This window comes from Streptomyces amakusaensis, from assembly GCF_039532665.1.
Lineage (GTDB): Bacteria > Actinomycetota > Actinomycetes > Streptomycetales > Streptomycetaceae > Streptomyces > Streptomyces amakusaensis.
In genome coordinates this window covers 1-56734 of sequence record NZ_BAAASB010000024.1, presented here as the reverse complement: position 1 = coordinate 56734, position 56734 = coordinate 1, and the positions used below count along the sequence as shown (strand labels likewise).

The window sequence follows — 56734 nt, the reverse complement described above, 5'->3', positions numbered from 1 at the left end:
TCGGAGTACTTGATGTTGCCGGTGTCGGGACGGTCGGTTCCGGTGAGGCTGAGCCCCGCGGTGCGGCCGCTCCAGAAACCGAGGTCGGAGATGTGGGTGTGGGTCATGGAGAACTGGCCGCCGATGGCCCGGATGAAGGCGCGCCCGTCTCTGACGTCGGTGTCGGGCGCGTTGGTGCGGGTGTCGGAGCTGCTGATGCGGGTGGGGGCCTGCGGGGTGCCTTCGAGGGTGAGGCGCCCGCCGAAGGACACGATGGAGACGAAGCCTTTGGTGTTGCTGGCGAGGCGCAGGGTGAGTCCGCCGGGGCTGGAGAGCTTCAGCTTGGCACCGGTGTTGAGATAGATGTTCTCGGTGAGCAGATAGGAGCCGTCGCGCTTCCGGACGAACGTCTGGGGAGCGAGTTCCAGCAGGTCGGAGACCCCGTACGGCTTGGTGCGGCGGGTGAGGACCAGGGTGTATCCGCCCTGGGTGTCCAGCCGGTAGGGGCGTGACCACTGAGGGCCTTTGAGGGGGGCGACGGCGGCGACCGCGCGGACCTGGTCGAGGCGGCGGTCCTCGGCGGCGACAAGAGCGGTCTGGTTCTCGGCGTCCTCGGGGGTGAGCTCCCGGTCGCCGCCGCGCCCGCTGTCGTCGTCGGCACGGCTCAGGGCCTGAGCGGCTCCGGCCCCGGCTCCGGCGAGGGCGACGGAACCCGTACCCGTATCCGCACCGCTGTCGGCGGGGGCGGCGGCGTGGGCGGCGGGGGTGAGGAGGAGAGCCGCGGTGAGAGGGAGCACGATCGCCAGGCGGCGCGTGGTGCCCGGGGTTCGTCGCACGGCGGAGGTGGTGTGTGAGATGTGGTGTGTCACCGCTGTGCCGCTCCCGCCGGTGCGGCCGTGGCCGTGGCTGTCTCGTCGGATCGTGGTGTGCCGCTGCCGCTGCCGCTGCCGCTGTTCGTGAGGGAGGCCGAGTCCTGGCCTTCGCCACCGATGCTGGTGCTGTTACGGGTGAGCCAGCCCTGCTTGTTCATGGTGAGGAAGGCGTAGAGCTTGATGGGCAGCGAGATCATGATCACGACGAGGGCGAGGAGCGGCAGGATGAGAATGTCCTGCGGGTGTCTGCGCAGATGGGAGTAGCCGCGGATACCCCGCCCGACGACCAGCCAGATGACGACCAGGACCACGCCGCGGCCGTTGAGTTCGAGCCGGCTGAAGAGCAGGTAGCCCAGGGCCATGCCCATGGTGACCGGGGTGAGCAGGATCTGGAGGACCGTGATCTTGGTGACGAGAGGGGCCCGCCAGAGCCAGCCCTTGTAGAGGGCGGTGAGGTAGCAGCGGTAGGAGTTCCTGCTCCAGCGCACCCGTTGTTTCACGAAGGCGGCGAACGAGGCGGGGAACATCGACAGGGCGCGCGCGGAGGACTGGTGCACGGTCCGGTAGCCGGAGGCCAGGACGAGCCAGGTCAGGCGGCCGTCGTCGCCGGCGACACAGCGGCGGCCGAGGAAGAACTCGTTCTCCAGGTTCTCCAGCACGGGTTCGACGGCCGCGCGGCGGTAGGCGGCGGTGCGGCCGGAGAGGCAGGCGACGGCTCCGGCGCGGCCCATGGCCGGGACGTAGTCGTAGTAGCGGAGGTTGACCAGCCAGTCGGCCAGCCGCCGCCAGACGCTGGTGGTTCTGAGATAGACGTTCTGCTGGGTGCCGACCCCGCCGACCTGCGGGTCGGCGAAGGGCATCTGGACCGCTGCCAGCAGCCCCGGCTGCCAGCGGGTGTCGGAGTCGACGAGCACGATCAGCTCACCGGTCGCGGCCCGGATGCCCACGCCCAGTGCCGAGCGTTTGCCGCGGTGCTCGAAGGCCAGCACCCGTACCCGGGGGTCTTCGACCTGCCGCAGCCTGCGCAGGACTTCGGTGTCCTCGACGTCAGGCACGATGATGATCTCGGTGGGGTCCTGTGCCAGCCAGGTCTCCAGGCAGTCCAGCAGGATCTGCGGGTCCTCGCGGTACGCGGGGACCACCACCGACACCGTGGTGCGGTAGTCGTTGACCACGGGCCGTGCGAAACGCGAGAGCACCGTCCGGTAGAGCCACAGCGCCCAGACGAACGCCCCGGCGAGCCCCAGGGGCATCAGCTCACGCCATGATGTCTCCCCCACCGCCATGACGATCCATGACCACACTCCGTCGAAAAACCCCGACACTTTTTCCGGTCCCCCAACCCGCGTGGCGAGTGATGACGTTGAGTCAGAAGCCCACGCGATGCGCCACTGTACGGGAGAATATGGAGACGAATGAATGATCTCTCCACACTTGGCGCACAGGGTGCCCTCAGTACACCCCCAAACCTTTACATTTCAGACGCCATTCGCTCGCTTTACCCCCAAATCCGACTGCTCCGGCGGGTGCGGTTCGCCCTTTCGCTCCCGCTTCCCGGTTCGCCGCCCCGACGGCCGCCCGGCCGCCGGGGGAGCCGGCGGTGCCGGGGATCAGGTGTGCCGGGACCTCGGGCTCTGCGGTATATTGATCTTGTGCTCGCGGCCGGGATCCCCGGTGGTGGGACCGGCGTTGGTGGTCCAAGGAAAGACACCCCACTTCCCGTGGGGGGATGCAGGTGCGAGGCCTGCCCAGCGCTCGATCAAGGCCCCGGCCTCCTCAGGGAGGCCGGGGCCTTCTGCCGTACGGTGCTTCGGCCGGCCGCCCAGACGGCCAGCGCGCAGACCGCGAACCCGGCCCCGAGCAGGCTGGTGCCGGTCCAGCCGCGGGCGGTGAGGACGGCGGTGGTCGTGGCCGCGCCGAGGGCGGAGCCGAGCGAGTAGAAGACCATGTAGCCGCCGATGACGCCGCTGAGACGGTCCGGATACGCGGCGGTGAGCAGATGCTGATTGCTCACATGCACGGCCTGGACCGCGAAGTCGAGGACCACGATTCCGGCGATGAGGAGCCACAGCGACCACGGCAGCCGCGCGATCGCCGCCCACGACAGGACGAGCAGGGCGAGCGCGAGGCCGGTGACCGGAACCGCCCGCCCCGCGTCCGCCCACCGTCCCGCGCGCCCCGCGCCGAGCGCGCCGGCGAGTCCGGCGATGCCGAACAGTCCGATCTGGCCCTCGCTCAACCGCCAGGGCGCGTCCGTCAGCGACAGGGACAGTCCGCTCCACAGGGTTCCGAACGACGCGAACAGGAAGAACGCGATGAGCCCGCGCGTCAGGAAGGCGCGCTGTCCGAACAGCCCGCCGAGCGAGACGACGGCCTGCCGGTACCCCGGGAGCCGGCCGGGGCGCTCCTCCTTCGGCAGCAGGGCGAGGACGAGGGCCGCGAGCCCGAGTGAGAGCACCGCGAGCACGGCGTAGACGCTCCGCCAGCCCCACATCTGGGCGAGCGCGCCGGTGACGGCCCGCGCGCCCAGGATGCCGATCACCACCCCCGAGGTCACGACGCCGATGGTCCGTCCGCGTTCGGCCGGTGGCGAGACCGAGGCGGCGTAGGCCACCGCCGTCTGCACCACGACCGCGAACACCCCGGCCGCCGCGAGCCCCGCGAAAGCCGCCCACGCCGCTGACGCCGAGGCCGTCAGGAGCATGCCCGCCGCGCTGACCGCCAGATGCACGGCGATGAGCCGCCGCCGCTCGACCGCGTCGCCGAGCGGCACCAGCAGCACCAGTCCCACCAGATATCCGATCTGGCCGGTCGCCACGATCCACCCGGTGAGTTCCGCCGGCAGGCCGAGGTCGCGTCCCATCGGCTCCAGAACCGGCTGAGCGGCATAGACGCTCGCCACCGCCACGCCGCACACCACCGCGAGCAGCAGCCGCCGCCACATGTCCATCGTGCCCACCCCAAAAAAAGTAGCAAATTGCAACCGTTTTGACCGTACGGCATGATGGTTTCAATCCGCAACTCATCGGGAGGTGCCATGCCAGGCGCGACCGCTCACGCCCCGAACCACGACTGGACCGACCCCCACTGCCCCGTCGCCCGCACGCTCGACCTCGTCGGCGACAGATGGACGCTGCTCCTCATCCGGGACGCGATGGACGGGGCGCGGTCGTTCACCGAGTTCCAGCGACGCACCGGCATCGCCCGCAACATCCTCACCGAACGCCTCCGCAAGCTCACCGCTCACGAACTCCTCGCCCAGCGCACCGCACCGTCGGGCCGGCGGCAGGAATACGTGCTCACCGACGCGGGCCGCGACCTCTTCCCCGTCGTCCTCACCCTGCGCCAGTGGGGAGAACGCCACGCCTTCGCCCCCGGCGAGGCCCACTCCACCCTCGTCGACCAGCACGGCACCCCTGTACCGGAGATCGCGCCGACCGCAGCCGACGGCACCCCCCTCGACGCCGACACCACTCAGGTGCGGAAGGTCCGGTAGACACTCCACGCGTTCCACGGCGGACGCCACCACACCGGCCACCTGCCCCCGGGTACGCACACCCCTCACCGCATCGACGGCCGTACCGTCGTCCTCACCGTCCGGGAAACACCCGGCACCCCGGACGGTGAGGACGCCCCGGCCCCGACTGACACGCCGTCAGAATGAGCGCGCCGCCGGTACTCTGCGCGACATGACCAACCCCTCCCCGGGCCTCGACGACGCCGAGGTCGCCATAGCCGCAGCACATGGCGGTGCCGAGGTGGTGCGCACCATGTACGGCCGGCGGCTCGCCCGCCTCGACAAAGGCGCCGGAGACTTCGCCACCGCCGCCGATGTCGAGGCGGAGCAGGCGATTCTCGCCATCATCCGCGCCGCTCGCCCCGACGACGCGTTCCTCGGTGAGGAGAGCGGCCGTCAGGGGGCCGCCGAGGCCGCGCGCCAATGGCTGGTGGACCCCCTGTGCGGCACACTGAACTACGCCGTCGGCACCATGCTGGTGGCCGTCAACGTCGCACTGCGCGACGGCGCGGCAGCCGTCGCCGACCCCTTCACCGGCGAAGTCTTCTTCACCGACGGCGAGACCGCCCGGGTACGGCACAACGGCCTCGACACGCGACTGGCACCCACGCCCGCCACCCGGCTGGTGGACGTCAACCTTGACCCGCCATTCCCGAACGCGCCCGGCTTCCGCGCCGTGGACCTGCTGGCCCACCCCGGATTCACTCAGCGCTTCCGGCCACGAGTCGTGTCCACGACGCTCGCACTGGCCTGGGTCGCCGCGGGCAGGCGCGCCGCCTACATCACCGACGGCGACAACCTGTCCGGCAATGTGCACTTCGCCGCAGGCATCGCCCTGTGCCGCGCCGCCGGCTGCCCGGTCACCGGAATCGACGGCACCCCGACCGGGCGGACGAGCCGCGGACTCGTCGCTGCCGCCGACGCCGAGACCCACGGACTGCTGATGTCGATGATCCACAGCCGAAGCCACGGCTGAAGCGGTGGGGGCGGCGGACCTTCCCCGCGAGGCCGCCACTCGGTGCCTCCGCGAGACATCGACGGCCCCGGCCCGGGAGGCACCGAAGCGGACCCGATCTCAGTCCTCGGGGAGGATGACACCGTCCTCGCTGAGCGGCGGATGCATACGGGTCGGCTCGTACGCGTCGACATCGCTCGGCCGCGGCCCCTCGGGCCCGTCGGGGCCCCAGCGCAGCAGCCGACGGGTACGGCCGATCTCGTACAAAGTGCCCTGGAACTCCAGCCGGTTGACCAGCCGGCCGCCCCGCAGTTCGCGGGCGGCCTCGACATACGGGGCCAGTTCCGGGGTCGAGGCGTCGCGGTCCCCGTCGACCTCCACGGCGGAGAGACCGAGGGGCGCGGTCGCGTCGGCGGGGAGCACTCCCTGCTTCTGCGGCCAGGTCCAGGTCAGGGCGAAGTCCAGCGATCTGCGGGCCGCGTGCGCGGTGGCATGCGGGCCGCTGATCGGCCGCCACCCGCTTTCGGTCCGTTCCACCAGCGTGAACGTCGCGGGCAGCAGCAGGACATCCGGGTGGGTGTCCAGCGCCCGGCGCGAATCCTCCCTCACCGGGGCGGGGAACCGGTCGCCGGTGTAGTGCAGATCGAACATCGCCAGCCGCTCCGCGGCCTGGGTCGGGGTGACCGGCGCGTCGGGGTCCAGTACCAGGCCGTCATCGACTTCCGGTTCCCGCTCCGACATGGCCCAGCTGGGGACGAGGGGCTCGGGATCGGTCGGACGCGGCGGTTCCATGCCCGAGGGGCCCGTGACGGTGTACTCCTCGGCGCGCACGATCCGGTAGCGGGTGCCGACCGCCGCCACCTCGTTCACAGGTTCGCTCTCCAGCCGTGCGACGGCCGCCAGCAGCGACCGCCGCTCCTCCCGGTCCTCGGTCTCGTCCTTCGCCCGGAACCACAGCAGCGAATTCAATTCGTCGCGCGCCATCTGCGGGGCCCCATCGGTCACCGGGACCACCACCTGCCACCGGGACCGCTCTCCGGGGGCCTGCGCGACCACACCGAACCGCGGACCGCGTAAGGCCAGATCGCTGTAGCGCGCCGCGGCGTCGCTCGCATCGGCTTCCACGACTGCTTCCACCAGCTCGACCGGCACGCGCACTGCCATCGGCCGCATTCGGCCCGGGCCGAGATCTCTCTGCTCCATGTCGCCCATCCTGCCGATCCCGGCACTTCGCCGGGCCGGTTTTCCGGATCTACCCCTTTTCGGGGGCACGATGGTGTGGCACCGGCGGATTCGGCGGACATCTCCCTCGACGCGCGGTGCCGGGCGAACAGCAACGCCGACGAGGCCGCCCTCGCCGAGGCGGCGGCGGTGGACCACATGTACGAGGTGGCCGATTTTGTACCGCAGGCCCAGCGCGAGCACCTCCAGGCCGCTGTGGTCTGCTACGCGCGGGCCGTCCGTACGATGGAGTGGCCCGCCCTGGCCCAGGGGCACGGCTCCCCGGAGTCCAGCGTCTGGAGCACCGACTTCCGGCTCACGCTCAAGCAGCTCGGTGCCGGCCCGTCGTTCGAGATGCTCGTCGACGCGGACGACAAGCGCTCGCAGGCCCGCCAGACCCGGCTGGCCGAATCCAACCCGACCATCCCCGGAACCATCTACTGGTACATGCTGGTGAGCCTGGCGGTCACCATCGTCGCCCTGGGACTCTGCCTGCCGCGCACCGGCAACCGGCCCCAGCTCGTGGCGCTGCTGGTGATCACCGCCCTGCTGACCGGAGCGCTGCTGATGATCCGCGATGTGGAACGCCCCTTCACCGGCCTGGTCCGGGTGAAGCCCACCGCGATCGCGGAGACCGAAGCCCAGGCCACCCGCGAATTCCGGGCGGCGTACGGCACAGGCAGACTGCCCTGCGATCCCCAGGGCCGCAAGCGAACGTGAGCGGACCCGGCCGCTCCTGCTGGAGAACGACGCCTTGTCAGACCCACGTCCTACGCTTTCATCATGAGCGTCTCCCTCTATTACAGCGCGTACCGCACGACACCTCTGACCGGGACCGAGTCGGCATCCGTCACGCGCGTCGTCGCCGCGCGCACGGCGTCCTTCCCGTACGAGGACGAGGAAAGCCTGTACGTGCACGACCAGAGCGCGGACGAACCGCGCCAGATCGTCGCCGGGTCCACCAAGATGCCGTTCGATCCCACCCGAGTGTTGCCGGTGATCGCCCATCTGCTGGATTCCGTTTCGGAGTTGCGCCGGGCCATACCGGATGCCGAGTGGCGCGTGCACATGGACGACCTCGACGTCCCCTGGGACGAGGCGGAGGGGTACACCCTGCCCGGCATGCGGACCTGATCGGACGCGAGCGCCCTCGACCGGGGCGCTCGCGTCGGAGCCGCTCGGCCCGACAGCCCCACTCGTGGGCCGGTTCCCGCCGATCGCACCCCCCACTGGCACGGCTGAGACCCGTACGCCTGCCGGGCATCCCGGAGGACCCGTGACCATCCCGCCTGCCACCCCTTCCGCACGTGTCCCGCGACTTCTCGCGGAGGCACGGCACCGTACGGACGCGGTGATCGTCCCGCTCCTGGAGCGGGTGCACCCGCTCCACGCCAGGGTGCTGGCCTACCAGTGGGGGTTGTGGGACGCCAGGGCACGGCCCCTTCCCCAGGACGGGCGCGGCAGGGGCAAGGGCCTCCGGTCGGCGCTCGTGTTCGCCTCCGCCCGTGCCACCGGCCGTCCCGGCACCGACTCCCTGGTGCCGGCCGGGGCCGCCGCCGTCGAGCTGCTCCACACGCTCTCGCTCCTCCACGACGATGTGATGGACGGGGACGAGGTGCGCCGGGGACGGCCGGCGGCCTGGCGAGTCTTCGGCCCCGCCGCCGTCGAGGAGGCCGTCCGCGCACTGACCCCCCACGCCGTCGAGCTGCTCTTCGACACCGTCCCGGCCGACACCGTCCCGACCGGCGTGGCCGTGGGCTCCGGCGGCCTCCCGCCGCCTCGGGATCCCGAGGCGCTGCGTGCCCCCGCGCGTGCCGCCGCCGTGCTCGGCGACGCACTTGTACGGCTGGCCCAGGGCCAGGCCCTCGACCTCGCTCTGGAACGCGAGCCGAGCCCCGGCACCGCCGTCACACTGCGGGTGCACGCCGACAAGACCGGCTCGTTGTTCGCGTGCGCGTGCGCGCTGGGGGCGGCCCCGGCCGCAGCCGCGGACCTCGCCGCCTTCGGGGAACAGCTCGGCATCGCCTTCCAGATCGTCGACGACATCCTCGGCATCTGGGGCGACCCGGCCGTCACCGGCAAGCCGGCCGCCGCCGACCTGTCGACCAGCAAGAAGTCCTACCCCGTCGCCGTGGCCCTTGCCCTGACCGGTCCGGATCCGGACCGGTCGGGGGACGGCGTCCCCCGACGGCTGCCCGACCTCTACGCGCTCCTCGGGCCGTGGACGCCGGCGCAGACGGACGAGGCCCGGCGACTCCTCGACCGAAGCGGCGCCCGCGCCCTCTCGCAGGAGGCGGCCCGCAGCCACGAACAGGCCGCCCTCACCGCCCTGGCCCGGGCCTGCCCGCCGAACGAGGAGGCGGGGGAGGACCTGCGGGCTCTCGCCGCCTTCGCGGTCGGCCGCTCGTACTGATCCCCCTCACCTCCTTCCGTTCCCGTCCGGGGCCGGTCCTACCGGTCCCGCTGCCACGGGGCCGGGCGGTCGAACGTGTTCGGCAGGCCGGCCGCGTACAGCTCGTCGTCCAGGCGCTGGAGACGGGCCAGCTCCGCCGGCTGTTCCCAGCCGCGCACGACGCATTCCGGAGCGGTCGAACCGGCCGTCGCCAGAAGGGCGTTCACGGCCGCCTTGGCGCTCTGGTCCGCGGCCTCCATCGTGGCCAGGTTGAGGTCCACGTCCACATGGTCGCCGGCCTGGAACAGGTTGGGCACCTTTCCCGCCGGCTTGGGCCGCCACCGCCGCGAGCCCGCCGTGCTGATCAACAGGGGGTCCGTATTGCGAGCGAGGCTGCCCGGCTTCGAGGGCCAGCGGATCGCGGGGTCCGTGAAACACGTATGCACCAGCCCCGGCGACAGCAGGCCCCGGCCGTCGCGCCGCAACGATTGCGTCAACTGGTGCCACACCTCCCGGACCACTTCTTCGCGGGTGCACTCGCGGGCCGGTCTCCCGGTCAGCAGGCCAGGAACGTCCCACGCCGACACGTCCACCGACAGACAGTCGTGGACCGTGCCGTCGCCGTACCGTGCCGAGAAGTCGATGCCGGACCAGAACTGGGCCTGCGCGACGGAAGTCAGCGCCCACGGCGAGTCCACATGGATGACATGGCCGTGAACGAGCGGAGTGCGCTCGCGCAGGAAGAACTGCACCCCGGTCATCCAGTCCGTCTCCAGGCGGTCGACGGCCCTCAGGCTCTCGTCCAGTTCGCACACCTCCGGGCCGAGGGTGCGCACGGCCGCCTCGGCCGGCACCGCGCAGACAAACCAGTCGGCCTCGATCTCACGCACCACACCGGACGGAGTCCGCACCACGGCGGCCCGTACCGCACCGCGGGCCGTCCGCAGACGGGTGACGCGATGCCCCACGAGAAACCGCACACCGAGACCGACCAGATGCGCCGCCCACGGACCGATCCACGCCTCCGTGCTCGGCGCGTCCAGGACCCGGTCCGCCTCGGCATGACGGGCCCCACCGAGCAGACCGGCCCAGAACTCCACCTGCACACGGCCGATCGACGCCACACTCGCCGACTCGGCCTTCGCCGCCACCAGCGTCCGCGTCGGACCGATCACACAAAGCCGCCGGTACTCCTCGGAGGCAGTCGCCCCGGCGGTGAAATCCCACCATGAGACGTTCTCGAACTCACCATCACGACGGGACCGCCCGCTCGTCGCGAAGACGAGCAAGCGGTTCGCGAAGTGGGCGCTCTCCTCGGGCGAGAGCCCGGGAGTCCGGGCCGCCAGACGGCCCATGGCGCGCAGGGTGACCTCCACATTCCGCGTCGCGGGACCACCGGCGATGTCCACGACCACCCCGTCGCGCTCCCCGTCACGCGCGTACAGCACCTCCGTGGTCGCCACCAAGCGATCGGCCACAGAACCACCGCGGGCGGGGATACGCGCCATCGTCTCCGTCACGTTCCGATAGAACCCGGGGAAGAAACGGAAGCCATGCTCACCCGGCAGATCACTCCGCCCGCCCCGGCCGGTACCAAGAACCGGAATACTGCGCGCCTTCCCGCCCAGCGCCCTGGCCTCCACCACCGTCACTTCAAAACCACGCTCGGCCAACTCCATCGCCACGGTCAGCCCAGCGGGACCGCCCCCGACCACGACCACCCGCCGCCCGCCCCGTGCCCCTGAACCCGGATCCGTCCGCATGCCCCAGCCTCACCGTTGTCCTGCCGCGCGGAGCCGGTCGAGCATCCGATACAGACCGTGGACCATCACCACGTCAGTACGGACCCGGCGAACAACATGACGACCACGACGCCGATACAGAACACGATGTGCCGGCGCGGGAGATCGTACGTTTCACGTGTCACGCCCGCATTGATCTCCCGGGCCCACATCGTGGCGAGCTTGCGGGACGGGAGCATCCCGATCGTGAGCCCGATGAGGGCGAACGCGTAGGCGACGAGCATGGTGGCGAGCGAGAAGCCCTCCGCCCGTCCGGCCATGATCATGCAGGCCCCGCACAGTACCGTGATGAAGGGATACGCCATCCGGAACTTGCGATCGGGTATCCACAGGGCCATGGCGGAGACATGGACCACGGTGGCGGCCCCGGCCATCAGCCACAGCCATCCCGTACCGACGGAAGCGAGCACGAACGCGGTCCCCTTTCCTGGAGCAGACGCGGAAACTGGTGTACCACCCAATGGCAGTCCGTGACCGGGGCGTTAATCGCCGCCGTCGCCGCCCCGTCCTCCGCCCCGATTCTTCCCGAGCCCCCGGACCACCGCTCCCGCGGCCAGGGTCCCAACCGCGACCTTTGTGGTCCAAGGCGGCCCACCCCGCCGGGACCACACCACACACGCGCACCCGAAGACAGCGAGCACCAGAACACCGAGCAGCACCAGGACCACGCGTCCCCCGTCCATTTCCCACGGTTCGCACACGGCCACAACGACCGTACTCGAACAGGAAGATGGCCCATCAGCCCCCGTGGTTCATCGGAGGGCGGTGAAAAGGGTTTGCCTCACGGTGCCGCAAGAGCGAAGCCCGCCCCCATGGGCACAGATCTCCTCGTGATTTCGAGCGGGATCACTCGATGATCGCCCGTCTGCTGGGCGGCCTGCGGAGCGCTGCCGATCGGGCCGCACCGCCCGAGAAGCTTGACCACACCCGAGTGTTCGGCAATTTGTGTGAATCCCAAGTACCTTGCTGAGCTGCTGTTTTGGGGTAAGCGGAGGCTGGTGTTCGAGCAGGTTGGATCTTGCGCTAGCGTCCCCACCCATGATGAGTCGAAACTGGGCCGCTGTGGCTGTCGCTCTCTCGAGCATCGCTGTTTCCGCCGCCCCCGTCGCGCAGGCCGCCGACCCGTCCGCAGCCCGGGAGTGGCAACAGGTCGGCACCGGGATCACCGGTGGCGTCAGCGGGCTCGCGGTGATTGAGAATGGTGCGAACGAGGGGGAGCCGGTCGACCTCGTGATGGTGCGGGACAACAAGAAGCCCGGTGAGAACCGGGTCGCCACCGTGCGATACCAACATGAGAGCCCTCCGGTGGTGAGAGAACTCCCCTGGCGGGGCCTGGAGGAGCCGAAAGACCTCGAAGCGGTCGACGCGGTGCCCGGACAGCCGGGTGACTTCGTGGCTCTGTCCAGCGACGGCACGGCCTACCACTTCACCCTCGATCCGGACGCGGCCATGGTGTGGGGAAGCTCCCCCGTCCCCGGCCGTGCCCCCGGTGACAACTACGAGAGCTTCGCGCTGACCCGTCAGCACGGCCGAACCGTCGCCGTCTGGGCGACCAGGGGTTCGAGCGACGCCCAGCCCGCGAAGGTGCGCGCTGCCGTGTACGACCCGAACAGCGGGGCGTTCGGCCCGGCGTCCGGGCCGGTGCTGTTCAGCGTCCCCGACCCGCTGCCCGTGGACGGACAGGAAGTACGCCACGCCAGCGACATCAAGATCCACGAGGACGGGACGGTACTCCTGACCGCGGCGTCGGACCCGAACATCAACTCCGGCCCGTTCGCCTCGGCCGTCTACCGTGCCGGAAAGGTGACGTCCGACACGGCGGGGAGAATCGGGCTGCAACTGCTGCCCAAGGACCGGCTCACCGCACTCGCTTCCTTCAGCAAGGAGGTGGACAACCGCAAGATCGAGGCGGTTGCCTGCCCCGGCAACGGCAGCCCCGGAATCGTTGGCACGGACGACGAGGACCACGGCGGATCGCTGCTGCTTCTCGACATCTGCCCGAAACCCAAGAACTGAGCGCATGGAACCAGTGCGAACGGTCTCGTCAGGGTTCCCGCCAACCTGATCAATACGCGGATGAATCGATCGGCAGGGGCACAGAAGGGCGAACTGGAGGTGAACCCGGTGCAGTGCCCGGCAGGCCGGCATTACCGCTTGCCGGAGTCAGCGGAATGAGTCGATGTTCTTGATCACCCAGTCGTCGTAGGTGAGCGGTGGACGGCCGGTGATGTCCTGCACGGACGGTCGCTGGTCGGCCGTCCACTGGGCGAGTTCGGTGAATCGGGTGCCGTACTCTTCGAGGGCGTAGAGCGTCACGTCGATCGCGCCGTCGGGCCAGCCGAGATGTCGCCAGTTGGCCCGGCTCTCCTCCGGTGTGAGCTTGACGGTGTCGATGTCGCGGCCGAGGACGGCGGCGATGCTCTGTATGCGGGAACGTGTGCTCAGTGGCGGGCCCACCGCCTCGATGACCGTCCCGGTGAAGTCGTCTCCGGTCAGGGCCGCTGCCGCTACGGCCGCGAGGTCCTCCTCGTGGATGAAGGGGTAGTGGCCCTGGTCGAGGAAGGCCTCACGGACCACCCCGTCGGCGCGGACGGTGTCGGGCCAGTCCGACCCTGTCGCCGGGTAGGTCCCCTCGATGACGGCACCCATCACGGCCGACGGCCGGATGTGCGTCCAGGCGATGCCCGAGTGCTCCACGGCCTTCTCGATCGCCAGCCAGAACCAGGTCTCCGGCGGATTCGTCTCCTCGTACTCCGGCCCGTGGGACGACAACAGGACGATCTTCCTCGCGGCGGCGTTCCGCGCCAGGGCCAGAGCGTCCTGGACCGTGGACGGACGGGCGCCGGCCAGGAACACGGCCTCGACACCGTCGAAGGCCCGGGCGCACTCCAGCGGGCGGGTGACGGACCCTTCGACGACTTCGACCGCTTCGGGCCAGCCGTCGCACTGGTCCGGCTCGGCGATCACCCGCACACGCCGGCCCATGGTGAGCAGTTGCCGTGCCAGACACCGGCCGACGATCCCGGTCGGACTGTTGCCCTCGTCCTTGCGCGGGCTGACGACGGTCAGCAGGTAGACGCCTTCGATTTTCGGCACCGTCTCATTCTGCGCGAACCTTTTCACAGCAAGACCTTTCAACGCGTCAGCGTGGATCTTGCACCTGGCCCGGACACCGGACGGCCCCTGCCGTACCGCGCGGTCGCGGAACCAAGGCTGCGGATCGAGATCGGCGAGCCTACCAGGAGCGGCGACAGACCCACAGCAGACCCCAGCGTCGAGTCAGGAGACACCCAGGCCGACCGCCCAGCCTCGCACGGGCCTTCCTTCGGACTGGCTGAGGCGGCCGGGGGCGAGCAGCACGGCGACACCGTCGCCGCCCCTCTCTCACGCGGCGATGGATGTCGAGCTGATCACCGTGGGCCAGAGGTACCCCTACTGCACACGTCATGCCCCGGCCGCGCTGGGCCTGCCCCACGGCGTCGTGAGCAGCGCCTCGCGCGGCTGTTCAGAACGGCGGCCGCATGGTCGGGCCGCCCCGGACGGTGATCGGCTCCCGTGATCTGGCCGCGTCGTACAGGCTGGCTGACACGGACGGTGCTCCGCATCAGAGGTACAGGGAAGGGCCGACCCCTTCCCCCCGACGTGGTTCGCCCCCTGTGGCTCTGAGCCGGCAGCCAGGCCACGTTGTCAGTGCCAGGGTGCAGGCATGGATGCCATGAGGACCCTCTTCAAGGGCGAATTCAGCGTCGCCTGCGGACAGATGTACATCGACAGCCGCACCAGCCCCGACGACAGCGACACCGGTCTTCACGAGTGCTTCATGGGACAGCGGGCGGGACTCTGCGGAGCAGCCGTCCCCGGCTACCTCTTCCTGCTGACCGGCATGCACACCGGCTCCGTCCCTCTGACCGTCGAACTGCACGAGACGGAGCCGCCTCTGGACTTCGACGGCTCGCAGGATGTCGTGGAGACACCGTTCCAGGCGGCCTCGGACGGCACACTGCTGATCGAATGGGGCGGCGTGGGCCGGAGCCTCGGCCTGCGCCCGGGGCCGTACCGGGTGCGCTACCACTGCCGTGGCATGGACAGGGCCAACGGCGTCGTGCGGGACGAGGACGAGCCCGTGCTGGACGAGTACCTGCTCCAGTTCTGGCCGTGCCCGCCCGAGCGCGACCGCATCGTGAAGCGGACCAGCGAATCCGCAGCGTACTGGCACGAGTTCGCGGGCGAGCTGCCCCCTCCGCCCACCCCGGAAGAGCTGGCCGAGACGGAACGCCTCGCCCGTGAGAAGGAGGAGCGCGAAGCGCGGGAGCTGCGGGAGCGCCTTGAGGAGGAGAAGTGGGGCGGACGTCTGCCCAGCGACCGGCTGCGGACTGTCGCCGGCAATGTGTCCGCGATGGTGGACCTCGATGTCGCCCTCCTGCACGCCATCGACGAGGCCGGACCAGACATCCAGCGCGCGATCGCCCGCCGGACCGCACACCGCTCCTGCGACGTGGCCGGGCTCAGCGACGTGGACTGGATCGCACGCGGCCTGACGGAACTGGACCAGGGCGTATCCTTCTCCCCGCCGCTGGACGACAGGGACCAGACCTGGAATCTCCTCCTCTCCGACCCGCGGGTCCCGTCCACCACCGTCACCCTGCCAGACGGCACCCCCAACGCCTCCCAGCAGGCCATGGCCCTCCCGGCCCTGACCCGTGCGGTGCGCTCGCCGATCTCCGCAGGTACAGCCGTCCCAACGGCCTGGAAGCCGCAGCCGAAGAACTGCGCCGCCAGATGACCGAGGTGGGCGGAACCCGCCCGCACGCCCGCCGGCGGCTGGAAGCGCGAGCAACTCGCTGCCTGGGGCATGCCCTGGCCGCCGCCCAAGGGCTGGAAGGAAGAACTGACCGAGCGCCGGAAGGCGAACAGCCGGCAGTCGGCGGATGGCAGGCTGGGCGATCCGGTGACGTCCCGTCATGTTCCGTTTACCTGAGAGGTCGATGCCTTCCAGCCGCACCCTGCTGCTGCCCGTCGTGCCCGAGGCCCTCGACACTCCGCAACTCTCTGCCGAGCCGTGCGGTTCAGCCGGGCATGGTCACCCAGCGGCGCACCGTCCAGTCATAGTGGCCGATCGTGCCGGGGCGGATCGATGTGTACGTCACCCACTCGTCGCCACTTTCCCCGTCGCCGTCGTCGACCGGGTCGTCAAAGGGGCCCGGAGCCCAGGAGACAAGGATCCGGCCCTCCTCCGCCTCGACCACCCAGCCGAGGAACTCCCTGCCGTCCCGGAGCGAGAAGCCGACTTTGTCGGACCTCTCCACACAGCGGACGAAGTAGTCGTGCAACGCCAGGAGTTCAGACACCAGCCCAGCCTACTCACACGGGTACAGACGCGGCCGACGTCACCGGGTGCGCACCACAGGCGCTGTCGCCACACCCGCCCGGACAAGAAGACCTCCCGTCCGCTGGAACAACTGCTGGTGTGGTGGCGCGTCCGCGATCCTGAAATTCGGCAAGGCGATGATCGCCGGTCTGCTGGAACGCTGCCGCCCGGCCGCCGCGGTGATCCGGGCCGGGGTGCGCCCGCTGCTCGACACCGCCCTTGCCGCGCTCGACGTCACGTCCTCGCCGAGGCCCGGCGCCATCTGCTGGAGACCCTGGGCGGCCGCGCGTTCCCGCCCGGCTTGGACGACTACATCGCCGACCAGGCCCTCGCCCGCCACAGCCGCCAGTTGACCGTCTCCCAGCCCGGACGCCGGCCCCCCGGCACCCGATCTGATCACCTACACCGCCGACTTCCCCTGGCCCGCCCGCTGGGACGCCGCCCTCACCCCGGCACAGAGGGCCGCCGCCGTCCACGCCCACCAGCAGGCCGCGATGCCCCAGGGAGTACGCGGAGGGCCGGACCACCGATCCGGACACATGGAAGACCTCCCCGGAACGCCTCGCCGCCCTCGCCAAACTGACCGCCACCACCGAGGCCCGCAAACGCAGCCTCGCCGAAGCGGACGCCCACCGCCGCGCACTGGTCGACGGGGAACTCCCGGGCCCGGCGGCCGAACTTCCGACGGACGCCCGCCGCCGGGAGCACGAGCACCCGCAGCAGCCCGGCCGCGATCACAGCCAGAATCAGGGCCGGGGTGTCCAGCCGTGACGGCCGCCGGTACTACCGCGCCGTCCGGTACTGCTGCCGGGCGGCAGGAGACCGCCCGGCGGGACGGGTGCCGAAGTCACCGCGCCAGCTCCTGGGACGCGGTCGGCCGCCCGCTCCTGCGGCCATCCGGCCCAGGCGAGGGTGCGGTGGAACCGATTCCCTTTCTGAGTGCCGGAGGCTTTGTACGGCTGATCCGACCCCGCCCGCGTCACAGCGGAGTACCTGCAACTGCTCGCCGCGAATCTGGACCGGCCGATCGAGCGCTTGGAGCAGCTCGCCGACGCCGCCCGCCTGCGCGCGGTGCTGTACCCGGCACCGGAACCGCCCCCGGCCGGGCGCCCGCGCCGGTTCTCTCGGCAGTACTCCGGCAGCCGGCCGAACCAGTGGTTCGCCCCGCGGGGCCGTCGCCGGCGGTGACGTACGGGATGTCCCGGCATCCGGTATCCGCGGCGACGATGCCGTGCATCCGCCCCGCACCAGGTCCAGCGATGCCGTGCACTCGACGGGTACGCCTTGACCTGTAGTGTCGTCGAGTGGAAGGCAACCCTTGACCAGCTGCGGAATTCCGGTGTTCCTCCTGGACCGTGCTCGCCGAGCCACGGAGGTGCCGTGCAGGGGGCCTGGGATGCCTGTCAGGGAGTGGGGAGGGCGGTCCGGTGTTTGCCGGTTCATCTGCGATCTCGGCCATGGGACCTCGCACGTGGTACCGGCCGATGCCGGAGCAGTTCCGGAAGCACATCTCCCTGGCGGGCGGGGAAACGAGTTCGCCGGAAGGTGAGTAGCCGGCAATTGGCGGGGTGTGAGGCTGATCCGCGCCGACGCGCGACAGCGGGCGAGGAGAGCATCAGGCTCGGGCAGCAGGGGAAGCAGTGTGTGGGGTCATCCTTCTCATTTGAACCGCCCGCCACTGACGTCGGCGGCGGCCTTCGGACCGGGGGCGGAGATCGCCTGTCGAGCAGAAGGTGATCTCCGCCGGGACTCTCCCGGACATGCTCAGCGGTACTTCTGAACAGCCCACACCTCAGAGCAGCAGCAGAACCGCCGCCGCCCACACCGCCACGATGACGACGATCACTGGGCCGAGGGGCATGCCCTGCTCGGACGGGCCCGCCACCTGATCCGGGCGCAGCTCGGGGTGGTGGAGCAGGGCCTGCACCTCCTCGGCCGCCTTCAGCGCCGCGGAGGTTCGGCCCAGCTTGTTCTGGAGCCAGAAGAAGCCCACGGATGTCAGCCGGACGTCCTTGTCCCCCGAGACACTGATCACGATGGTGTCGGAGCTGTGGCGGGCACCGGTGACGGAGTTCCAGGGGATGTGCCGTACCCGCCAGGGGCCGGCCACCCAGACGCCGTCCCGGTCGGCGGTAAGCCGCCAGTTCAGCGCCGTGGCGATCGAGCTGATCAGCATCGGCAGGACGAGCACCGCCAGGAGTGACTTCCACGACAGTCCATCGCTGAGGACTGCCCATGCGCCGCCGCCCTGCATGAGCAGCAGGAACAGGCCGAGGCCGCGTGACGCCCCGTCGGCGGACCAGGTCAGCGGCGCGGCCGACGGCAGCATCTCCGCCGCGATCGCCGCCACGGGACGGCGGCGACGGCGGTTACCGTCCCGGCCGTGGCCGGGGACCTGGTCACGGCTCCGGGCGAGCCGGGAAGGGAGCAGACCCTGTCCCACGGGCCGTACGGGGGTCACGCTCCGCTCGACCTCCACCTCGACCTCGCCGTCGGGTTCCAGGGGCTGTTCGGGGGCGAGGAAGGCGACCTCGGCGCCCTGGTACAGGGGGCCGTACAACAACGCCTCCCGCAGTGGGGACTCGTCGGCGCAGCCCTTCAGGATGGCCTCGATGGCCTCTTCCTCGCGCCGTAGCCGTTCCGCCACGACGTGGTCGTCCTCGGCGTCGGCTCCGTCCGGGGCGGAGGAGTCGGCAGTGTCCTCAGGTTCTTCGAGATCTTCGGGGTCGTTCTCGCTCGCGTACAGCGAGTGGAAGGAGAGCAGCGGCCGTGCCGCCTCGGTGTCGTCGGCCCCGTACACCCAGGTGCGTCCGTCCTCGCCCTCCTGGAGCAGGACCTTCAGCACCGGCAGGGGACTGCGGTCGAGGACACGGGAACGACGACGTCCGTTTACTCCGTTGGCGAGGAACCCCGCGCCCGCGACCGAGCCCGCCAGCAGGACGAGCTCCCACCCGAAGATGTCGTACGGCTCGCTCACCAGGCGGATCCAGTCGCCGTCGACGACCAGCTCGACCTGGGTGCCCACCGGATAGTCCTCGGGGAAGACCGTCTCCACCGTGTACCGCCGGTTGTCGTCCGACACGGCCACCAGCGGCGATGTGTCCTCGTCGCCGATGTCGACCTGGACGACCCGGGCGCTCACCCGGGTGCTCCGGTCTGCCCGCTCCTCATAGGCGTCGATGTCCCCATGGGCCTCCCACAGCGCGTAGGCCGACACCGTGAACAGGAGTCCAGCCATGATCAACGACACACGACCGCGGGCGAACCGGCCCGCGGACTCGGGCAGCGGATGCCGCTGCGGTCCCGCCGCCTCCTCCGAGAGTGCCCGCTGACGACGGCGGGCGCCGAGCCGGTGCGTCAGGGTCAGGGCGGCGAATCCGGCGGCGGCCACGAACCCGGACTCGCCCATGCCGGTCGCCGTGCCGGGGTCCGCCAGCGCGGTCAGGCTGGCGGCCGCCAGCACCACCACCCCGGCCAGCGCGGGAACCGGCTGCCGCCAGATCCAGTACAGACACAGCAGCAACAGACCGATCTGGGCCAGTCCCAGCCAGTCGGCACCGCACGGCTGGCCCGTGCTGCAGGGTGTCTCGGACACCGACACCATCGCCCAGATCGCCCCTCCCGCGAGCGCGAGCGCCGCGAACAGGGGATGGGCCCACCTCCCCGGCATCGCCTCCGACCACGCTCGGGCGTCGGCGGACCGCCACGCTACGGTCCCGGCGGGTATGTGCTCGGGTGGAAGAGGAAGGGCTCGCTCGCTCACGCCCGCATTATCGACCAGGAGGTAGCCGGGTTCATGGGCGGGTCGGTCAGACCCAACAGGAGATCCCCAGAGCCAAGCCCTGGACGCCCTCCGCCGACGCCGGTCCTCCCGGCCCGAGGACCCACCCAGGTGTCTGTTGCTCGGTACGGACGCGGAGTTGCAGGTCGCGGAGTTTTCATGGGGGAAAGCCCACGGTGCTGGCGTTCTCGGCGCTGCTGGTGCACTGGGTCCGGGCAGGGGCGGCACTGGCTCTTGGTGAACCACGCCACACGATCAGAGGTGCCGCGGTGGGCGAGGAAGTCGGGTTGGGGCCGTGCCAGCCCGCGCTGATCTGGCCCTGGGGGCAGGTGACCTGCTGCTTGCCGTAGTCGATGTGGAAGTCGTCCCTGGCGAAGCCCTCGTCTCGGTGGTGCTGGCGGGTGGGGTTGGTCTTCAGCGGTCCGGAGACGGTGACCTGGTGCTGCCGGGCGGCTTGCTCCAGATGGGGCAGGGAGGTGTAGCCGACGTCGACCAGGTGCTCTGCGGGCAGCAGCCTGCGGCGGGACAGGCGGGCGTGGATGCCGGGCAGGACCTGGCTGTCGTGGGTGGTGACCACGTCCGTGATCATGTGGGGGGCGTCGGACGTACAGGTCTCGGTCAGGTGGGAGGCGAACCCTTTCCAGCTGATGATGTGTCCGTGCCGTGCTCAGGAAGACGCGTCCGAGTGCTTCGAGAGTGAAGGTGTCCGCGCACGCGGTGTCCGTGCCGGGGCCGGGAAATGTGGTGACGGGGATGACGACCCGGGTGGCGATGTCGACGAGGAGCGTGGGCATCCGCGGCTCGGCGGCGGCGAACCCGCCGACGGCTTCGGCATCGTCGGCCTGGACCGCGTGGAGGTAGTTGAAGGCGCTGATCACAGCGTCCGGCGTGAGAGGCGCGAGGCCAGTGGTCTTGGGCACGGGTGCTCCTGTCGTACGGCCGCCATGCTGATCACGGCGGCGACTCGGCAAGCCTCCGGCGCGGGGCCTGTGGACAGCGGCCGGAGATTTCTCCTCCCTCTGTCCACCTGGGCCGGTCCGCAGGTTCAGGGGGGTGGCGGGCCTGGGATGGCGCTTCCGTTCGTACGACGCGGTCTCGGCGTCGACGTGCTCCAGAGCACGGTTCCGGCCAAGGGGTGTGAGATCGAAGGCCCGCCCGCTCGTGGCGCGCCCTGGTGCGGTGTAGCGGGGGGTATCGTCTACAAGTGGCCGCGTTCTGTGGTTAGTTCGACGTGTATGGACCTGCGAGGGATCATGCCCGCTCAGAACGGTATAGCCGACTTCGAAGTCGTGATCCTGGCCATGCTGGGCCCTGCGTTCGGGATTTTCCTCGCTGTGTTGATCGCGCGTGAATGGTGCCCCCCGCAGCAGTGGCTCTTGTGGTTCCTCGGTTTGTTCGCCCTTGGGCTCGGCGTCATCGCACTCCTCGGCCTCACCTAGGCAAGGCCGGCAGAGCCGGGCCGTCGTGGCCGAACACGGTGCCGTGGACCACACTGCCGGTGCGCACCGGCAGTGTGGTCCACGGCGCGTACTACAGGAGGGGGCGTACGTGGCGGACGCCGGTCGACGTCGGGTGCTTCCACCCCGGCGGGAGACACCGAAGGATCGGGTGCCGCCGGCCTTCCGCCGTGGGTGGTGGCAGGGAGGCCGGCCGGATGAACGCCGATGACGAGCAGCTGCTGCACGGCCAGGTGTACGGCCACGACCATCCCCACCCGGGCCCGCTGCCGCACCAGAGGTACGCCGTCCTGGTCGGCGGGCCGCTGGACGGACCGCTGCTCGACATCACCGGCTGGCGGCCGGAAGAGACAGGCGACGGCGCCGCCCTGATGACCGGGCTGGGGCGGTGGCCGGGCGGCCAGGTGCTGTACGACCCGCTCCCTGACGCCCCGCGCCCGGCCGCCGGCCCGGGTGTGGTGTGCCGCTTCCCCTACGTGGGCGACACACCCTGACCGCTGCTCACGCCCCGGGATCGCCCCGGGGCAGCTTCTGTCTCCGGCCGGGCTGTCTTCCCGGCCGGAGACCGCCCGCCACCCCGGACAGCGACGAGAAAGACCGGATCGGCATCGGCTCGGACATGTGTCCAGTGTCGGCCATTTGTGCGCTGTTCTCTGAATATGGCGTGGAACGCGTCCTAGGGTGGCTCGGGTTGTGCCCCCTCGGGGCCGGGTTGTGCGCGGAGTTGGGGAGTGGCGATGGTGAGCGTGAGCAGACGGCATCTGCTGGCGGCCGGGCCGGTCGGGGCCGCCGCCGTTGCCGCGTCGGGCGGACTCGCCCGGGCGGCAGGTCCCGGCACGGCGGGAGCGCCGCCCGTCATGGCCGGCGGACGGCCGGACTGGGACGCGGTGCGGGCACAGTTCCGGCTGGAGCCCGGCTGGACTCACCTGGCGATGTACCACCTGGCATCGCATCCCAGGGTCGTCCGTGAGGCGGTGGCGCATCTGAGCCGTCAGATCGACGCCAACCCTCTGGCGGCCCCCGGAGGGCTGTCGCTGCCGGACGGCCCGACCGGGTGGCCGCGTGTCCTGGCATCTCTGGCCGGCTACCTGGGAGGGCGGCCCGAGCACCTCGCGATGACCGCCAGCACCACCATCGGGCTCGGCGTTGTCTACAACGGGGTGCGGACGCGCCCTGGTCAGGAGTTCCTGCTCAGCGCCGACGATCATCCGTCCCATCTGCTCGCGGCCCAACTGGCGGCGGAGAAACACGGTGCCGAGGTGCGGACCACCTCATGGTTCCGCGACTCCGCCCGGGCCACGGCCGATGAGATCATCCGCGCCCTGCGCGATCGGATTCGCCCCGAGACACGGGTGCTGGGCATCACCTGGGTGCAGTCCGGCACAGGAGTGCGGATGCCACTGCGCCGGATCGCCGATGTCGTACGCGAGGCCAATCAGGGACGCGCGGAGGCCGACCGCTGTCTACTCGTCGTCGACGGCGTGCACGGGCTGGCCGCGGTCGACCAGGACGGGGCGCGCCTGGGGGCCGACATCCTGGTCTCCGGCACACACAAGTGGCTCTTCGGGCCGCGCGGAACCGGACTGGTCTGGGTTTCCCCCGAGGTGCTCGACCAGCTCCGGCCGACGTTCGCCACCTTCATCTTCAGCGGTGGCGCGGCACCGCTCTCCCCCGGCGGATACCTCGCCTTCGAGCACGCCTTCGCGCTGCCGACCGCTGTCGCCTTCCACCAGCAGCTCGGCCGCGCCCGGGTCGCGGACCGCATCACACGCCTGTCCACCCGCGCCAAACACGGACTGTCCGAAATCCCCGGAGTGACCGTGCACACCCCGGCGGACCCGGAGATGTCGGCGGGCATCACGTGCTTCAGCGTCCGCGGCCTCACCGCCGCGCAGGTCATCTCCCGCGCCGCGGAGAAGCGGATCCGGCTCTCCGCCCTGCCCGTCCTGCCACAGAACAGCACACCGTGGCCGCGTATCGGCACCGGCATCATGAATTCAGCCCGGGACATCGACACCGCCCTCACAGCCATCGCCGATATCGCACGATAGGCGCGCCCCCTGGCACCGGGCGCGTCCTTTCACCGGACTCACCGCCGGAAGGCGGCGGACACCTACGGCGCCCTGGACGGTGAACAACGCGGTCATCGCGAACGTGGAACCCATCGAGAAGTTCACCACCGCGAAGTGGAATGCGGTGATCGCTGTGAATCTCACGGGGTGTTCTACGGGCGCAGGGCGGTCGTCCCGAGGATGAAGGCGCAGGGCGGAGGCTCCACATCGGCATATCCTCGGTCGGCGGTCTCCGGGACAGTCCGGCCACACACATGCACGGCGGCCGAGTTCGGTGTCCGTGGACCGTCTTGGTCGCAGGCAGTCCAGCTCGGCCCTTCGAGATCCGGATCAACTCCGCGCACCGCCATGGACGACTCGCCCAGGTCGTCGAACAGCTCGTCGTGGTTGAGGACCAGCCGGGCCAGCACGCGCTCCAGCCGGCCGGTGTCCAGACCGGTAAGACAGTCCGCGACCCGGGCGCGGTCCTGGGCGAAGAAGGCGCTGCGGTTCCCACCCCCGCCGACCGAGGACCGGGCCTGCTGCGGCGGCCCGGCAGCCCGCCGGCGCCGATCAACCTGGATCCTCCGGGCGGGGACAGCCGCGCGGGAGGAGGCAGTGGTGCAAAGGGCGACGGCACCGTCACCGGCCGTTTAGGTCGGATTCTTCCACGGTGATCTCGGACCGGTGGCCACCTGGGGGAGGTGAGGGTGGCTGCGATGACTGGTCCGGCTCCGGCGTTCGCGGGCCTCGGGAACGAGGAGTTCCGGCCAGCTTCCGCTCCGTTGGGAGTGGTCGGTCCTGTTGCTATCTGATCGGATGGGAGCCATTTATGAATGCTTTCTGCCGCTCTGCGGGGGCAGTTTGTCTTTCTGTCAGCCAGTATGGCTGTTCTCCTCCGGCCGGTGTTGCGTCCGTGCCATGGTCTGTGGGACGGCCCTGATGTCCAAGTCCTCTGTTTTCCAGCCGAGTTGATTACCAGGCCGACGTGCCCGCCTGTCTTCGCGGCTGTGGTTCTTCCGGCCGTTGCGTTGCCGCGCCGCGGTGGTTGAAGGGGAGCCCGCTGGTTGCCCGCCCCCGCGGTGCGGACCGATGAGAGGGGTGAAGTCCATGACTTCGTCAGCACGGACCCGTCCATTGCGCCTGTCATGGCCCGGACGGATCGTGGCCCTGGCCGCGGCGTCCGCGCTCGCGGGTGCCGGCCTGGTGGCGCTGGCTCCGGCTGCGTCGGCTGCGGGGGTGTGCGGGACCCCGGTGGTCTCGGGTGCCACGATCACGGTCACCTGTTCGGCCGGGGGTATCGGCAGTGTCGCCGTTCCGCCGGCGGTCTCCGGTGTGGTGGTGACACTGGACGGTGCCGGTGGGTCCGCCAACGGGGTCGGGGTGCTCGGCGGCAAGGGGGCCCATGTGGTGGCCACGCTGGCCGTCACCCCCGGGCAGGTCCTGAACGCGACCGTCGGCAGGAAGGGTGTCCTGGACACCGCATCCGGGCTGCCCGCGGCCAACACGGCCGGGCTCGGCGGGGATCTGGTCGCGGTGACCGGCGACACCGGCACTCCGCTGCTGACCGCCGGGTCCGGCGGCGGAGCCAGCGGCGGCGGCACCGGCAGCGTCTTCTCCCCCCGCGGGTCCGTAGGCGCCAACAGCGGCGGCAACGGCATCGGTGGCGGCGGCACCGGGGGGATCGCGGGTGGCGGCGTTTCGGGCAAGGCCGGTACCGCGACGGCGGGCGGCGCCGGGGGCGCGGGCGGGATCGGCCAGACCGCCTCGGTCGCGGGCGCCCCGGGCACCTTTCCCAACGGCGACGCGCAGCCCGGCCAGCTGGGTGTTCCCTCCCCGGCGGGCGCGGGCGGGGGAGGCGGGGCCGGCTACGGGGCCGGGGGCCAGGGCGGCAGCGGCAGCACCGGCACCGCAGGCGGCAATTCCTTTGCCGGTGCCGGGGGTTCCGGTGGTGGCGGCTCCAGTCTGATCACCAGCACCTACCCCGGTGCGACCTCGACCCTGGTCAATGGCTCGAACGCGGGCGACGGCTCCATCGTGTTCGTCTTCACCCAGGACCCGCCCACCGTCACCTCGGTCAGCCCCGCGAGCGGCACCACCGCGGGCGGGACGGTGGTCACGGTGACCGGCACCAACTTCACCGGCGCCACCGGGGTCACCTTCGGCCCGGGCAACCCGGCCACCGCCGTGTCCTGCACCGACACCTCCTGCACCGCCACCGCCCCCGCGCATGCGGAGGGCACGGTCGACGTACAGGTCACCACCCCCGGCGGCACCAGCACCCCCGTCCCGGCCGGCGAGTACACCTACATCACCCCCGGCGCCGACCTGGCAGTGTCGGTCGCCGACTCCGCCGACCCGGCCCCGCTCGGGACCACGTTCACCGACACGGTCACCGTCACCAACAACGGCCCGGCCACCGCGACCGGCACCACCACCACGGTGACCCTCTCCGGCGCCTCCGCCGGGATCGTGTCCGCCACCTCCTCCCAGGGGTCGTGCAGCGTGTCCGCGCCCACCGTCTCCTGCTCGCTCGGAACCCTCGCCTCCTCGGCCGACGCGACCGTCACCCTCGTGCTGTCCCCGGCCGAGACCGGGACGGTCACCGCGACCGCGACCGCCGGTGCCGACCAGAGCGACCCCGCCTCCGGCAACAACACCGCCGCCCAGAACACCACCGTCGACAACTCCCTGGGCTGCACGATCACCGGCACCAACGGCAACGACACCCTGAACGGCACCAACGGCAGTGACGTCATCTGCGGCCTGGGTGGCGACGACACCATCAATGGCGGCAACAACAGTGACACCCTTTACGGCGGTCCCGGGAACGACACCATCGACGGAGGCAACAGCGACGACGTCCTCCGCGGGGGCGGCGGCAACGACATCATGGGAGGCGGCAACGGCGCCGACCACCTCTACGGCGAGGCCGGCAACGACACCAACTACGGCGAGACCCTCCTCGGGTCGCTGCTCCACCTGTTCGACAACGGTAACGACCACGTCTACGGCGGGCCGGGCAACGACGACCTCGACGGCCAGAACGGCAACGACGTCCTCGTCGACACGGACGGCACCGACACCATGAGCGGCAGCCTCGGCAACGACAGCATCGACGTCCAGGACGGCGCGGGCGGCGACACCGCCGACGGCGGCCTCGGCAGCGACACCTGCGCCGTCGACACCGGAGACACCGCGACCAGCTGCTGACCACCCGCAGCCACCACACCGGTCGGCCCGGACCCGACGCCACCCACCGGGTCCGGGCTCACACCCGGCCAACCCGCTACCGGGACCCGCGCCCAACACAGGCTGCCACCAGCCACCGGACCGGCGCAGGAGACGCACGACTCCGTTTGACCAACACAGCGGTGGTGGGCCGGGCAGAAACCCAGCCCGGCCCACCACGACCAGACCACCCCGAGTTTTTCCAGCTCGCGTACCCGTTCCGGCGCGAGGGTCCCGGCCCGGTAGTCGGTCCGCTGGTTCCGCAGCCACGTCCCCTGCGGAAACCCGCCCGGCACCCACCCCTCATCTTCGGGGGTGACGTAGTCGTACGGCACCCGCAGCACACCATCCTTCGCGACCTCCCTCGCATACCGCGCCGCAGCGGCGAGACCGCTGCGCCAGTAGTCGGTCTCCGGGTGCAGCACCCGCAGCGCGACGAACCGGGCCACTTCCGCCGGATCACGCGGACTGCTGAACTTCAACAGCTCCCGGGCGGGCGCACTCGGGCCCTTCGCCGTCCCCGGCTGTCACGGGTCCGGGAGTAGTAGAGCGCGGTGTCCATGGAGTAGCCGAGGCTCGGAGGGCCCCCGCTCGGCGAGCGCTTGGGCGACGCCGGCGGAGACCGCTGTCTTGCCCACGCCGCCCTTCTGGTTGCCCATGATGATGCGGCGCGCGCCTTCCGTCCTGGGTGCGGCTCGGGGGATGGCGTGGGTGTCCAGCCAGAGCCGGATGGACTGGGCGAGGCCCTGGTTGTAGGGGAGTGAGAGCTTCTTGCAGTGCTCCTTGAAGGCTCCGTAGACGCCGATGGGGAGGTGGGTGGAGAAGCTGGTGCCGCCGGCGGTACCGTCCGGGAGGATCGCGTGGAAGCGGTCGCTCTTCCGGCCTGCCTCCACCCGTACCGCGATCCCGACGAGCGGCAGTTCCTCGCCGTCGATGTCCAGGACATGCTCGTACAACGAGATCTCCGTCCCCAGCTGCCCGACCAGCTCACCGGCTCCTGGCATCATGACCTGCTCCACCCGCGACTCTGCGGCCTGAACCCGCTGTAGCGGCTCATGACGGTGCCGAGTCGGGGATTTGATGATTGCGGGTGCCGAAGTCCAGCACCAGTAGGTAGAAGCGGTCAGGCGCTCCAGGGCAGTATCCGCGTCGCCTGGTACCGCCCTCCTCACTGAAGTCCGCCTTGCAACAACCGTGGAGCGGCCCGTCCCATCCAGCCTCGGCCTTGCGGAACTCGCCCTTTAGCCATGCCTGTTCGAGACGGGACGGGCGGCCACCTGCTGCTGTGCGGTGGGGGAGTGGCGGGGTGGCAGGCCCGGGATTGCGCCGTCCGCGAGGCTGGTTGTGGATTTCCCGGACGGCCGGTCCGGGGGTGCCGTGGAGTTCGGTGCAGGCGATGATGACCTGCCCTCCGGCGCCCGAGGGGTGCTCGGAGGTGGCCAGGTCTGTCAGGCCGTCGAGCAGGGCGGCCCCGGTCCGCTGGTCCTTGGGGCTGCTGCCGAGGCCGGTGAAGGGGCCGTCGACGATGAGGAACTGCGGCACCGGCATCGCGGGGACTTCCCGCGAGCGGCGGTGTACGCGGCCTCGGCCGCCTCCTTGCCCTTCTCCAGCTGCGGCAGCCGCTCGCGCGCGTAGTTCCGGTCACTCCGGTTCGAAGGCTCGCAGGGCGTCGTCGCCGTCGGTCCACAAGACCCCGAGCCGTTGTCGGGCCAAGAGCCATCCGTCCCCGTCACGGCGGAACTCCCAGTCGTAGGGCCCGCCCATGGAGTAGGGGGCAGAGGTCCTCCCCGGAGCGGTGACGGCGACGAACCACATGTACCCGATGCCGGTCGCCCGGTCGCCCGCCACGTCTACGTGCATGTTGAGGATGTGGTGCTGGATGCTCGTGTAAGGAGACTCGGCCTCCTCCACCTTCGCGCGGATGGCCTCCCTTCCCTGGATTCGCTGCCAGGGCCCGAACTCGAGTACGGCGTCTTCGGCCCAGCAGGCGGACCAGGTCCCCCAGTCCTTGCGGTCCAGTGCCCGCCAGCCGCGGATCATGAGGGCGTGCAGGGCGTCCCGGTCCTCCAGGTCACGTATTCTGCGCGTCAGGTCGTTGAGAGCGGGGGTGTGCAGCATTCCGGTTCCTTCCGTCACTGGGTGCTCGCCGTAGGTCGTACGACGATCTCGTTCACGTCGACGTGCGCCGGCTGGGAGATCGCGTAGGCGACGGCGTCCGCGATCGCGGACGCCGGCAGGGCCACGGCGCGGTAGGTCCGCATGGCTGCCCGGGCGGCAGGGTCCGCGATGCCGTCGGCGAGTTCGGACTCCGTGACACCCGGCGAGACCAGCGTGACCCTGATGTCACCGGCGGACTCCTGACGCAGGCCCTCGGAGATCGCACGGACCGCGAACTTGGTGGCGCAGTACACGGCGGCGGTGGGAGAGACCTCGTGGGCGCCGACGGACGCGATGTTCACGATGTGCCCGCCACCTTGGGCGCGCATCACGGGCAAGGCGGCGGAGATACCGTGCAGGACACCCCGCATGTTCACGTCGATCATGCGGTCCCACTCCTCCGTCCTGAGCGCCTCCAGCGGCGACAGCGGCATCACCCCGGCGTTGTTGACCATCACGTCCACACGGCCGTATCGCTCTTCGGCCGCTGCCACGAAGCCCCGCACGTCGGCGGCCACGGTCACGTCCAGGCGCTGGATCGCCGCCGTGCCGCCCGCGGTGGTGATCTCCGTGACGAGTTGGCCCAATCGATCGGTGCGCCGTGCTCCCAGGAACAGGCGGTGGCCGTCGGCGGCGAGCCGGCGGGCGGTCGCCTCGCCGATCCCGCTGCTGGCACCGGTGATCGCTACGACCTTGATGGTCTGGTCCGGCATGACTGCCCCTTATCCCTTGGTCGGCCACCGAGTCTGGGCGAGTTGTTCCAGGCGGCCCAGGCCGTGTGCTGCCTGGGTGTACCGCACCCAGGCAGCACACCGGGCCCGCGGCCTAGCCTGGGCACATGACCGACAACCAGCTGGGTGAGTTCCTGCGGGCGCGCCGTGCGGCCGTGCGGCCGGACGAGGTCGGGATGCCGAGCCATGGCGTGCGCAGGGTCGCCGGGCTGCGCCGCGAAGAGGTCGCCGTACTGGCAGGGGTGAACGCGGACTACTACACCCGGCTGGAACAGGGCCGCGAACGCCACCCGTCCGCACAGGTGGTGGATGCGCTCAGCAGCACGCTGCTGCTGGATACCGACGCCCGGGCACACCTTCACCAACTGTCCCGAACCGCACCGTCCCAGCGGCCTGTCGCCGCCACCGACCAGATCGCCCCTGACCTGCGCGTCCTGCTGGATGGCTACCCCAGCACTCCGGTGTTCGTCATCAACCCGGTCCTGGACATCCTGGCCGCCAACGCCCTGACCGAGACGCTCTACTCTCCCTTTGAAGCTATGGACAACCTGGCCCGCATGGTTTTCCTCGACCCGGCAGGCCGGCCGTTCCACCCCCGATGGGACCGGACAGCCGAGACGGTGGTGGGGCACCTGCGTCAGGCGTCCGGCACCGATCCTGGCAGTCCGCGCCTGCGGGCTCTCGTAGGCGAACTCGGCACACACAGCATGGACTTCGCCCGGCTGTGGAACACCCACACCGTGCGCGGCAAGACCCGGGAGCACAAGCACTTCCATCACCCGGACGTCGGTGGCTTGACCCTCACCCACCACGCATTCGACGTGCGGGACGCCCCCGGCCAGCAGCTGATCATCTACCATGCCGAACACGGCAGCCCCAGCGCCGAGGCGCTCAGCCTGCTCGCCTCCGTGTACGCCACCGCGAACCGCGCCTATCGGTCCGCCGGGTGACAGCCTGTGCGTGGCACGGTGAGCACAACGGACCTACGGACCCCACGCGGACGTACACCGCCGGACCGCCGCATGACCGGGGCAGAATGTGCCCTGCCTGCCTTAACTGGCCTGCATGCCCTTCACCTGCAAGACCGAGCGGGACTTCGCCGTCCGGACCGACTGCTGGGCCCGGCCTGAGCGAGTGCTCCTGACCCGTGAACAGGTTCGTGCGTACGGGCTGCCCGCGACGGAGGGCAGACACGGCGAGGCGGCGGGCGGGGAACGACTTCGCCGGAAGGCGAACAGCCGGCAGTTGGCAGGGGGGGAGGTGGAGAGAGGTTGGGCACGCCGGTGACTTCCCGTAACCGGCCGTTTACCTGAAGAGGGACCGGCGCCTTCCACCTGCACCCGGCTGCTGCCCGTCGTGCCCGATGCCCTCGACGGTCTGCTGGAGCTGGAGGAACCGCTCTTCCTGACACTCCGCAACTCTCTGCCGAGCCGTGCGGTTCAGCCGGGCATGGTCACCCAGCGGCGCACCGTCCAGTCATAGTGGCCGATCGTGCCGGGGCGGATCGATGTGTACGTCACCCACTCGTCGCCACTTTCCCCGTCGCCGTCGTCCACAGGGTCGTCAAAGGGGCCCGGAGCCCAGGAGGCAAGGATCCGGCCCTCCTCCACCTCGACCACCCAGCCGAGGAACTCCCTGCCGTCCCGGAGCGAGAAGCCGACTTTGTCGGACCTCTCCACACAGCGGACGAAGTAGTCGTGCAACGCCAGGAGTTCAGACACCAGCCCAGCCTACTCACACGGGTACAGACGCGGCCGACGTCACCGGGTGCGCACCACAGGCGCTGTCGCCCGTGCCGCACTCGCCGTTCGAGGGCCCGCTCGGCACCGCCGACCACGAGCCGCTGTCCGCGGTGCTGCTGCGTGCCTGCTTCACCTCGGGGTGAGGACCGGCTGGTGCGGGATCCTCGCCGGGTCTTCCGGCGCGGGCCGGCTGCGCTGCCGTCGCGACAGCAGGGCAACGGAGCCGGCCCCTGTTCCGCCCGGCAGGGGATCCTGGTTCTGCTGGGCCGGTCGTCTCGGGCACCCGTCAGCCCCGGCCGGGGTCGGTGCCGCAGAGTCCCCAGCCCACATCGTCGGCGGTCAGCCTGTTGACGCTCATGCCCTTCCCTCCACGCGGTCGGCCGCGGCAGGGTGATGCCGCTGCGGCTGAGGTACGCAGGTGTGTTCGTTGTGCACAGGTTTATGGTGGATCATCCGGGGCGGGTCAGGGGCCGGTGAGGATGTCGTGGGTACCGATACGCCGCCAGATGATGTGCTGCTCGCCGGGTCGTACCGGTGTGCCGTATGCCCAAGTGGCGCGCCCCGGACATCCGGCGCCCATGGACCAGGAGAGTTCGTACCCGCCCGGCGTGGTTCGTACGCGTTTCATGCGGAGCCCGGGACGGAAGCCCTGGCCGGTGCGGTGGTCGGCGGTGAAGCGGTACAGAGCCTCGTACGTGGGCACGGTGTCCTCCAGGCAGCACGAAAGGCCCCCGGCGGTTGCTGGGGGTGGAGGGGTATCTCGCTCGGGTGGGGGCGGTGGCTGGTGACGTGGTGCGGGGCGGGAGGTCTTTGGTCATCGGTGGGGGAGTGGCATGTAGACAGGCGCGGTGTGGCGAAGAAGTCGTCTACTTGGCGTTTTCGTGGCTGGTAGGGCTGGTGTGGTGGTTGCCGCGCAGCATTTGCCTGGCCCTCTGCTGTCCGCTCGGTGGGCGTGATGCCGCTGGCGGGTCCCGCCGTGCGGGATCGGCGGTGAATGTCCGGTGGACCCTCCCGCCCCACGGGATCGTGCTTTTCCGCAGGTCAGAGCCGGTATCTGCTGGGGGGATGCTGAGTGTCGCGAAGATTCAGAGCCGTAACGCCTGGCGGTACTTCGTCCGCGGAGTCGCGTTCGGGGACGGCCGCCGTCCGGTCGGTCAGTCGCTGAAGGACGCCCAGGAGCAGGCGGGGGTCCGCCCGGGGTGTGGATGGGTCGCGGCCTTGCGGGGCTGGGGCTGGGGCTGGTGGCGGGGTCGGTGGTGGGGGGCGGGAGCTGCTGTTCGGGGAGCTGCGGCATCCGAATGCGGAGCGGCTGGAGCGGGAGCGTCTGCCTGACGGCGTCACCCCGGAGGAGGCGCGGCTGGCGACGGTGCTGGGCAGCCGGTCGAGGAGATCGAGCAGCGGGACCTGGTGCCGCTGCTCGGTTTGGAGTTCGTGTTCCGGCCGCAGGCGTCGCTGATCGTGCTGTGGGTGCTGGGTGACGAGCGGACCCGGGAGGTGATCGAGCGGGCGCACGCGCGGGCCGTCGCCAAGGCGCTCGCATGGCTGGAGGACGAGGTCGCGGAAATCCGCTGATCCTCTGGCAGGAAGCGTGCCAACCGCCGGGCCTGGTGGCCGCGTCCTTCCTGCATTGGGACAACCGCGACGGATTCCCCTTGCTCCACCACCACCTTCTGATCCTGAACCGGGCCCAGCGCGCGGACGGTGCCTGGTACGTGCTCGACACCCGACGCCTCTACCAGCACGCGGTGGCCGCCGGGACGCTCTACACCCTCGCGATGACGACGGAGGTGTGCGAGGAGCTGGGTCTGGCGACGGTTCCCCGTGAGGTGACCCCGGGTTTGCGGCCGGTGATGGAGATAGCCGGCGTGGACGCCGAGTTGATCGAGTGGAAGTCGACCCGCCGTCAGCGGATTGAGGACGCTCTGGGGACGATCACCGACGAGTACGTCAAGAAGCACGGGCGGCTGCCGGACGAGCGCGCCCGGCACGGGCTGGGGTGGTGGGCGGCGCAGGACACCCGCCCGGACAAGAAGCCCCCCAAGCCCCTGCGGGAGTTGCTGGTGTGGTGGCGTGCCTTCGCGATCCTCCGTTTCGGCCAGGTGATGATCGCCGGGCTGCTGGAACGCTGCCGCACGGCCGCCGCGGTGATCCGGGCGAGGGTCCGCCCGCTGGTGGACACCGCCCTCGCCGCCATCGATGTCGCAGCCGTCGTCCACACCGTCCGCCGCACGTTCAACCGCCGCCATGTCCTGGCCGAGGCCCGGCGTCATCTGCTGGAGACCCTGCGCGGCCGCCCGTTCCCGCCCGGCCTCGACGACTACATCGCCGACCAGGCCCTCGCCCGCCACTCCCGCCGGTTGACCGTCCCCCAGCCCGTCCGCCGGACCCCGGCACCCGATCTGATCACCCACACCGCCGACTTCGCCGGGCCTGACCGGTGGTTCATCGCCGGCGCCGACGGGAAGCCGCCGCGGGAGTCGACCCGATACGAGCGGGCCAAAGTCGCTGGCCTCGCCCTGCAGAACGCGATCCGCGCCGCCCGCATCGCACCAGGCGCGCAGGACGCAGCCGCGACCGCATCGACCGCGGCACACACCGGACACGACCACCACGGCGACCGGGCGGCGGATCCGCCGCACGCCGTCGACCAGCCCGGCCGGGACGCCGTGCTCGCCCCGGCACAGCGGGCCGCCGTCCACGCCCATCTCCAGGCCGCGATGCCCCAGGAGTATGCGGAGGGCCGGACGACCGATCCGGAGACGTGGACGACCTCCCCGGAACGCCTCGCCTTCCTCGCCAAGCTCGCCGCGGACGCCGAGGCCCGCAGCCGCAGCCTGGCCGAAGCGGCTGTCGGCCGCCGCGACGTTCGGTACTGCTGCCGGGCGGCCGAGACCGCCGGGCGGGACGGGGACCGAAGTCACCACGCCAGCTGCCGGGACGCGACCGGCCGCCCCCCCCCCCCGCAGACGTGCGGGCCAGGCGAGGGTGCGGGAGAACCGACCACCCTTGAGTACCGGAGACCCGCATGGCCGATCCGACCCCGCCCCGCGTCACGCCGGAGTACCTGAAGCTGCTCGCCGAGGACTTGGACCGGCGTATCGAGCGCCTGGAGCAGCTCGCCGACGCATCCCGGCTGCGCCGGGCGCTCTACCCGGCGCCGGAACCGCCCCCGGCCCGGCGGCCACGCCGGTTATCCCGGCAGCACCCCGGCGGACAGCCGCACCCGTGGCGCACCGCACGGAGCCGCCGCCGGAGCTGAGCACCGGACGATGGAACCACCCGGGCGCTCCGGTGGAGTCCACCGTGTTCCGTCCGCATCGGATGGGCAGTTCCACCATGATGTGCACCGGTCGGTGGGGGAACACACCGAACCGCGGGCACGGCTCCGACCGCCGCTCTGCCCGGAGCCAATCCGTCACCTCGCTGCCTGCCGGTGCCCGCCGTCCCGCCTGCCGCCTCGTTGCCGTGACCGGCCGGCGCGGTGGCAGCGGTACAGGACGAGGTGGGGCCACTGTGTGATAATCGCGAGCGATTATTCATGCAACGCGCAGGCAGGGGCCGGATCGTCGGTGGGGACGCCCTCACACCGGGCCGTGCTTCCCGAGCGAGAGGACCGACCCCATGGCGGACGGACAGGGGCCGGAGCCGGCGGAGGCTGCCTCGCGGACCGGAGCGTCGGCGGCGGGGACGGCAGGGGAACGGACGTCCCCCGCGAGCACGGTGCAGATCGTGGACCATGCCCTGCTGGTGCTCAAAACGATCGCCGAGGCCGACCGGCCGCGCGGGGTACGTGAGCTGAGCCGGGATCTGGAGATCAGCAAGAGTTCCACCCAGCGGATCCTCGCCTCTCTGGAGCGCGTCGGGCTCGCTGTCATGGATGAGAACTCCCGCAAGTACGTGATCGGCCCGGCCGCGCTCACGCTGGCCTGGCGGCACGCCGCCAACAGCGACCTGGTGAGCGCCGCCTCGGAGGCGACGGCCCGCATCGCCGCCGCGACGGGCGAGACCGCGTGTGTTTCCGCCGTTGTGGACGGGCGCCGGGTGACGGTGTACGAGGTGGAGAGTTCTCAGCCGCTCCGTCTGATCACGGGGGTCGGCCGTCCCTACTCGCTCTTCTCCGGCGCGACGGGCCGGGTGCTGCTGTCGATGCTGCCCGAAGCCCAGCTGGAACACCTGGTGCGCGAGCATGCCTCCACGGTCGGCGCGACCGTCGCGACGGAGATCGCCGACCGGGTGACGGCCGCTCGTGAGCGGGGGTACGCCTTCAGTCGCGGCGAGTGGATCACGGGCGGGTGCGGGGTCGCCGTGCCCATCGCGACACAGGGTACGGTCACCGCGGCGCTGAGCATCTACGGCCCGGAGGCGCGGCTCGCGGACCGGCGCATGGCCGAACTGGTCCCGACCCTCCGGGCGGCGGCGGCCCAGATCGCCATCCGCTGGCGCCAGCCCGCCTGACCCCCGGGCCGCTGCCCCGGCACCCGGCGCCCCGGTCCCCTGCGATCACCGCGCCGGACCGCATGCCCCGAGCCCTTCCCGTACGTCGCGGCAGTCCCTGCCTGCCGTGTCCTTCCGGGCCCGCCGGCGGGCCCGGCTCCCGGCGAACGGCGGCGTCGGGAGCCCTCTCCGGCGTGCCTCTCACTGCGCCGTGACGGCGTGACCTCTTCCGGCGGCCACGCGCCGAACTCCGATGGGCCCGCGCTGCGAACCGCCGTGCCCGCCCGGACCCCGGCGGGCCGGCTGTGTCCGGGGCCGGCGCCCCGCGCCATCCCCTGCCCGAAAACCTGACCATTGACCTGGCTGAAACCCGTGGGTACGGTGTCCCAAACAAATCTGGTCCACTGTCCCAGATTGCTTCGCGGCGGTGCCGGCCCCGGTCGATCCCAGGGGAAAACGGGACCTTTGCCGCTACACGGGTGACGTTCCACACAGCAGAATCCGTGCACCACATCAGTCCCGGTGGACTCCACCACTGCTCGACACTCTCACCTTCCGCATATACGGCACATTCCAGGAGGAATGCCTCATGATGCTCGGCTGGCGTGCACGAATCGGTCAGATCCGACCGGCGACCGCGATCGAAGGAGCAGAGGAGTGGCGCTCGGTCGCGCCCACCGGTGTGGCCTTCGCCGACGCCCGGACCATCGTTCCCCGCGTCGACGCGGAGGGGCTGCGCGAAATGATGGGCCAGGTGCTGGAGGCGTCCCGCCAGCTCGCCACCGCGAAGGTCGACCTGATCGTGCAGTGCGGCGCGCCCGGCACCTTCATACCGGGCCCCGGCACCGACGAGAAGGTCACCGACGAGATCAAGGCCGAGACCGGGATTCCCGCGATCACGATGATGCGGGCGACTGTCGACGCCCTGCGCGCCGTGGGCGCCACCTCGGTCGCCGTCGGCAGCATCTACACGGACGAGGTCAACGAGGCGCTGCGCGCGTACCTCACGGCCGTCGGCTTCGAGGTGCCCGTGATGGAGGGGCTCCAGATGACCGACCCCTACGAGGCCAGCGTCCACGACGCGGACAGCGCCTACCGGCTCGGGCGCAGACTGCACAGAGCCGCCCCCGACGCCGACGCGCTGCTGATCTCCTGCGGCACCTACCGGACCTTCGAGATCCTGCCGTACCTCGAAATGGACACGGGACGGCCCGTGGTGACCAGCAATCAGGCATCCCTCTGGAGCGCCCTGCGGACCCTGGGGCTCCGCGACGAGATCCCGCAGCTCGGCCGCCTCGGCCGGCTCACCTGACACCGGTCCGGACGTCCCCGCCCGGCCGGGGACACCGACCCCGCACCCCCCACCGTCACACCGCGCCGCACCGCCGGGCCGTCACCCCGCCCGGACCACGCGGCCGACCCGTCAGAAGAGGAAAGAACGTGCTGGTAGACGCATTGCAGTTCGTCAAGCCCGCCCGCGAGCGATTCGAGGAGTGGCACGCCGCCGGGATAGCCGGCGTCCACGCCACCGTCGCGATCTGGGAGGACTCCACCGAGACCATGCGCGAGGTCGGCCGCTGGCAGCGGCTGCTCGCGGAGAACGCCGACCTCCTCCGGGAGGGCCGCTCCGCCGACGACATCCGCGCGGCCGGCAGCGACGGCCGTACCGCCGTCGTCCTCGGATTCCAGAACAGCAGCCCCTTCGAGGACGATCTCGACCTCGTCGGTGCCTTCCACCAGGCCGGGGTGCGCATCGCCCAGCTCACCTACAACACCCAGAACTCCGCGGGCGCGGGCTGCTGGGAGGGCGACGACGCCGGACTCTCCCGCACCTACGGGATCAATCTGATCCGGGAGATGAACCGGGTGGGCATGCTCATCGACGTCTCCCACTGCAATGAGCGCACCTCACTCGAAGCCCTGGAGGCGTCCGAGCGGCCGGTGGCCATCACCCATGCCAACCCCCGGGGATTCGTCGGCGAGAACGTCGAACTTGCCTTCCGCAACAAATCCGACACGGTCCTCAAGAAGGCGGCCGAATCCGGCGGCGTCGTCGGCCTGAGCATGTACCCGCGGATCGCGCCCAGCGGCGTCGACTGCACCGTCGCCCAGTTCTGCGACATGATCGCCTACACCGTCGATCTGATCGGCGTCGAGCACGTCGGGCTCGGCTCCGACTACTACGCCGGACAGGGCGACGAGGAACTCCACTGGTGGCGGCAGGGCCGCTGGAGCCGTGAACCCATGGTGCCCATCTCCGGCCCCGTCGAGTTTCCCGAATGGTTCGCCGCCGGCCGCGGCTACGCCACCGTGCTGGAGCACCTGCGCAAGCGCGGGTTCAGCGAGAGCGAGGTCGAGCTCATCTCCGGCGGCAACTGGCTACGCATGTTCGGCACCGGCTTCGTGGCCGATTCCCGGAACTGACGGCGCGGAGACGACGGCGTGAGAGCGGAGAGGAAGAGCGGGCATGAACCGGTTTGACGTGGTGATCGTCGGTGGCGGCCACAACGGGCTGGTCACTGCGGCCTATCTGGGCCGGGCGGGACTGCGCGTCGCCGTGGTCGAATCCCGGCGGAGCCTCGGCGGGCCCTGCGGCGGCTATGAGTTCCTGCCCGGCCGCAGCCTCGCCTTCACCAATTCGCCCGGGTCGCTCAACCCGGCCGTGGTCAGCGAACTCCGGCTCGCCGACCACGGTCTGCGGTTCATCCGGGCCGACCCGACCGTCGTCCAGCAGTTCGACGGCCGGTGCTTCCTCGGCTGGCGCGACCCCGCCCGGGTCGACCAGCAGCTCGACGCCTTCGCACCGGGCGAGGCCGGCCGCTACCGAGGGCTGATCAGCTCGCTCGAACGGCTCGGCGCGAGCCTCGGGGTCCTGCTCGACGGCCCTCCGCCCGCCCTGGCCGAACTCGGGGACCGGCTGACCGACCCGGCGGAGCGCAAGCTCTTCACCGCCGTCTTCGAGGGCAGCCTCACCGGGCTGCTCGACCAACACCTCCGCTCGGACCAGGCCAAGGCCCTGCTCGCGCTGCTGGCACTGAACGCCCAGCTCGTACCGCCCTCGACACCCGGCAGCGCCGTCGGACTGATGATGCGCCCCTTCGCCCTCGCCGCGGCAGGCGCGCCACACTCCGGCGACGCCGCCGAGCGGGTCGCGCTCCGCGGCTCCACCGGACTGCCGGTCGGGTCGATGAGCGCGATCGTGGACGCGCTGGCGGACTGCTGCCGCGCCCACGGCGTCACCCTGCGCACCGGCTCCCCGGTGGCGCGGATCCTGCACGGCGGCGGCGGGGTCCGGGGCGTCGTCACCGCGACCGGCGAGGAGTTCACCGCCGACCGGGTGGTGTCGGCGGTCAACCCCGTCCACCTCTTCCGCGATCTGCTGGACGACGCGGCCATGGGCCCCGAGATCCGCGCGGAGGTCGCGGGCACGGCGATGCGCGGATCGGCGTTCAAAGTCGTCCTGGAGGTCGACTCGCTGCCCGCCTACGCGGGGCTCCCCGACGACGCCGACCCCGACCGGGTGCGGGCATGCCAGTTTCGCGTGGGCTCCTCGCTCGGACAGATCGAGGAGTCGATCACCCGGGCACTGACGGGCCGCGCCGGCCAGCGGCCCCTGATGTGGGGGCTGATACCGACCCTCACCTCACCCGGACTCACCCCGGGGGGCACCCACCTCATCAGCGTCAACGCCTGGCACGCCCCCTACCGTCCGCACGACGGCCCCTGGGACGCCGAGCGCACGGACCGCTTCGGCCGCCGGTGCGTCGAGGAACTCTCCCGGCTGATGCCGGGACTCGCCGACCGCGTCATCGACCACCGGTTCATGAATCCGGTGGAGATCGAGAGCGAACTGGGCCTGCCGGAGAGCAACATCACCCACGGGGACATGCTGCCCGGCAATCTCTTCGGGGCCCGCCCGCACTCCTCCGTCGCCGCATACCGCACCCCGCTCACGGGCTTCTACATCAGCGGGGCCGGGACCTGGCCGGGCGGCTACATCACCGGAACACCAGGCAGGAACACGGCCGGAGCGGTTCTCCACGACCTTCACCACGAGCAAAGGCGACAAGCATGAGGCTTTCGCGCCGCGGTGGGCCCGAGCGCCCACGAACCGGACGACTGAGCCGCACAGTGAGTGGCATAGCCGTCGCGGGCGTCCTGCTCAGCGGCTGCAGCGCCAATCCGTCCTTCGGACGCGACGCGCAGACCCTGATCATCGGCGCCGAGGGAGAGATCCCCGCCCTGGACCCGCACCGCGCCTCCGGCACCCCGGTGCTCCGGGTCATCGACGCCCTCTTCGATCCGCTGATCCGCGAGAACCTCGGCAAGGAGACGGCCCAGGCCCCCGAACTCCGCCCCGGGCTCGCCACGTCCTGGGAAGCCTCCCCGGACGCCCGGACATACACCCTCGAACTCCGCGAGGGCGTCGCCTTCACCGACGGCACACCCTTCGACGCCGCCGCCGTCAAGGCCAACTTCGACCGGATCATGGACGAGAAGTCCGCCTTCCACGACCCGACCGCCGCCGGCAACATGAAGTTCCTGACCCGCTGGATCGAGAAGGTCGAGATCCGCGGACCTCACACCGTCACCCTCGGACTCACCGAACCGTACGCCGGTCTGCCCCGGGTGCTCACCGACCGCCGCATGTCGATCATCAGCCCCAAGGCGCTCCGCGCCCACAAGCCCGACGACATCGGCCTCCATCCCGCCGGCACCGGCCCCTTCACCCAGCAGTCCGCCGATCGCGGCAAGCGCATCACGCTGAAGCGGAACCCGCACTACTGGGGCGGCGCGGCCAGGACCCCCGCCATCATCGTGGAGTCGGTCACCGACCCCACCACGCTCGCCATCGCCGCCCAGACCGGCGAGGTGGACGCGATCCTCAGCGCCGGGGCCCAGCAGGTCCGGCAGCTCGCCGACGGCGGCACCATGACCGTGCAGTACCCCGAACCCGCCAACCAGTACTTCCTGCGCCTCAACACCCGGATCGCCCCCACTGACAACGCCGTCTTCCGGCAGGCACTCAACCACGCCGTCGACCGCCGGGCGATCGCCACCCTCACCGGCAAGCAGGTCGCCCCCTCCACCGGACCGCTGCCCCGGGGCAACGAGGCATACCAGGAGAATCCCGGAGCCGTCGCCGACACCTACGACCCCGAACAGGCCCGCCGGCTCATCCGCGAGAGCGGGGTGCCCACCCCCGTACGGCTGCGGATCCTCGCACCCGACAGCGGCCCCGGCTTCTCCCAGGCCACCGAGATCATGTCGCTCATCCAGCAGGACCTCAAAGCGGTCGGCGTCCGGCTGGACACCCAGTACATGGAGTTCGCCTCACTCGTCGCCGAGGAGGGAAACGGCTACAACGGCACCACCCACGGCTCCTTCAACGGCTGGACCACCGGAGCCGACGCCGCCGACTTCCTGGAGCGGATGTTCAGCGGAGAACTGCATCCCCCCAACGGCGTCAACCGCGGCTGGTACCGCAACCGGGACGTCGACAGCCTCTTCGACCGCGCCCGCGGCGAACCCGACGCGGACCGCCGTACCGCGCTCTACCGCGAAGCCGCCGACGCCATCACGGCCGACGCGCCCTGGGTCTTCCTCTACCAGGACCGGCTGCCCCGCCTGCTGAGCCGCACGGTGGACGGAGTCGTGCCCGCCGCGTCCGTCTACATCGACTACACCACCATCCGCCGCCGGTGAGGAGATCACAGCCATGAAGGCCACAGCGGCACCACCCCGCCCCGCCGCCGTGCGGGCCGCGCCCCCCCGGCGGCGCATCCGCCTCCGCCCGCCGGCGGGCTCCGGCAACACCACCGTCCTCATAGGCGGCGCCATCGTCGCCGTCACGATCCTGATCGCGCTCCTCGCGCCGCTGATCGCCCCGGACGACCCCCTCGCCACCAACCCCTCGTCCATCGGGCTCGGCCTCCTCAGCGACGGCCACCTGCTCGGCACCGACGAGGTGGGCCGCGACATACTCAGCAGGCTGATGCACGGAACCAGGCTCGCTCTGCTGGTCGCCGTGGTGCCGACGCTGGCGGCGCTCGTCATCGGCGGCTGCATCGGACTGCTCTCCGGCTACGCCGGCGGCTGGCTCGACAGCACACTGATGCGGATCTTCGACGTGATGTTCTCCTTCCCCGGCATCCTGCTCGCCCTCGGCATCGGCGTCGCCCTCGGCCCCGGCATCACCTCCATGGTCATCGCGATGGTGGTGGTCACCGTCCCCGAGTTCGGACGGATCGTCCGGGGCAACGTCATCGCCCTGCGCCAGGAACAGTACGTGGAGGCCGCGGGCGCCCTCGGCTACGGCCATCTGCGCATCGCGTTCCGCCACATCACCCCGAACCTGCTCGGCGGCGTGGCCGTCTTCGCCACCCTCCAGACCGGCCGCAACGTCATCCTCAGCTCAAGTCTCGCCTTCCTCGGCCTGGGCGCCCAGCCGCCCACCCCCGACTGGGGCCAGATGCTCAGCGGCGGACGCGCACTGCTGGTGACCGCACCCCACGTCGCCACCATTCCCGGCCTCGCGATCGTCGTGCTCGCCGTCGGATTCAACCTGCTCGGCGACGGCATCCGGGACCGCCTCGACCCGCGCAGCCGCACGTCCCGGGCCGCGCGCGGAGGCCCACGCCCCCTGCGGACCCGGTGGAGCCGGTCATGAACAGCCCTGGAGAACCGCCATGCTGACCTTCACCCTGCGCCGCGCGCTGCACATGCTCCCGGTCATCCTCGGGGTGACCATCGCCACCTTCGGCCTCGGCCAGATCATCCCCGGCGACCAGGCGAGCGCCCTGCTCGGCCCCACCTCCTCGGAGGAGGACCGGCAGGCGCTCCGCGAGGACCTCGGCCTGGACGAACCCGCCCTCTCCCGCTACTTCACCTATCTCGGCAACCTCCTCAGCGGCGATCTCGGCCGCTCGCTCTCCTTCGGCCGACCGGTCTCCGAAGTCCTCTCCGACCGGCTGCTCAACACCCTGCTGCTGTCGGGCACCGCGATCGCCGTCGCGGCGGTCGCGGGCGTCGCCATCGGCACCTGGGCCGCGCAGAAACCCGGCTCGGCCCGGGACCGCGGCCTCACCATCGGCGTCCTGTTCTTCAACTCCGTGCCGTCGTTCTGGTTCGGACTGGTGCTCATCGTCGTCTTCTCGCTGCAACTGCGGATCCTCCCCGCCACCGGGATGACCTCCATCGGCGGCGGCGGAGCCCTCGACATCGCCGCCCACATGGTGCTGCCCGTCATCACCCTCGCCGCTTGGTCACTGGCGGTCATCGCCCGTATGACCCGCTCATCGGTGCTGGAAGTGATCGGCAACGACTACGTCCGCACCGCCCGCTCACGCGGCGTCGGAGAGTTCCGGGTCATCGTCCGCCATGTGCTCCCCAACGCTCTGCCGTCCGTCATCACGGTGATCGGCCTGCAAGCGGGCTTCCTGCTCAGCGGCGCGGTGCTCACCGAGACGGTGTTCTCCTGGCCGGGCATCGGCCTCGCCCTCCACCAGGCCATCTCGGCCCGGGACATCCCCCTCGTACAGGGCGGGATCCTCGTGATCGCCATCGCGTTCGTGCTGATCAACTTCCTGGTCGACGTGGTCCAGGCGTACTTCAACCCGAAGATCAAACTGGCCTAGGCCGTCTCCTCGAACCCCCCGTCCGTCCGCCATCCCCCGGCACGTCCGCCTCCCCCGGCGGTGGTGCCCCCACGCGGAGCCGAAGGGGGAGTACCCCCCGCACCGGACCCCGCCGGACCCGTTCCCCGGGCCTGACGGCCCAGGGGACGGACGACGCCACTTCGAAGACACTCCGCACCCGGAGGACTCACCGTGACCGTACTGGAAGTCGAACACCTCAGGGTCGCCCACCGCGGCCACAACCAGGCCGACACCCCCCTGGAGACCGTGCGCGACGTCTCCTTCAGCGTCGCCGCCGGCGAATCCCTCGGCGTCGTCGGCGAGTCGGGCTGCGGCAAGAGCCAGACCATGCTGGCCGTCCTGCGCATGCTCGCCCCCACCGGAGCCGAGATCACCGGCCGGGTGCACTTCGACGGCAAGGACCTGACGGCGCTCACCCCCCGGCAGATGCGCGCCGTCCGGGGCTCGGGCATCGGGCTCGTCTCCCAGGACGCGCTCTCCGCACTCAACCCCGCCATGACCATCGGCGCGCAGATGGCCGAACCCCTCATCCACTACGACGGATTCAGCCGCCGCGACGCCGCCGCGCGGTGCGCCGAACTCCTCGATCTCGTCGGCCTCCCCGGCGCCCGCGAACGGCTCCGCAGCCACCCCCACGAACTCTCCGGCGGCATGCGCCAGCGCGTCCTGATCGCCATGGCCATCAGCCGCGAACCCCAGGTCCTGATCGCCGACGAACCCACCACCGCCCTCGACGTCACCATCCAGTCCCAGGTCCTCCAGCTCATCGACCGGCTCCGCAAGGACCTCCGGATGGCCCTGATCCTCATCACCCACGACCTCGGGGTCGTCGCCGGCGTCACCGACCGGATCGCCGTGATGTACGCGGGCCGGATCGTGGAGACGGCTCCCACCACCGCGCTCTTCGACCACCCCGCCCACCCCTACACCCGCGCCCTGATGGACTCGATCCCCCGGATGGACCGTCCGCGGGTCGAGTACCTGCCCGCCATCCCCGGCTTCCCGCCCGACCCCGCCGCGCCGCCGCCCGGCTGCGCCTTCCGGCCCCGCTGCCCCGCCGCCCGCGCGGAGTGCGAGGACTCCGTCCCCGGACTCCTCCCCCTCACCTCCGCCGTCCCCGGACACGCTGTCCGCTGTCCCTTCACCGCACCGGTCCCCGCCGGTGCGGACCACCGAGGAGAGCGCTCATGAACGCCGCCGGCGCGTCGCCGCCCGCCACCCCCGGACCACCCGGCACCCACACCGACAGCGATGCCGTCACCGTGGCCGATCTGCGGGTCCACTTCCCCATCCGCACCGGCGTGCTCCGCCGGGTCACCGGCACCGCACACGCCGTGGACGGGGTCTCCTTCACGGTGCCCGCCCGCAGCATCGTCACCATCGTCGGCGAGAGCGGCAGCGGGAAGACCACCACCGGACGCGCCTTGGTCGGCCTCTCGCCCATCGCCTCCGGCCGGGTCAGCGTTCACGGCCGGGCCCTGGAGGAGATCCGCCGCGAAGGCTCGCTGCCCCGGCTCGCACAGATCGTCCACCAGGACCCCTACGCCAGCCTCAACCCGCGGATGACCATCCGGGCGATGATCCGAGAGGTCATCTCCGTACACCGGACGACACCCCGGGAGAAGACGGGGGAGCGGGTCGCGGAACTCCTCGCCCAGGTCGGCCTCCGAACCGAGCTGGCCGACCGCTATCCCCATGAACTCTCCGGCGGCCAGCGCCAGCGCGCGGCCATCGCCCGCGCCCTCGCGGTCGAGCCCCGCTTCATCGTCTGCGACGAGATCGTCTCCGCGCTCGACGTCAGCATCCAGGGCCAGATCGTCAATCTCCTCAAGGACCTCCGCCGCGACCAGGACGTCAGCTTCCTCTTCATCTCCCACGACATGAGCGTGGTACGGCACATCTCCGACCACGTCATCGTGATGTACGGCGGCCTGATCATGGAGAGCGGCCCCTGCGACGAGGTGTTCTCCGCGCCGCGCCATCCCTACACCCACGCGCTGCTGGCGGCCGTCCCCGTGCCCGACCCCCGGGCCCCCGGCGGCCCCGGCGAGGTCCGCACCCGCGCCGAACCCCCGGACCCGGCCCATCCGCTGCCCGGATGCCGCTTCCAGCGCTCCTGCCCGTTCGCCACCGAGGTCTGCCGAGAGGGCCCGCCACCCCCCACCACCGCCGCCGGGGCGGCCGGACACACCCTGGCCTGCCACCACGCCGGCACACCCGGCGTACGAGCCGCACTGTCCCCGAAGAACCCCTCCACGGAGGCCCCGGCCACAGAAGGCCCGTCCCCGTCACCGGAAAGGACCACCGCTCCATGACCACCCCCGACACCGCGCCGCCCATCGAGGACTACACCTCCCACACAGGCGGGGCCCGGCGCGCACCCGCGGGCGCGACGGTGCCACTGACCGACCCCGCGACCGGGGAGATCTGGGCCCGGGCCCACCGGGACCCGGACGCCGTGGACGCCGCCGTGGACGCCGCCCGCGCCGCCTTCCTCGCCCCTTCCTGGGGCGCACTCCCCGCCCACGCCCGCGCCGATCTGCTCCACCGCCTCGGCGACGTGCTGGTCGCGCACACCGAGGAACTCGCGGCACTGGAGACCCGGGCGAACGGCAAGCCCCTCACAGCCACCCGGGGCGAGGTCGGCGCCCTGGCCCGCTGGTACCGCTACTTCGCCGCCGTGGCAGAGACCATGGAGGACATCTCCCGCCCGCTCAGCGCCACCGCGAGCGCGCTCATCACCCGGGAACCGCTGGGCGTGGTCGCCGCACTCACCCCCTTCAACGGCGCGCTCTCACTCGGCTCCTGGAAACTCGCCCCCGCGCTGGCCGCGGGCAACACCGTGATCCTCAAACCGCCGCCGCAGGCCCCCGCCTCCTCGGTGCGCCTCGCCGAACTGGCCCTGGAGGCGGGGTTCCCGCCGGGCGTGATCAGCGTCGTCATCGGCGGCGCCGACGAGGGCCGCCGCCTCACCGACCACCCCGGCATCGCCATGGTCACCTTCACCGGCAGCACCGCCGTCGCCCGTACGCTCGGGGCACGCGCGGCCGGGCGGATGAAGCGCTATGTCTGTGAGGCGGGCGGCAAGTCCGCACACATCGTCTTCGCCGACGGCGACCTCGACGCCGCCGTCGTCGCGGCCCGGCAGGGCGCCTTCGCCGCGGCCGGCCAGACCTGTGTGGCGGGCTCCCGGGTCTTGGTCCAGCGTGAGGTGTACGAGGACTTCCTCCGCCGGTACGGGGAGGCGGTCGGACGGCTGCGCGTCGGCGACCCCCGCGACCCGCGGACTCACGTCGGGCCGGTCGCCTCGGCGGCGGCCCTGGCACGGATCGAGGAATACGTGGACGACGCCCTCGCGAAGGGCGCCCGGGCCGTCACCGGCGGACGGCGGGCCACCGTCGCCGCGCCCGCCGACGCGGGCTTCTGGTACGAACCGACCGTGCTGGCCGACGCCCCGCCCGACCTCGCCGTCTGCCGGGAGGAGATCTTCGGACCGGTGGTCACCGTGCACCCCTTCGACACCGAGGACGAGGCGGTCACCCTCGCCAACTCCCTCGAGTTCGGCCTGGCCGCGGGTTTCTGGACCCGCGACATGGCCCGTGCGCACCGGGTGGCACGGCGGCTGGAGGCGGGGGTGGTCTGGGTGAACACCTACCGGCTGCTGCACTGGAGCGTGCCGTTCGGCGGCTACAAGCAGTCCGGTCTGGGACGGGAGAACGGAGTCGAGGCCGTCGCCGAATTCCTCCAGACCAAGTCCGTCGTCACCGAGCACGGAACCCCGGCCGACCCGTTCGGCGACTGACCGCCCACCGCCCGGCTGACACCACCCCCCGTATGCCTCGGGATTCTCCCGACCTCCCAGGAACAGGACGCCCTCCCATGGAATTTCTCGTCAACATCCGGATCACCTGGCCCGATGCCATGGACCCCGGGCTCAAGGCGGCGGTCTCCGAGGAGGAGCGCCGCCGCGCCGCCGAACTCGCCGCGTCCGGAAATCTGGTCCGTATGTGGCGGGTGCCCGGCCGGACCGAGAACTGGGGACTGTGGCGGGCGGCCGACCCCACCGAACTCCACACCATCATCTCCGCGCTGCCGGTCTGGCCCTGGATGGACGTCACGGTCCACTCACTGGCAGACCACCCGGTCGACCCGGGACCGACGGTCTGACGGCCCGCTCGGCGGGACGCACCCCGGTGGGTGTCCTGCTCACCACCTGCGGCGCACTCGCCCGGTCTTTCGCTCATCACCTGTTTCAGGAGGTGATGGTGCCGGCCGGGTCGGGGTGGCTGTCCGGGTACGCACCGGCCATGGCGAGTTGCCGGTGGTGAGGAAATCACGAATCGCGGCCAGACAGCTGTCGCGGTCGACGGTGCTGGCGCCGTTCACGTCGAGGGCGGCGAACGCGGCGTCCGTGCCGTCGGAGCTGTTCCCGGTGGCGGCGCGCAGCCGGGTGAACTCGTCGTCGAGGTCGGCGAGGGCGAAAAGGGAACCGAGAGCGGGCCGGCAGGACTCCTCGAAGGCGACGGCCCCGTCGGCATTCGCGTCCATCCGCCGGAACACCTCCTGGTGGGCCGCCCGGGCGACGCCGACGAGAGGATGGTGCGGGTCACGGCCGGCGCTGGCGGATCCGCCGCACGCCGTCGACCAGCCCGGCCGGGACACCGCGCTCACTCCCGCTCAGCGGGCCGCCGCCGAGACCCACGCCCACCAGCAGGCCGCGATGCCCCAGGAGTATGCGGAGGGCCGGACGACCGATCCGGAGACGTGGACGACCTCCCCGGAACGCCTCGCCTTCTTCGCCAAGCTCGCCGCGAACACCGAGGCCCGCAGCCGCAGCCTGGCCGACGCGGCCGTCGGCCGCCGTGCCCTGGCCGGCGGGGAACTCGGCGGCCCGGTCCCTGAACCGGCGGTGGGCTCGCGCCGCCTGGAGCACGGGCGCCCGCAGCAGCCCGGCCAGGGGCAGCATCAGGGCTGGGGTGGTGTTCAGCCGTGACGGTCGGGCCCGCCGTGACGTTCGGTACTGCTGCCGGGCGGCCGAGACCGCCGGGTGGGACGGGGACCGAAGTCACCACGCCAGCTGCCGGGAGGCGACCGGCCGCCCGCTCCCGCAGCCGTGCGGGTCCGGCGAGGGTGCGGGAGAACCGATTCCCTTCTTGAGCGCTTGAGGCTCGTATGGATGATCCGACCCGCCCCGCGTGACACCGGAGTACCTGAAGCTGCTCGCCGACGCATCCCGGCTCCGTGCCGCGCTGTACCCGGCGCCGGAACCGCTACCGCTGGCCCGGCGGCCGCGCCGGTTCTCCCGGCATCCGGTGCCCGCGGTGACGATGCTGTGCACCCGCCCCGCACCATGTCCGGCGATGTCGTGCACTCGCTCGGGTCCGCGCGATGCACCGCGCCGAGCACCCCGTGCACGCGCCGGCGATGCCGGGCATTCCCCACGCCCGCTCGATGCGCACCATGATGCCCGCGAGAGGGAACTCCGCCCCCGGCTCCGCTCCACCCTGCGTGCATACGGAGGGTGATGGGGCACCCGTCGGGTGCCCCTTGACCAGCAGTGCCCTCCGGGCACCGCTCCGTCCATCGCGTGGAATGCAACCCTTGACCAGGTACGTGATTCCGGTGATTCCCCTTGATCACATGGAGCATCGCCGCGGCGATGCCGTGCACCGGCGGGCGACACACACCCGGGTAGGGGAGATCTCTCCGTCCGGCCCGTGCCGCGCATCGTGACCGTGCGTGGCGTCGGTGCGTACTGCGGGGATGCCGTGCACTCGCGCATCACGGTGGACACCGCCTGGTGGGAGTGCACGGCATCGGCGGAGGCGAGGGAAGACGCCGGTCAACCTCGATAGGGTCAGAACAACTTGAGCGGAGATCGGCCGAGGGGACGCGATGGATTCCGGCGACAGCACGGGGCGGACTGACGGCGTTCGGGCGTGGCTGCGGGGGCTGGAAGTGTTTGCGGGCCCGCTCGCGTACTTCGACCCGACCACTGCTCCTGCCGATCCGGTCGGATTGTTCCTTGACTGGCTGCGGGAAGCAGTGGCGGCGGGTGTTCCCGACGCGCACGCGATGACGTTGTCGACGGTGGCGGAGGACGGAGGCCCGGATGCGCGGGTTCTCTTTCTCAAGAACGTCGATGGGGCCGGCTGGCAGTTCGCCGCGCATGCACGGAGTCCCAAGGGGCGTCAGTTGGCCGTCCGGCCTCACGCGGCTCTCACTTTCTACTGGCCGCTGCTGGGACGTCAGGTACGGGTGCGCGGGACCGTCGAGCCCGCGCCGGCCGATCAGAGCTCCGCTGACCTGCTGGCCCGGTCCGTGTCCGCTCGTGCCGAGGTGGAGCTGGGCCGCCAGAGCGAGCACCTGAAGTCCGCCGAGGAACGCGACCTGGCCCTCCGGGAAGCGCTGGCCCGTATCGAGTCGGACCCCGCTCCGGGCAGCCAGCAGTGGACGCTCTACACCCTCTCTCCCGCCCACATCGAGTTCTGGCAGGCGGACAAGAGCCGCCTCCACAAGCGGCTGCGTTATGAACGCACCGATCCGGCCGACCCCTGGCAACGCCACATGCTGTGGCCATAACCCGCCACTGCGGCGGAGCGCGGTGACGCCCTGCCGTGGACGCCGCCGTCAGGGGATCCATGTCCCCGACGGCGTCGGTGCCAGGCACTCAGCGGCTTTCATTCGGTGCGCGGCATCCGGTGGGGGAGTGCGGTGCATCGGGTCCCGCGCATCGCCTCCGGAGTGCGCGCCACCGTGTGCACCGGTGCGCCACCGGCATCCGGATGAACACCCGCACCGGTGCACCGTTCGGGGCCTCTACGCTCCCGCGTTGTGGGACAGACCCCGGCGCAGAAGGCCGCCAAGGTGGCACGCGGGCAGCAGCCGAAGAAGCGGCCCGGCAAGGCGCAGCGCGAGGCGATCAAGAGGGCGCAGGCGGCGAGGAAGAAAGCGGGCGGCGGGAAGCCGGCCGCGAAGAAGACGGCGGCCAAGAAGACGGTGCCGCTGCCGCGCGGGTCGCTGCGGGCCGCGTACGGCGGCACCTGCCCGGCCTGCTTCAAGGACTACGGCAAGGGCGAGGTCATCACGAAGGTGACCGAGGGCTGGGGGGCATCCCGGCTGCGCCCCTCGGAAGCTGTCGGCGGCGGAGCGGGAGTTCGCCCGGAACAAGGCCCGGATCGAGGCCGGGGAGACGTTCCGGGGCCAGAAGCCCTCGGACTGGCGGCTCGGCTCCTCGCCGTCCAGCACCCGGCCCGCCCGCTGAACTCCGTTCCTGCAGTGTGGTGTCAGTCACGGACAAACCCACCCGTCAAGGGAATGGTCAAGGCGAAATCGGACACCTGTCGTCGGTGATGGCCAGACGGCGGTCAAGGGGGTGTTCCTCACGGTGGCCCCGGCCCGTGCGCACTTCCGTGTGCGGGCCGGATCTGTCACCGATCCGGCCTTGATGGCCGGAGAACCGCGAGGATTCGATGACCACCGCCCCCACCCCGCACACCACGGCCGTCCCGTCCGGTCCCGTCGCGACGGCGGACTCTAGGATGAGCCCTGTTGCGGGCCCCGCACCCAGCCCTGTGGCCGTCGGCCGCCGTTTGAGCGTTGCCGCTGGTCAGGCCACGGATTCGCCTTTCCCGGCCGGTTGCAACTCCTCTTCTCCTGCTACTGATGTGCTGGGAGAAGCGTCCCGGCCCCGGAGGAAGGCGGCGGCGAGGGCCGGCGCGGACATCCGCGGTGAAGTCTTGCTCACCCTCGCCCGGCTGCGTCTGGCCACGCCCCTCCAGCTCAAGACGCTGCTCCTGCCGCACCAGAAGAGCACCGACAACATGCGCCTGGCGCTGCGGAACCTGCTGGGGGAGTCCCCGTCTCTGGCCGGCCGGGCGCACCGTGCCCAGCAGAGCTACTGGTATTGCACCCCGGCCGGTCTCGCCGAAGCCGCGGCTTCCGGTGAGCTCGCGCCGACAGCCGGCCGGACCACCGGGAAGCGCATCGCTGCCAGCAAGACGGGCCTGCGCGAGCACGCTCTCGCCCTGGTCGACACCGTCATCGCCTTCCACCAGGCGGAGGCGGCCGACCATATGGACTGGGCAGTGGAAAGCTCCCACCCGACCCCGGCCGGAACCCTGGTCCCCGACGGCGTGGTGCTCCTGGCCGACGGCTCCGGCCGCTCCGGCAGTGCCATGGCCCCCGTCCACGGGTCGCTGCCCGCGTGCCCTGCGGACTGCTGTCGGGCCCGAAATCCGGCACGGATGTCAGTGGCGGCGGCGAGACTTGCCTCATGACGCTCGATCGTGCCGAGTCGGCACCGCCGTTGCTGCTCCCGTTGGGCAGGACGAACAGCCCGATGCTGCTGCCCGTCCTCGACACCAATGCGCTGCTGGTCGAGGCATGTTCCCTGGCCAAGCACGGCGGTCGGCAGGACAGGGTCACCGCACTGGCCGGAACCGACCGCGCCACCCCGTACATCGCCGCCCACGTCCCTGAGGAGGCCGACGAGCACCTGGCCCGGATGGCTGACCACTTCGGGATACCGGAACGCGAAGCGCGCCGCGTACTCCACCAGCAGATCTTGCCCACCCTCCGAGTGGTTGACCTGGAGATCCGCGACCACCTGTCCCCACAGACCCGCCACATCCTGCGGGTCGACCGGGAGATGCCGCAGAGACACCGGGGCGACCCGGACGACGCGCCCACGATGGCACTCGCACAGTTCCTCGCGCCATGCGTCATCATCACCCAGGACAGCGTCTTCGCCCGCTTCGGTTTCGCCGTCATCGACTGGATCCCCGTCGCCCAGCGCCTGCTGCGCCTGGCCGGCCTGGAAGCCACTGCCACGAACGTCCTGGCCGTCATCGACCTTGCGCTCCGGCTCTCCGGCGCGGGCGCCCAGCGCATGGCCCACCTCGCCGCACGGCACCCGCTGACCGCGACGGCCGCCGTGACAGGGCTCCTGTGGTGGTGCTACCACCGCGGCTACCTCACCCGCGACAACTGGCGCCAGCGCCTCTTCCAGATCGGGGCGGCAGCACTGCCACTGCTGGAGACGGGCAGCGCCGCAATGACCGAGCGCCAGACAATCCGTGACTCCCTTCTGGTCGTGGAACCACCGCCCTACCCCACCAGCGAGCAGCTCGCCGCCCGGCACCTTGCCCACTGCGGCCAGCCTCTGACCCCCGGCGAACTGCGCGACGAGCTCGCACGAGGCGGCCACACGGTCTCCGCCGCACATCTGAAGAGGGACATGCTTGCCCACCGCGCGTTCACCCGCACCCCCGGCGACCTGTGGACCATCGGCCGCCCGGTGCAGGACTAGAGATCACATGCCTCGCGGCGCGGAAGAGCACTCTTCAACATTGGCCATCCACCTCACGAGCAGCAAGGAGCCCCCGATCAACGCGATCACTTCACAGGAGATGCAGCGACTGGCCTTCATCCGGCTGCTGGTCCAGCAGGGCGTCGAGCAGTCAGCCAAGCCGGAACCGATAGCCGCCGCAGCCATTCTGACCTTTCATGACGCGGTCGAACTCTTCCTCATGCTGACCTCCGAGCATCTCGGCGTCACCGTGCCGGACAAGGGCGCCTTCGTGCCCCGGTACTTCGACAGCCTTCACCCGGACAAGGCCGGCCCGAGAGGCATCGACCTTGAGGGCAAGCTCGCTGTCAAGCGGCTCACTGACCACCGGAACGCCTTCAAGCACGCCGGAGCGCTCCCTTCCGGCTCCGCAGTCGAGCAGGCGCGAGACGATACCGAGCGGTTCTTTGAGGCGAACACTCCGAAGGTCTTCAAAGTCGCCTTCGGATCCATTGACATGGTCGAGCTCATCCCTCAAGCCCCGGCACGGGAACATGTCCGTTCCGCCCGCATTGCGTGGGAGGAAGGGGAGCGCCTGACGGCCATGGGCACGCTGGCTGTAGCCTTCGAAGAACTTTTCGCAGCACACCTGATCACCCCCGGCCGCCGGTATTCTCCCTTTGCATTCGGCCCCGCTGTTGAGAGCAGCGTGCATTTGGGTATGCAAGTCGCCCGCGCCATCACTACCGCCGACGGTGGGCGTTCCCACAGAAACCCCACCAACGCTGTCGAAAAGTTCGGCCAGCGGTTTGAGCGGCTCTCATCAAGCGTCTCCGCGATGCAGTCGGCGCTGAGTGTGATGACGCTTGGACTTGACCTTCACCGATACTTTCGCTTCAAGGAACTATGCCCTGATACTTCCCATCGCGTTGATGGGCGTCTAGAGTTCCATGCCTATGGGATCTTCCAGGCCAACGAGGACGACTTTGCGTATTGCGAACATTTTGTTCTTTCTGCCGCACTGAGGCTCGCGGAACTTGAAGCTCACACAACTCCGACATGGCGAAACGATCCCAACCGGTAACAGCCGGAGAATCCACTGGCTACGCGATCGCCAGAGAACGCCATGGCGGAGTCGTAGTCGGTCTCGCTGAATCTGGGTTAAGGGACTGAACTCCCGGGCGGCGCCCGGGGTCGAGCAGCGGGCCGATATGGCCGTGGTGAGTGCCTGCGATTTCGCCTATCCCGTCACGCCGACCGCCTGGACCACCGGCGCTGCGCCCGGCGAGGCGGCCGTGCCCGCCGCCCGTACCGGGCAACAGGCCGCGCCCGGGAAGCCGGCCCGGCCCCGGGTGCAGAGACGTGGGCTCGGGCCCGGATACCAGGGCATCCTCACCCCGCCCTGAACCGCTCGCGTCAGTGGTCCTGGGGGGGTGCTGAGTTCGTCGACGATGGCGCGCGGGATTCCGTCCCCGGCCTGCGCGGTGGTGGGGTTCACGGGGACCACGACGCCGACGACCTGGTGCTGCGGGGTACCGGCCCCGGTGAGGAGGGCGGGGGCGGGCTCGGCGGTGACGATCCGGAGCATGTCGTGGCCGGGGGAGTCTTCGACGCGGTAGCCGCCGGGGAGGCGGGTCGTGACGGTGCCCTTCGTCTTTGCGATCGAGGCGAGCCGGAGGCAGCAGTACCGCCGCCGGGCTGGCGTCCGGCTACTTCTGTCCGGGAGTTCTGATCCGGACGGACCCGCCCGGGAAGCAGGTCGCGCTCGACAGCTCACACCATCGACCGAGGATCGTTGAGAACAGGTTGAGTCACGCCCGGCTGGGGAATCCCCGGCTTCCGGCCGGCCGGGACGCGGGTTGTGCACGGTCCTTGTGCGCACGGCCTTTTGGCGTCGGGTTCCTGGTGGCGCCGGGCAGTTACGGCATGAGCGCGCGGGCTATGGGCCAAGCGCCTGGTGTGGTGTTGGAGATCACCGTGCGGGTGGTGTGGGTGTGCGGGTCATGAGCGGACTTGAACGAGACGCCGGCGTCGTAGCCGATCAGGAAGACAGTGTCCGTCTTTTCGTGCAGCCAGAGGCCGAGGCCGTAGCGCATCGACTCTTCGGGCACGTCCCGGCGTGGGCGCACCACTTCGTCGACGCGATCCACTATGTTCCCGGCGAAGAGCGCGCGCCAGAAGGCGGAGACGTCCTCGACGGTGGTGTGGATGCCGCCGTCACCGGAGGCCAAGACCGGCAGGTGGAAGACGTTGGAGCGGTCCACCCCGTCCAGCGGGAGGTAGCCCACAGCCGCGTCGGCGGGCAGCTCGTCGGAGCGGAGGAACTCGGTCGAGGTCATACCGGCCGGGAGGAGCACCCGTTCTCGTACGAGATCGTGGTAGCCGATGCCGCCGGCCCGTTCCGCCAGCAGGGCGAGTACCACGAACCCGCCGTTGCAGTAGCCGAACCGCTCACCGGCCGCGAACTTGGTCGGGCGGCCGTCCAGCAGAGGGAGGAACGCCTCGGTGCTGGTGAGTTCGTGTGCCGCGCCGATGACGTAGTCGGTGATCTCGGTATCGGCCTCCTCGTCCAGGTAGTCCCCGATGCCGGAGGTGTGGGTGAGGAGATGCTCCACCGTCACGTCGTCCGCGATCTGCGGCAGATCCCCGCCGAGCAGCGATCGAGCTGTGGTGTCCAGCTTCAGCGCACCGTCCTCGATGAGAGAGAGAACGGCCAGGGCGGTGAAGCCCTTGCTTCCGCTGGCCATGCCGAATCTGGTGTCCAGTGTGTTGGGAATGCGGTGGGCTCGATGGGCCAGGCCGTAGGCTTTCCCGAACTCGACCTGGCCGCTCCGGTCGATTCGGACCACGCCGGAGAACCCTGTCTCCTCGGCAATGGTGTCGATGTCTTCTGGCCTCATTGGCGCAGCCTAACTTCCGCTGTGGTGAGATCGAACCTGATTTCACGGGCAGGCGTGCGGGCTGCCTCGTCGGGCAGATGCCTGCGTGGCACCGGTTCCGCGGCGGCGACCTCAAGACGTGGGCCTGGGCCACGAATGCGCGGACGAGCCTGTCCGGCTCCCGAGGCCACCGCCACCTGTTGCGCCGGTCGCTGGACGTTCCCCGGGGCAGGCCCCGGGGAACACCCGGGCACGTTGTCAGTTGGGTGTGAACGGGGCCACGGCCACCGTCGCCGTGCCGTTCCCGGTGAGGCGGGCGTGGTCGGCGAGCTGGGCCAGGAGCCGCTCGGGCGTGAGGCCGGTCTGCTCGCACAGGGCCCGTACGCGACGGCTGGTGTCAGCGGACAGCCACACCTCGGTGCGGATCTCCACCAGCGCGTCGCGCCGCTGCTGCTCGGCCTGCTCCAGCCGGGCCCTGGTGAACTCGTGCCACGCGTCGTACGCAGCCTGCCACTCCGAACCCTGGCGATCCTCCTCGGGCCGGTAGATCTCCCACCCCTCCTCCCGCATCAGCGCGTGGATCCGCCGCCGCTCCTTCAGCCGCGCCGCCGGCCGCCTCGACCTCCGGCACCAGAAACGGCGAACGGTCCGGCGGGGGAGTGCGCACCGCCTCGTCGGCCTCCGCCGCGTACCGCTCCGCCTCCCGCAGCACGGTCTCGACCTCAGCCGCGCTCATCCCCGCCCTGGCCCGGTGACGAATGGCCACCCGCGCGCTGATGTCTTCCACGGTCGACCAGAGCATCAGCACACACCGCCCGCACCGGCCGCGCCCGCAGCCGCAGAGGGCCGGCGGCCTGCACCGGCAGAACGCCCGCGTCCCGTGCGCAGGTCGGCGAGCGGGGACCGCCGGCCTTTCTCCACCGCGCGGAGCCGGGCCCAGTCGATGTCGGGGTGGGCGGGGACGATTGCGTCGACGTCGGCCGTCCGGTAGAGGGCGATGTCGACGGCTCCGGCCCGGCTGGTGCCGAAGCGGGCCTCGACCGACTGCGGGGAGCGGACCCAGCCGAGCCGGACCATGTGGTCGAAGTCGGCTTTACCGAGTCTCGGAGTGTCCGGAACGGTGATGACCTGGGCTGATGCGTGGCGTAGGTGTCCGTGACGTGAGGGTGTCCCGTGTCGGTTGGCCTGCGAGGGCTGCTTCGAGGGTGTCGGCGTGAA

General features: G+C 70.9%; 53 protein-coding genes and 2 pseudogenes (1 of these 55 cut by a window edge). 32 read left to right on the top strand and 23 right to left on the bottom strand.

Going from position 1 to position 56734, the window contains the following annotated elements; all coding sequences use genetic code 11:
* The 3 genes from ABD371_RS31310 to ABD371_RS31300 all read right to left on the bottom strand — a co-directional run.
* Positions 1–815, bottom strand: the start of a protein-coding gene (locus tag ABD371_RS31310; protein WP_344484477.1) for a right-handed parallel beta-helix repeat-containing protein. The gene continues 1150 nt to the left of window position 1, outside the view; 815 of the gene's 1965 nt are visible here — the first part of the coding sequence; its start codon is at positions 813–815; the stop codon falls past the left edge of the window.
* A gap of 29 nt (positions 816–844) precedes the next feature.
* Positions 845–2137 carry a glycosyltransferase family 2 protein gene (locus ABD371_RS31305; protein ID WP_344484474.1) on the bottom strand — a complete coding sequence of 431 codons (1293 nt, stop codon included), beginning with the start codon at positions 2135–2137 and terminating at the stop codon, positions 845–847.
* Between the two features lie 473 nt (positions 2138–2610).
* Positions 2611–3801 carry an MFS transporter gene (locus ABD371_RS31300; RefSeq protein WP_344484593.1) on the bottom strand — a complete coding sequence of 397 codons (1191 nt, stop codon included), beginning with the start codon at positions 3799–3801 and terminating at the stop codon, positions 2611–2613.
* 87 nt (positions 3802–3888) lie between these two features.
* On the opposite strand from ABD371_RS31300, the gene ABD371_RS31295 reads away from it, so the two are divergent.
* On the top strand, positions 3889–4347 hold the full coding sequence (locus tag ABD371_RS31295) for a winged helix-turn-helix transcriptional regulator (RefSeq protein ID WP_344484471.1): 459 nt from the start codon (positions 3889–3891) through the stop codon (positions 4345–4347).
* Positions 4348–4540: 193 nt separating this feature from the next.
* Entirely contained in the window at positions 4541–5344 is an 804-nt protein-coding gene (locus tag ABD371_RS31290) for an inositol monophosphatase family protein (protein WP_344484469.1), read from the top strand.
* 99 nt (positions 5345–5443) lie between these two features.
* On the opposite strand, the gene ABD371_RS31285 is transcribed toward ABD371_RS31290, so the two are convergent.
* Positions 5444–6487, bottom strand: coding sequence for a DUF5954 family protein (locus ABD371_RS31285; RefSeq protein ID WP_344484467.1), 1044 nt, complete (start codon positions 6485–6487; stop codon positions 5444–5446).
* A gap of 114 nt (positions 6488–6601) precedes the next feature.
* Here ABD371_RS31285 and ABD371_RS31280 point away from each other — a divergent pair, with 114 nt between their 5' ends.
* The 3 genes from ABD371_RS31280 to ABD371_RS31270 all read left to right on the top strand — a co-directional run bounded on the left by ABD371_RS31280 (position 6602) and on the right by ABD371_RS31270 (position 8957).
* Positions 6602–7264: a bestrophin-like domain gene (locus ABD371_RS31280; protein ID WP_344484464.1), complete on the top strand. Its 663-nt coding sequence runs from the start codon at positions 6602–6604 to the stop codon at positions 7262–7264.
* A 63-nt stretch (positions 7265–7327) separates the two neighbouring features.
* Complete coding sequence (locus ABD371_RS31275) at positions 7328–7678, top strand: hypothetical protein (protein ID WP_344484462.1); 351 nt, start codon at positions 7328–7330, stop codon at positions 7676–7678.
* A 142-nt stretch (positions 7679–7820) separates the two neighbouring features.
* Positions 7821–8957 carry a polyprenyl synthetase family protein gene (locus ABD371_RS31270; protein WP_344484460.1) on the top strand — a complete coding sequence of 379 codons (1137 nt, stop codon included), beginning with the start codon at positions 7821–7823 and terminating at the stop codon, positions 8955–8957.
* A gap of 38 nt (positions 8958–8995) precedes the next feature.
* On the opposite strand, the gene ABD371_RS31265 is transcribed toward ABD371_RS31270, so the two are convergent.
* Both ABD371_RS31265 and ABD371_RS31260 read right to left on the bottom strand, forming a co-directional pair.
* On the bottom strand, positions 8996–10699 hold the full coding sequence (locus ABD371_RS31265; RefSeq protein ID WP_344484457.1) for a hydroxysqualene dehydroxylase: 1704 nt from the start codon (positions 10697–10699) through the stop codon (positions 8996–8998).
* A 65-nt stretch (positions 10700–10764) separates the two neighbouring features.
* Positions 10765–11148 carry a hypothetical protein gene (locus ABD371_RS31260; RefSeq protein ID WP_344484454.1) on the bottom strand — a complete coding sequence of 128 codons (384 nt, stop codon included), beginning with the start codon at positions 11146–11148 and terminating at the stop codon, positions 10765–10767.
* 652 nt (positions 11149–11800) lie between these two features.
* Between ABD371_RS31260 and ABD371_RS31255 the strand changes: the two genes are divergently transcribed.
* Positions 11801–12754, top strand: coding sequence for a hypothetical protein (locus ABD371_RS31255; RefSeq protein WP_344484451.1), 954 nt, complete (start codon positions 11801–11803; stop codon positions 12752–12754).
* Positions 12755–12901: 147 nt separating this feature from the next.
* Here ABD371_RS31255 and ABD371_RS31250 read toward each other — a convergent pair whose 3' ends face one another.
* Positions 12902–13834 carry an SDR family oxidoreductase gene (locus ABD371_RS31250; protein WP_344484448.1) on the bottom strand — a complete coding sequence of 311 codons (933 nt, stop codon included), beginning with the start codon at positions 13832–13834 and terminating at the stop codon, positions 12902–12904.
* 610 nt (positions 13835–14444) lie between these two features.
* Here ABD371_RS31250 and ABD371_RS31245 point away from each other — a divergent pair.
* Positions 14445–15521, top strand: a complete 1077-nt coding sequence (locus ABD371_RS31245) for a hypothetical protein (RefSeq protein ID WP_344484445.1) — start codon at positions 14445–14447, stop codon at positions 15519–15521.
* A gap of 283 nt (positions 15522–15804) precedes the next feature.
* Here ABD371_RS31245 and ABD371_RS31240 read toward each other — a convergent pair whose 3' ends face one another.
* The 4 genes from ABD371_RS31240 to ABD371_RS31225 all read right to left on the bottom strand — a co-directional run bounded on the left by ABD371_RS31240 (position 15805) and on the right by ABD371_RS31225 (position 20476).
* Positions 15805–16086: a hypothetical protein gene (locus ABD371_RS31240; protein WP_344484442.1), complete on the bottom strand. Its 282-nt coding sequence runs from the start codon at positions 16084–16086 to the stop codon at positions 15805–15807.
* 39 nt (positions 16087–16125) lie between these two features.
* Positions 16126–16446 carry a hypothetical protein gene (locus tag ABD371_RS31235; protein WP_344484439.1) on the bottom strand — a complete coding sequence of 107 codons (321 nt, stop codon included), beginning with the start codon at positions 16444–16446 and terminating at the stop codon, positions 16126–16128.
* A gap of 1452 nt (positions 16447–17898) precedes the next feature.
* Complete coding sequence (locus ABD371_RS31230; RefSeq protein ID WP_344484590.1) at positions 17899–19710, bottom strand: hypothetical protein; 1812 nt, start codon at positions 19708–19710, stop codon at positions 17899–17901.
* A 334-nt stretch (positions 19711–20044) separates the two neighbouring features.
* On the bottom strand, positions 20045–20476 hold the full coding sequence (locus ABD371_RS31225; RefSeq protein ID WP_344484436.1) for a hypothetical protein: 432 nt from the start codon (positions 20474–20476) through the stop codon (positions 20045–20047).
* A 664-nt stretch (positions 20477–21140) separates the two neighbouring features.
* Between ABD371_RS31225 and ABD371_RS31220 the strand changes: the two genes are divergently transcribed.
* From ABD371_RS31220 to ABD371_RS31205, 4 genes are all read left to right on the top strand, one after another.
* Positions 21141–21326, top strand: coding sequence for a hypothetical protein (locus ABD371_RS31220; protein ID WP_344484433.1), 186 nt, complete (start codon positions 21141–21143; stop codon positions 21324–21326).
* Between the two features lie 215 nt (positions 21327–21541).
* Positions 21542–21838, top strand: a complete 297-nt coding sequence (locus ABD371_RS31215; RefSeq protein ID WP_344484431.1) for a hypothetical protein — start codon at positions 21542–21544, stop codon at positions 21836–21838.
* Between the two features lie 246 nt (positions 21839–22084).
* The gene (locus ABD371_RS31210; RefSeq protein WP_344484429.1) at positions 22085–23395 is read left to right on the top strand and encodes an aminotransferase class V-fold PLP-dependent enzyme; all 1311 of its coding nucleotides are present in this window, start codon (positions 22085–22087) and stop codon (positions 23393–23395) included.
* Positions 23396–24505: 1110 nt separating this feature from the next.
* Positions 24506–26608, top strand: a complete 2103-nt coding sequence (locus ABD371_RS31205; RefSeq protein WP_344484427.1) for a calcium-binding protein — start codon at positions 24506–24508, stop codon at positions 26606–26608.
* A gap of 218 nt (positions 26609–26826) precedes the next feature.
* On the opposite strand, the pseudogene ABD371_RS31200 reads toward ABD371_RS31205, so the two are convergent.
* The 5 genes and pseudogenes from ABD371_RS31200 to ABD371_RS31180 form a co-directional block, all read right to left on the bottom strand.
* Positions 26827–27051: pseudogene (locus tag ABD371_RS31200) on the bottom strand (helicase associated domain-containing protein); the annotation flags it as partial.
* Positions 27052–27153: 102 nt separating this feature from the next.
* Positions 27154–27633, bottom strand: a complete 480-nt coding sequence (locus tag ABD371_RS31195) for a ParA family protein (RefSeq protein WP_344484425.1) — start codon at positions 27631–27633, stop codon at positions 27154–27156.
* A gap of 46 nt (positions 27634–27679) precedes the next feature.
* Entirely contained in the window at positions 27680–28174 is a 495-nt protein-coding gene (locus ABD371_RS31190; RefSeq protein WP_344484422.1) for a hypothetical protein, read from the bottom strand.
* A 93-nt stretch (positions 28175–28267) separates the two neighbouring features.
* On the bottom strand, positions 28268–28744 hold the full coding sequence (locus tag ABD371_RS31185; protein ID WP_344484419.1) for a nuclear transport factor 2 family protein: 477 nt from the start codon (positions 28742–28744) through the stop codon (positions 28268–28270).
* A gap of 14 nt (positions 28745–28758) precedes the next feature.
* Entirely contained in the window at positions 28759–29496 is a 738-nt protein-coding gene (locus ABD371_RS31180) for an SDR family oxidoreductase (RefSeq protein ID WP_344484416.1), read from the bottom strand.
* A gap of 125 nt (positions 29497–29621) precedes the next feature.
* Here ABD371_RS31180 and ABD371_RS31175 point away from each other — a divergent pair, with 125 nt between their 5' ends.
* Positions 29622–30464 (top strand): helix-turn-helix transcriptional regulator, encoded by an 843-nt coding sequence (locus ABD371_RS31175; protein WP_344484413.1) that lies wholly within the window; start codon positions 29622–29624, stop codon positions 30462–30464.
* Positions 30465–30953: 489 nt separating this feature from the next.
* Here ABD371_RS31175 and ABD371_RS31170 read toward each other — a convergent pair whose 3' ends face one another.
* Together ABD371_RS31170 and ABD371_RS31165 are read right to left on the bottom strand one after the other, a co-directional pair.
* On the bottom strand, positions 30954–31235 hold the full coding sequence (locus tag ABD371_RS31170) for a hypothetical protein (RefSeq protein ID WP_344484410.1): 282 nt from the start codon (positions 31233–31235) through the stop codon (positions 30954–30956).
* Positions 31236–31719: 484 nt separating this feature from the next.
* The gene (locus tag ABD371_RS31165; RefSeq protein WP_344484407.1) at positions 31720–31959 is read right to left on the bottom strand and encodes a hypothetical protein; all 240 of its coding nucleotides are present in this window, start codon (positions 31957–31959) and stop codon (positions 31720–31722) included.
* 704 nt (positions 31960–32663) lie between these two features.
* On the opposite strand from ABD371_RS31165, the gene ABD371_RS31160 reads away from it, so the two are divergent.
* The 14 genes from ABD371_RS31160 (at position 32664) to ABD371_RS31095 (ending at position 47515) form a co-directional block, all read left to right on the top strand.
* Positions 32664–32828, top strand: a complete 165-nt coding sequence (locus ABD371_RS31160) for a relaxase domain-containing protein (RefSeq protein ID WP_344484404.1) — start codon at positions 32664–32666, stop codon at positions 32826–32828.
* Positions 32795–34324, top strand: a complete 1530-nt coding sequence (gene mobF, locus ABD371_RS31155) for a MobF family relaxase (protein ID WP_344484401.1) — start codon at positions 32795–32797, stop codon at positions 34322–34324. Before ABD371_RS31160 ends, mobF begins: the two co-directional genes overlap by 34 nt.
* Entirely contained in the window at positions 34282–34515 is a 234-nt protein-coding gene (locus ABD371_RS31150; RefSeq protein WP_344484398.1) for a hypothetical protein, read from the top strand. The genes mobF and ABD371_RS31150 overlap by 43 nt, the downstream gene beginning before the upstream one ends.
* A 362-nt stretch (positions 34516–34877) precedes the next feature.
* Positions 34878–35711 (top strand): IclR family transcriptional regulator, encoded by an 834-nt coding sequence (locus ABD371_RS31145; protein WP_344484395.1) that lies wholly within the window; start codon positions 34878–34880, stop codon positions 35709–35711.
* Positions 35712–36279: 568 nt separating this feature from the next.
* Entirely contained in the window at positions 36280–37002 is a 723-nt protein-coding gene (locus ABD371_RS31140; RefSeq protein ID WP_344484392.1) for a maleate cis-trans isomerase family protein, read from the top strand.
* Positions 37003–37130: 128 nt separating this feature from the next.
* A complete protein-coding gene (locus ABD371_RS31135; RefSeq protein WP_344484389.1) occupies positions 37131–38114 on the top strand; it encodes a dipeptidase in 984 nt (327 codons plus the stop codon).
* A gap of 43 nt (positions 38115–38157) precedes the next feature.
* Positions 38158–39765, top strand: coding sequence for a phytoene desaturase family protein (locus tag ABD371_RS31130; protein WP_344484386.1), 1608 nt, complete (start codon positions 38158–38160; stop codon positions 39763–39765).
* On the top strand, positions 39762–41396 hold the full coding sequence (locus ABD371_RS31125; protein ID WP_344484383.1) for an ABC transporter substrate-binding protein: 1635 nt from the start codon (positions 39762–39764) through the stop codon (positions 41394–41396). The genes ABD371_RS31130 and ABD371_RS31125 overlap by 4 nt, the downstream gene beginning before the upstream one ends.
* Before the next feature lie 13 nt (positions 41397–41409).
* Entirely contained in the window at positions 41410–42360 is a 951-nt protein-coding gene (locus ABD371_RS31120) for an ABC transporter permease (RefSeq protein WP_344484380.1), read from the top strand.
* Positions 42361–42379: 19 nt separating this feature from the next.
* The gene (locus ABD371_RS31115) at positions 42380–43327 is read left to right on the top strand and encodes an ABC transporter permease (RefSeq protein WP_344484377.1); all 948 of its coding nucleotides are present in this window, start codon (positions 42380–42382) and stop codon (positions 43325–43327) included.
* 192 nt (positions 43328–43519) lie between these two features.
* Positions 43520–44539, top strand: a complete 1020-nt coding sequence (locus tag ABD371_RS31110; protein WP_344484374.1) for an ABC transporter ATP-binding protein — start codon at positions 43520–43522, stop codon at positions 44537–44539.
* Positions 44536–45663, top strand: a complete 1128-nt coding sequence (locus ABD371_RS31105) for an ABC transporter ATP-binding protein (RefSeq protein WP_344484372.1) — start codon at positions 44536–44538, stop codon at positions 45661–45663. The genes ABD371_RS31110 and ABD371_RS31105 overlap by 4 nt, the downstream gene beginning before the upstream one ends.
* Positions 45660–47150 carry an aldehyde dehydrogenase family protein gene (locus ABD371_RS31100; protein ID WP_344484369.1) on the top strand — a complete coding sequence of 497 codons (1491 nt, stop codon included), beginning with the start codon at positions 45660–45662 and terminating at the stop codon, positions 47148–47150. The genes ABD371_RS31105 and ABD371_RS31100 overlap by 4 nt, the downstream gene beginning before the upstream one ends.
* 77 nt (positions 47151–47227) lie before the next feature.
* A complete protein-coding gene (locus ABD371_RS31095; protein WP_344484366.1) occupies positions 47228–47515 on the top strand; it encodes a muconolactone Delta-isomerase in 288 nt (95 codons plus the stop codon).
* Positions 47516–47554: 39 nt separating this feature from the next.
* Here ABD371_RS31095 and ABD371_RS31090 read toward each other — a convergent pair whose 3' ends face one another.
* Positions 47555–48019, bottom strand: a complete 465-nt coding sequence (locus ABD371_RS31090) for an EF-hand domain-containing protein (RefSeq protein WP_344484363.1) — start codon at positions 48017–48019, stop codon at positions 47555–47557.
* A gap of 49 nt (positions 48020–48068) precedes the next feature.
* Here ABD371_RS31090 and ABD371_RS31085 point away from each other — a divergent pair, with 49 nt between their 5' ends.
* From ABD371_RS31085 to ABD371_RS31060, 6 genes are all read left to right on the top strand, one after another.
* A complete protein-coding gene (locus tag ABD371_RS31085; protein ID WP_344484361.1) occupies positions 48069–48341 on the top strand; it encodes a hypothetical protein in 273 nt (90 codons plus the stop codon).
* 902 nt (positions 48342–49243) lie between these two features.
* Positions 49244–49930: a pyridoxine/pyridoxamine 5'-phosphate oxidase gene (locus ABD371_RS31080; RefSeq protein WP_344484358.1), complete on the top strand. Its 687-nt coding sequence runs from the start codon at positions 49244–49246 to the stop codon at positions 49928–49930.
* Positions 49931–50182: 252 nt separating this feature from the next.
* The gene (locus ABD371_RS31075; protein WP_344484355.1) at positions 50183–50701 is read left to right on the top strand and encodes a hypothetical protein; all 519 of its coding nucleotides are present in this window, start codon (positions 50183–50185) and stop codon (positions 50699–50701) included.
* Positions 50702–51087: 386 nt separating this feature from the next.
* Positions 51088–51627 (top strand): replication-relaxation family protein, encoded by a 540-nt coding sequence (locus ABD371_RS31070; RefSeq protein WP_344484352.1) that lies wholly within the window; start codon positions 51088–51090, stop codon positions 51625–51627.
* Positions 51624–52658 carry a PIN domain-containing protein gene (locus ABD371_RS31065; protein ID WP_344484349.1) on the top strand — a complete coding sequence of 345 codons (1035 nt, stop codon included), beginning with the start codon at positions 51624–51626 and terminating at the stop codon, positions 52656–52658. The genes ABD371_RS31070 and ABD371_RS31065 overlap by 4 nt, the downstream gene beginning before the upstream one ends.
* 40 nt (positions 52659–52698) lie before the next feature.
* Positions 52699–53721 carry a hypothetical protein gene (locus ABD371_RS31060; RefSeq protein ID WP_344484346.1) on the top strand — a complete coding sequence of 341 codons (1023 nt, stop codon included), beginning with the start codon at positions 52699–52701 and terminating at the stop codon, positions 53719–53721.
* A gap of 156 nt (positions 53722–53877) precedes the next feature.
* Here ABD371_RS31060 and ABD371_RS31055 read toward each other — a convergent pair whose 3' ends face one another.
* From ABD371_RS31055 to ABD371_RS31040, 4 genes and pseudogenes are all read right to left on the bottom strand, one after another.
* Entirely contained in the window at positions 53878–54225 is a 348-nt protein-coding gene (locus tag ABD371_RS31055; RefSeq protein WP_344484343.1) for a hypothetical protein, read from the bottom strand.
* A 331-nt stretch (positions 54226–54556) separates the two neighbouring features.
* Positions 54557–55537: a serine hydrolase domain-containing protein gene (locus ABD371_RS31050; RefSeq protein ID WP_344484340.1), complete on the bottom strand. Its 981-nt coding sequence runs from the start codon at positions 55535–55537 to the stop codon at positions 54557–54559.
* Positions 55538–55774: 237 nt separating this feature from the next.
* On the bottom strand, positions 55775–56086 hold the full coding sequence (locus tag ABD371_RS31045; RefSeq protein ID WP_344484337.1) for a hypothetical protein: 312 nt from the start codon (positions 56084–56086) through the stop codon (positions 55775–55777).
* Between the two features lie 231 nt (positions 56087–56317).
* Positions 56318–56734 (bottom strand): annotated as a pseudogene (locus ABD371_RS31040) (hypothetical protein); the annotation flags it as partial.

Excerpts from the sequence above, each read along its gene's own strand:
- ABD371_RS31305 (WP_344484474.1), bottom strand. The coding sequence starts at position 2,137 with ATGGCGGTGGGGGAGACATCATGGCGTGAGCTGATGCCCCTGGGGCTC.
- ABD371_RS31300 (WP_344484593.1), bottom strand. The coding sequence starts at position 3,801 with ATGGACATGTGGCGGCGGCTGCTGCTCGCGGTGGTGTGCGGCGTGGCG.
- ABD371_RS31295 (WP_344484471.1), top strand. The coding sequence starts at position 3,889 with ATGCCAGGCGCGACCGCTCACGCCCCGAACCACGACTGGACCGACCCC.
- ABD371_RS31290 (WP_344484469.1), top strand. The coding sequence starts at position 4,541 with ATGACCAACCCCTCCCCGGGCCTCGACGACGCCGAGGTCGCCATAGCC.
- ABD371_RS31285 (WP_344484467.1), bottom strand. The coding sequence starts at position 6,487 with ATGGCAGTGCGCGTGCCGGTCGAGCTGGTGGAAGCAGTCGTGGAAGCC.
- ABD371_RS31275 (WP_344484462.1), top strand. The coding sequence starts at position 7,328 with ATGAGCGTCTCCCTCTATTACAGCGCGTACCGCACGACACCTCTGACC.
- ABD371_RS31265 (WP_344484457.1), bottom strand. The coding sequence starts at position 10,699 with ATGCGGACGGATCCGGGTTCAGGGGCACGGGGCGGGCGGCGGGTGGTC.
- ABD371_RS31245 (WP_344484445.1), top strand. The coding sequence starts at position 14,445 with ATGGATGCCATGAGGACCCTCTTCAAGGGCGAATTCAGCGTCGCCTGC.
- ABD371_RS31230 (WP_344484590.1), bottom strand. The coding sequence starts at position 19,710 with ATGGTGTCGGTGTCCGAGACACCCTGCAGCACGGGCCAGCCGTGCGGT.
- ABD371_RS31225 (WP_344484436.1), bottom strand. The coding sequence starts at position 20,476 with ATGATCACGGACGTGGTCACCACCCACGACAGCCAGGTCCTGCCCGGC.
- ABD371_RS31220 (WP_344484433.1), top strand. The coding sequence starts at position 21,141 with ATGCCCGCTCAGAACGGTATAGCCGACTTCGAAGTCGTGATCCTGGCC.
- ABD371_RS31215 (WP_344484431.1), top strand. The coding sequence starts at position 21,542 with ATGAACGCCGATGACGAGCAGCTGCTGCACGGCCAGGTGTACGGCCAC.
- ABD371_RS31205 (WP_344484427.1), top strand. The coding sequence starts at position 24,506 with ATGACTTCGTCAGCACGGACCCGTCCATTGCGCCTGTCATGGCCCGGA.
- ABD371_RS31195 (WP_344484425.1), bottom strand. The coding sequence starts at position 27,633 with ATGATGCCAGGAGCCGGTGAGCTGGTCGGGCAGCTGGGGACGGAGATC.
- ABD371_RS31190 (WP_344484422.1), bottom strand. The coding sequence starts at position 28,174 with ATGCCGGTGCCGCAGTTCCTCATCGTCGACGGCCCCTTCACCGGCCTC.
- ABD371_RS31185 (WP_344484419.1), bottom strand. The coding sequence starts at position 28,744 with ATGCTGCACACCCCCGCTCTCAACGACCTGACGCGCAGAATACGTGAC.
- ABD371_RS31180 (WP_344484416.1), bottom strand. The coding sequence starts at position 29,496 with ATGCCGGACCAGACCATCAAGGTCGTAGCGATCACCGGTGCCAGCAGC.
- ABD371_RS31175 (WP_344484413.1), top strand. The coding sequence starts at position 29,622 with ATGACCGACAACCAGCTGGGTGAGTTCCTGCGGGCGCGCCGTGCGGCC.
- mobF (WP_344484401.1), top strand. The coding sequence starts at position 32,795 with ATGGCTGGAGGACGAGGTCGCGGAAATCCGCTGATCCTCTGGCAGGAA.
- ABD371_RS31150 (WP_344484398.1), top strand. The coding sequence starts at position 34,282 with ATGGCCGATCCGACCCCGCCCCGCGTCACGCCGGAGTACCTGAAGCTG.
- ABD371_RS31145 (WP_344484395.1), top strand. The coding sequence starts at position 34,878 with ATGGCGGACGGACAGGGGCCGGAGCCGGCGGAGGCTGCCTCGCGGACC.
- ABD371_RS31140 (WP_344484392.1), top strand. The coding sequence starts at position 36,280 with ATGATGCTCGGCTGGCGTGCACGAATCGGTCAGATCCGACCGGCGACC.
- ABD371_RS31130 (WP_344484386.1), top strand. The coding sequence starts at position 38,158 with ATGAACCGGTTTGACGTGGTGATCGTCGGTGGCGGCCACAACGGGCTG.
- ABD371_RS31125 (WP_344484383.1), top strand. The coding sequence starts at position 39,762 with ATGAGGCTTTCGCGCCGCGGTGGGCCCGAGCGCCCACGAACCGGACGA.
- ABD371_RS31120 (WP_344484380.1), top strand. The coding sequence starts at position 41,410 with ATGAAGGCCACAGCGGCACCACCCCGCCCCGCCGCCGTGCGGGCCGCG.
- ABD371_RS31115 (WP_344484377.1), top strand. The coding sequence starts at position 42,380 with ATGCTGACCTTCACCCTGCGCCGCGCGCTGCACATGCTCCCGGTCATC.
- ABD371_RS31105 (WP_344484372.1), top strand. The coding sequence starts at position 44,536 with ATGAACGCCGCCGGCGCGTCGCCGCCCGCCACCCCCGGACCACCCGGC.
- ABD371_RS31100 (WP_344484369.1), top strand. The coding sequence starts at position 45,660 with ATGACCACCCCCGACACCGCGCCGCCCATCGAGGACTACACCTCCCAC.
- ABD371_RS31095 (WP_344484366.1), top strand. The coding sequence starts at position 47,228 with ATGGAATTTCTCGTCAACATCCGGATCACCTGGCCCGATGCCATGGAC.
- ABD371_RS31085 (WP_344484361.1), top strand. The coding sequence starts at position 48,069 with ATGCCCCAGGAGTATGCGGAGGGCCGGACGACCGATCCGGAGACGTGG.
- ABD371_RS31080 (WP_344484358.1), top strand. The coding sequence starts at position 49,244 with ATGGATTCCGGCGACAGCACGGGGCGGACTGACGGCGTTCGGGCGTGG.
- ABD371_RS31065 (WP_344484349.1), top strand. The coding sequence starts at position 51,624 with ATGACGCTCGATCGTGCCGAGTCGGCACCGCCGTTGCTGCTCCCGTTG.
- ABD371_RS31055 (WP_344484343.1), bottom strand. The coding sequence starts at position 54,225 with ATGCTCCGGATCGTCACCGCCGAGCCCGCCCCCGCCCTCCTCACCGGG.
- ABD371_RS31050 (WP_344484340.1), bottom strand. The coding sequence starts at position 55,537 with ATGAGGCCAGAAGACATCGACACCATTGCCGAGGAGACAGGGTTCTCC.
- ABD371_RS31045 (WP_344484337.1), bottom strand. The coding sequence starts at position 56,086 with ATGCGGGAGGAGGGGTGGGAGATCTACCGGCCCGAGGAGGATCGCCAG.